The sequence below is a fragment of the Cupriavidus sp. UME77 genome, assembly GCF_014170355.1.
GTDB classification, from domain to species: domain Bacteria; phylum Pseudomonadota; class Gammaproteobacteria; order Burkholderiales; family Burkholderiaceae; genus Cupriavidus; species Cupriavidus basilensis.
In genome coordinates, this window is record NZ_LZZU01000069.1 from 1 (window position 1) to 56749 (window position 56749).

53 protein-coding genes (1 of these 53 cut by a window edge) are annotated in these 56749 nt (G+C 66.3%); 16 read left to right on the forward strand and 37 right to left on the reverse strand.

All coding sequences use genetic code 11. From position 1 onward, the window contains the following. The coding region (locus tag A9975_RS27675) for a hypothetical protein (protein ID WP_183035560.1) at positions 1-358 on the forward strand (358 nt) is incomplete at its 5' end. A 30-nt stretch (positions 359-388) separates the two neighbouring features. Here A9975_RS27675 and A9975_RS27680 read toward each other — a convergent pair. The 4 genes from A9975_RS27680 to A9975_RS27695 all read right to left on the reverse strand — a co-directional run bounded on the left by A9975_RS27680 (position 389) and on the right by A9975_RS27695 (position 5380). Next, positions 389-1603 carry a cation:proton antiporter gene (locus tag A9975_RS27680; protein WP_183035561.1) on the reverse strand — a complete coding sequence of 405 codons (1215 nt, stop codon included), beginning with the start codon at positions 1601-1603 and terminating at the stop codon, positions 389-391. Between the two features lie 76 nt (positions 1604-1679). Then, the gene (locus tag A9975_RS27685) at positions 1680-2267 is read right to left on the reverse strand and encodes a peroxidase-related enzyme (RefSeq protein WP_183035562.1); all 588 of its coding nucleotides are present in this window, start codon (positions 2265-2267) and stop codon (positions 1680-1682) included. Positions 2268-2363: 96 nt separating this feature from the next. Further along, positions 2364-4133: a lipid A export permease/ATP-binding protein MsbA gene (msbA, locus tag A9975_RS27690; RefSeq protein WP_183035563.1), complete on the reverse strand. Its 1770-nt coding sequence runs from the start codon at positions 4131-4133 to the stop codon at positions 2364-2366. Further along, the gene (locus A9975_RS27695) at positions 4130-5380 is read right to left on the reverse strand and encodes an O-antigen ligase (RefSeq protein ID WP_183035564.1); all 1251 of its coding nucleotides are present in this window, start codon (positions 5378-5380) and stop codon (positions 4130-4132) included. The genes msbA and A9975_RS27695 overlap by 4 nt, the downstream gene beginning before the upstream one ends. Before the next feature lie 11 nt (positions 5381-5391). On the opposite strand from A9975_RS27695, the gene A9975_RS27700 reads away from it, so the two are divergent. Further along, positions 5392-6159 (forward strand): glycosyltransferase family 2 protein, encoded by a 768-nt coding sequence (locus A9975_RS27700; RefSeq protein ID WP_183035565.1) that lies wholly within the window; start codon positions 5392-5394, stop codon positions 6157-6159. Here A9975_RS27700 and A9975_RS27705 read toward each other — a convergent pair. Then, positions 6107-7363, reverse strand: coding sequence for a glycosyltransferase (locus tag A9975_RS27705; protein WP_183035566.1), 1257 nt, complete (start codon positions 7361-7363; stop codon positions 6107-6109). The genes A9975_RS27700 and A9975_RS27705 overlap by 53 nt on opposite strands. A 94-nt stretch (positions 7364-7457) precedes the next feature. Further along, entirely contained in the window at positions 7458-10970 is a 3513-nt protein-coding gene (gene dnaE / locus A9975_RS27710) for a DNA polymerase III subunit alpha (protein WP_183035567.1), read from the reverse strand. 182 nt (positions 10971-11152) lie between these two features. Between dnaE and A9975_RS27715 the strand changes: the two genes are divergently transcribed. Next, positions 11153-12010: a sulfurtransferase gene (locus A9975_RS27715; RefSeq protein ID WP_183035568.1), complete on the forward strand. Its 858-nt coding sequence runs from the start codon at positions 11153-11155 to the stop codon at positions 12008-12010. A 21-nt stretch (positions 12011-12031) separates the two neighbouring features. Here the strand turns inward: A9975_RS27715 and A9975_RS27720 are convergent, their stop codons facing one another. The 5 genes from A9975_RS27720 to rpsP form a co-directional block, all read right to left on the reverse strand. Continuing rightward, positions 12032-12712, reverse strand: a complete 681-nt coding sequence (locus A9975_RS27720; RefSeq protein WP_183035569.1) for a CoA pyrophosphatase — start codon at positions 12710-12712, stop codon at positions 12032-12034. A 143-nt stretch (positions 12713-12855) separates the two neighbouring features. Next, on the reverse strand, positions 12856-13263 hold the full coding sequence (rplS, locus tag A9975_RS27725) for a 50S ribosomal protein L19 (RefSeq protein ID WP_150986317.1): 408 nt from the start codon (positions 13261-13263) through the stop codon (positions 12856-12858). A 75-nt stretch (positions 13264-13338) separates the two neighbouring features. Further along, complete coding sequence (gene trmD, locus A9975_RS27730; protein ID WP_043344527.1) at positions 13339-14145, reverse strand: tRNA (guanosine(37)-N1)-methyltransferase TrmD; 807 nt, start codon at positions 14143-14145, stop codon at positions 13339-13341. An 81-nt stretch (positions 14146-14226) separates the two neighbouring features. Then, positions 14227-14814, reverse strand: a complete 588-nt coding sequence (rimM, locus tag A9975_RS27735) for a ribosome maturation factor RimM (RefSeq protein WP_241754494.1) — start codon at positions 14812-14814, stop codon at positions 14227-14229. Positions 14815-14974: 160 nt separating this feature from the next. Continuing rightward, positions 14975-15229 carry a 30S ribosomal protein S16 gene (rpsP, locus tag A9975_RS27740; protein WP_150986320.1) on the reverse strand — a complete coding sequence of 85 codons (255 nt, stop codon included), beginning with the start codon at positions 15227-15229 and terminating at the stop codon, positions 14975-14977. A gap of 145 nt (positions 15230-15374) precedes the next feature. On the opposite strand from rpsP, the gene A9975_RS27745 reads away from it, so the two are divergent. The 4 genes from A9975_RS27745 (at position 15375) to A9975_RS27760 (ending at position 18782) form a co-directional block, all read left to right on the forward strand. Continuing rightward, positions 15375-16508 (forward strand): sorbosone dehydrogenase family protein, encoded by a 1134-nt coding sequence (locus A9975_RS27745; protein WP_183035570.1) that lies wholly within the window; start codon positions 15375-15377, stop codon positions 16506-16508. 159 nt (positions 16509-16667) lie between these two features. Then, entirely contained in the window at positions 16668-17075 is a 408-nt protein-coding gene (locus tag A9975_RS27750; RefSeq protein WP_183035571.1) for a hypothetical protein, read from the forward strand. Positions 17076-17347: 272 nt separating this feature from the next. Then, entirely contained in the window at positions 17348-17833 is a 486-nt protein-coding gene (locus A9975_RS27755) for a TM2 domain-containing protein (RefSeq protein ID WP_150986323.1), read from the forward strand. A 25-nt stretch (positions 17834-17858) separates the two neighbouring features. Continuing rightward, positions 17859-18782: a LysR family transcriptional regulator gene (locus A9975_RS27760; protein ID WP_183035572.1), complete on the forward strand. Its 924-nt coding sequence runs from the start codon at positions 17859-17861 to the stop codon at positions 18780-18782. A 98-nt stretch (positions 18783-18880) separates the two neighbouring features. On the opposite strand, the gene ltrA is transcribed toward A9975_RS27760, so the two are convergent. Then, a complete protein-coding gene (gene ltrA / locus A9975_RS27765) occupies positions 18881-20371 on the reverse strand; it encodes a group II intron reverse transcriptase/maturase (RefSeq protein ID WP_370564241.1) in 1491 nt (496 codons plus the stop codon). 508 nt (positions 20372-20879) lie between these two features. On the opposite strand from ltrA, the gene A9975_RS27770 reads away from it, so the two are divergent. After that, positions 20880-22130, forward strand: a complete 1251-nt coding sequence (locus tag A9975_RS27770) for a serine hydrolase (protein ID WP_255503454.1) — start codon at positions 20880-20882, stop codon at positions 22128-22130. Between the two features lie 200 nt (positions 22131-22330). On the opposite strand, the gene A9975_RS27775 is transcribed toward A9975_RS27770, so the two are convergent. Continuing rightward, complete coding sequence (locus A9975_RS27775) at positions 22331-23218, reverse strand: oxaloacetate decarboxylase (protein WP_183035278.1); 888 nt, start codon at positions 23216-23218, stop codon at positions 22331-22333. Between the two features lie 42 nt (positions 23219-23260). Then, a complete protein-coding gene (locus A9975_RS27780; protein ID WP_183035279.1) occupies positions 23261-24259 on the reverse strand; it encodes a tripartite tricarboxylate transporter substrate binding protein in 999 nt (332 codons plus the stop codon). 155 nt (positions 24260-24414) lie between these two features. Here A9975_RS27780 and A9975_RS27785 point away from each other — a divergent pair, with 155 nt between their 5' ends. Then, entirely contained in the window at positions 24415-25362 is a 948-nt protein-coding gene (locus A9975_RS27785; protein WP_183035280.1) for a LysR family transcriptional regulator, read from the forward strand. Positions 25363-25420: 58 nt separating this feature from the next. Here A9975_RS27785 and A9975_RS27790 read toward each other — a convergent pair whose 3' ends face one another. Together A9975_RS27790 and A9975_RS27795 are read right to left on the reverse strand one after the other, a co-directional pair. Continuing rightward, positions 25421-26983, reverse strand: a complete 1563-nt coding sequence (locus tag A9975_RS27790; protein WP_183035281.1) for a class I adenylate-forming enzyme family protein — start codon at positions 26981-26983, stop codon at positions 25421-25423. 253 nt (positions 26984-27236) lie between these two features. Beyond that, positions 27237-27680, reverse strand: a complete 444-nt coding sequence (locus A9975_RS27795; protein ID WP_183035282.1) for a PRC-barrel domain-containing protein — start codon at positions 27678-27680, stop codon at positions 27237-27239. 237 nt (positions 27681-27917) lie between these two features. On the opposite strand from A9975_RS27795, the gene A9975_RS27800 reads away from it, so the two are divergent. Both A9975_RS27800 and A9975_RS27805 read left to right on the forward strand, forming a co-directional pair. Continuing rightward, a complete protein-coding gene (locus A9975_RS27800) occupies positions 27918-28343 on the forward strand; it encodes a YqjD family protein (RefSeq protein WP_183035283.1) in 426 nt (141 codons plus the stop codon). Positions 28344-28611: 268 nt separating this feature from the next. Beyond that, entirely contained in the window at positions 28612-28836 is a 225-nt protein-coding gene (locus A9975_RS27805) for a hypothetical protein (RefSeq protein ID WP_183035284.1), read from the forward strand. Between the two features lie 57 nt (positions 28837-28893). Here A9975_RS27805 and A9975_RS27810 read toward each other — a convergent pair whose 3' ends face one another. The 8 genes from A9975_RS27810 to A9975_RS27845 all read right to left on the reverse strand — a co-directional run bounded on the left by A9975_RS27810 (position 28894) and on the right by A9975_RS27845 (position 36823). Beyond that, positions 28894-29205, reverse strand: coding sequence for a Dabb family protein (locus A9975_RS27810; RefSeq protein ID WP_370565527.1), 312 nt, complete (start codon positions 29203-29205; stop codon positions 28894-28896). Between the two features lie 89 nt (positions 29206-29294). Beyond that, a complete protein-coding gene (locus tag A9975_RS27815; RefSeq protein WP_150989025.1) occupies positions 29295-29597 on the reverse strand; it encodes a YciI family protein in 303 nt (100 codons plus the stop codon). Positions 29598-29602: 5 nt separating this feature from the next. Beyond that, positions 29603-30490 carry an intradiol ring-cleavage dioxygenase gene (locus A9975_RS27820; protein ID WP_183035285.1) on the reverse strand — a complete coding sequence of 296 codons (888 nt, stop codon included), beginning with the start codon at positions 30488-30490 and terminating at the stop codon, positions 29603-29605. A gap of 88 nt (positions 30491-30578) precedes the next feature. Further along, the gene (locus A9975_RS27825) at positions 30579-31544 is read right to left on the reverse strand and encodes a sugar ABC transporter substrate-binding protein (RefSeq protein WP_183035286.1); all 966 of its coding nucleotides are present in this window, start codon (positions 31542-31544) and stop codon (positions 30579-30581) included. A gap of 54 nt (positions 31545-31598) precedes the next feature. Further along, positions 31599-32567, reverse strand: a complete 969-nt coding sequence (locus A9975_RS27830) for an ABC transporter permease (protein ID WP_183035287.1) — start codon at positions 32565-32567, stop codon at positions 31599-31601. Further along, positions 32564-33520: an ABC transporter permease gene (locus tag A9975_RS27835; protein ID WP_183035288.1), complete on the reverse strand. Its 957-nt coding sequence runs from the start codon at positions 33518-33520 to the stop codon at positions 32564-32566. The genes A9975_RS27830 and A9975_RS27835 overlap by 4 nt, the downstream gene beginning before the upstream one ends. Continuing rightward, on the reverse strand, positions 33513-35021 hold the full coding sequence (locus A9975_RS27840) for a sugar ABC transporter ATP-binding protein (protein WP_183035289.1): 1509 nt from the start codon (positions 35019-35021) through the stop codon (positions 33513-33515). Before A9975_RS27840 ends, A9975_RS27835 begins: the two co-directional genes overlap by 8 nt. Positions 35022-35497: 476 nt before the next feature. After that, complete coding sequence (locus A9975_RS27845; RefSeq protein WP_183035290.1) at positions 35498-36823, reverse strand: amidohydrolase family protein; 1326 nt, start codon at positions 36821-36823, stop codon at positions 35498-35500. Between the two features lie 211 nt (positions 36824-37034). Here A9975_RS27845 and A9975_RS27850 point away from each other — a divergent pair, with 211 nt between their 5' ends. Further along, positions 37035-37949 carry a LysR family transcriptional regulator gene (locus A9975_RS27850; RefSeq protein ID WP_183035291.1) on the forward strand — a complete coding sequence of 305 codons (915 nt, stop codon included), beginning with the start codon at positions 37035-37037 and terminating at the stop codon, positions 37947-37949. Positions 37950-37970: 21 nt separating this feature from the next. Here A9975_RS27850 and A9975_RS27855 read toward each other — a convergent pair whose 3' ends face one another. Both A9975_RS27855 and A9975_RS27860 read right to left on the reverse strand, forming a co-directional pair. Next, positions 37971-38849, reverse strand: a complete 879-nt coding sequence (locus A9975_RS27855; RefSeq protein ID WP_183035292.1) for an NAD(P)-dependent oxidoreductase — start codon at positions 38847-38849, stop codon at positions 37971-37973. 65 nt (positions 38850-38914) lie between these two features. Beyond that, complete coding sequence (locus A9975_RS27860) at positions 38915-39982, reverse strand: maleylacetate reductase (RefSeq protein ID WP_183035293.1); 1068 nt, start codon at positions 39980-39982, stop codon at positions 38915-38917. A 314-nt stretch (positions 39983-40296) separates the two neighbouring features. Between A9975_RS27860 and A9975_RS27865 the strand changes: the two genes are divergently transcribed. Further along, positions 40297-41289: an alpha/beta hydrolase gene (locus tag A9975_RS27865; protein ID WP_183035294.1), complete on the forward strand. Its 993-nt coding sequence runs from the start codon at positions 40297-40299 to the stop codon at positions 41287-41289. Positions 41290-41358: 69 nt separating this feature from the next. Here A9975_RS27865 and A9975_RS27870 read toward each other — a convergent pair whose 3' ends face one another. Together A9975_RS27870 and A9975_RS27875 are read right to left on the reverse strand one after the other, a co-directional pair. After that, complete coding sequence (locus A9975_RS27870; protein WP_183035295.1) at positions 41359-41727, reverse strand: type II toxin-antitoxin system VapC family toxin; 369 nt, start codon at positions 41725-41727, stop codon at positions 41359-41361. Continuing rightward, positions 41721-41939 (reverse strand): ribbon-helix-helix protein, CopG family, encoded by a 219-nt coding sequence (locus A9975_RS27875; RefSeq protein ID WP_183035296.1) that lies wholly within the window; start codon positions 41937-41939, stop codon positions 41721-41723. Before A9975_RS27875 ends, A9975_RS27870 begins: the two co-directional genes overlap by 7 nt. A 276-nt stretch (positions 41940-42215) precedes the next feature. Here A9975_RS27875 and A9975_RS27880 point away from each other — a divergent pair, with 276 nt between their 5' ends. Continuing rightward, positions 42216-43955: a nitrite/sulfite reductase gene (locus tag A9975_RS27880; protein ID WP_183035297.1), complete on the forward strand. Its 1740-nt coding sequence runs from the start codon at positions 42216-42218 to the stop codon at positions 43953-43955. A gap of 10 nt (positions 43956-43965) precedes the next feature. After that, a complete protein-coding gene (locus A9975_RS27885; RefSeq protein ID WP_183035298.1) occupies positions 43966-44538 on the forward strand; it encodes a DUF934 domain-containing protein in 573 nt (190 codons plus the stop codon). Here A9975_RS27885 and A9975_RS27890 read toward each other — a convergent pair. The 6 genes from A9975_RS27890 to mdlC all read right to left on the reverse strand — a co-directional run bounded on the left by A9975_RS27890 (position 44504) and on the right by mdlC (position 51277). After that, positions 44504-45292, reverse strand: a complete 789-nt coding sequence (locus A9975_RS27890) for an alpha/beta fold hydrolase (protein WP_255503465.1) — start codon at positions 45290-45292, stop codon at positions 44504-44506. The genes A9975_RS27885 and A9975_RS27890 overlap by 35 nt on opposite strands. Positions 45293-45486: 194 nt before the next feature. Continuing rightward, entirely contained in the window at positions 45487-46869 is a 1383-nt protein-coding gene (locus A9975_RS27895; protein WP_183035299.1) for an MFS transporter, read from the reverse strand. Next, a complete protein-coding gene (locus A9975_RS38285; protein ID WP_255503466.1) occupies positions 46866-46997 on the reverse strand; it encodes a hypothetical protein in 132 nt (43 codons plus the stop codon). The genes A9975_RS27895 and A9975_RS38285 overlap by 4 nt, the downstream gene beginning before the upstream one ends. Before the next feature lie 128 nt (positions 46998-47125). Next, the gene (locus A9975_RS27900) at positions 47126-48079 is read right to left on the reverse strand and encodes a ketopantoate reductase family protein (protein WP_183035300.1); all 954 of its coding nucleotides are present in this window, start codon (positions 48077-48079) and stop codon (positions 47126-47128) included. 71 nt (positions 48080-48150) lie between these two features. Beyond that, positions 48151-49602 carry an aldehyde dehydrogenase gene (locus A9975_RS27905; RefSeq protein WP_183035301.1) on the reverse strand — a complete coding sequence of 484 codons (1452 nt, stop codon included), beginning with the start codon at positions 49600-49602 and terminating at the stop codon, positions 48151-48153. 61 nt (positions 49603-49663) lie between these two features. Further along, a complete protein-coding gene (gene mdlC / locus A9975_RS27910; protein WP_183035302.1) occupies positions 49664-51277 on the reverse strand; it encodes a benzoylformate decarboxylase in 1614 nt (537 codons plus the stop codon). A gap of 131 nt (positions 51278-51408) precedes the next feature. On the opposite strand from mdlC, the gene A9975_RS27915 reads away from it, so the two are divergent. Further along, a complete protein-coding gene (locus A9975_RS27915; RefSeq protein ID WP_183035303.1) occupies positions 51409-52311 on the forward strand; it encodes a LysR family transcriptional regulator in 903 nt (300 codons plus the stop codon). A 79-nt stretch (positions 52312-52390) separates the two neighbouring features. Here A9975_RS27915 and mdeB read toward each other — a convergent pair whose 3' ends face one another. The 3 genes from mdeB to A9975_RS27930 form a co-directional block, all read right to left on the reverse strand. Next, a complete protein-coding gene (gene mdeB, locus A9975_RS27920) occupies positions 52391-55093 on the reverse strand; it encodes an alpha-ketoglutarate dehydrogenase (RefSeq protein WP_183035304.1) in 2703 nt (900 codons plus the stop codon). A gap of 31 nt (positions 55094-55124) precedes the next feature. Beyond that, positions 55125-56087 (reverse strand): tripartite tricarboxylate transporter substrate binding protein, encoded by a 963-nt coding sequence (locus tag A9975_RS27925; protein ID WP_183035445.1) that lies wholly within the window; start codon positions 56085-56087, stop codon positions 55125-55127. A gap of 168 nt (positions 56088-56255) precedes the next feature. Then, positions 56256-56749, reverse strand: partial view of a 1-aminocyclopropane-1-carboxylate deaminase gene (locus A9975_RS27930; RefSeq protein ID WP_183035305.1) — the 3' portion only. Its footprint extends 523 nt past the window's final position; only the last 494 of its 1017 coding nucleotides appear in the window; its start codon lies beyond the right edge, outside the window; its stop codon occupies positions 56256-56258.

Here is a 56749-nt window from a genome sequence, read left to right on the forward strand (position 1 = left end):
CCCCCACGACATCGATATCGCTGCCGATTGCCAGCGCACGGAAGAGGACGGCTTTCGCGAGGATGCCCATATGCGGGTGGCCAGCAACGATGTGCGCAGCCTGAGCTGGAAGCTGTGGGTGGGCCGGCATGGCTCCTGCCACTTCGATCTCACCGAGTTCCGCCAGGTGCGCAGGACCCCGCATATCGAACTGCAGGCGATCGATGGCAGCGGCTGCACGCTGATGGTCTGGCAGGATCCGCGGCGCGTCACGCTAGCGCATGCGCATTGCGAGCAGCATTGCACCCCGGGTATCTACGAGCAGGCGTGGCCGGTGCTCTTCGATCCGCGCAGCGGCACATGCGCGCAGATCCGCTAGCGCTGCCGGGCTGTTGACGGCAAGCGCGGCTCAGCGCTCGCGCAGGCGCGCCGCCGCGCGCGTCAGCGGCTTGGCCAGCACGGTGGTGGCCAGCGCCATCAGCAGCAGGCCGGAGAAGGCCGTCATGCCGATCAGCCCGGCTTCGAACAAGATTCCCAGCACGACCACCTCCATCAGCCCCTTGGTCTGGACCAGCGCACCCAGCATCCAGGCCTCGCGCCGCGGCAGGCCGGCCAAGCGCGCCGGCAATGCGGTTCCGACCACCTTGCCGGCCACCGCGACCATGGTGCTCAGGCCGAACACCAAGAGCGTCGCCTGACCGCCGATGGCGATGTCGGTACGCAGCCCGGTCATCAGGAAAAAGAACGGCATCAGGACCACCACGGTGGCGGGCTCGAGCTGGCGCCGGAGTTCGCCGGCCGCATCGCGAGGCAGCACGACGCCCGCGAGGAAGCCGCCGAGGATATAGTGCAGGCCGATCGACTCGGAAATCAGCGCCGAGCCGAAGATCAGCACCGCGACCAGCGCCAGGCGCGCGTCGTTGGCGGCCATCCGCGGCAGCATGCGCGCCAGCAGCGGGCGTACCAGCCACAACATCGCACCGACGTAGGCAAGGCCCAGGCAAGCCAGCCGCAGGAAGTCATAGCTTGAGGAACGGCCCGCGCTGGCGAGGATGGCCGACAGCACCAGCCAGATGGCCGCATCGCTGAAGGCGGCGCAGCCGACCGCCAGCTGGCCAGGCACGGAGTCGGACAGCTTCATTTCCCGCAGGATGGCCCCCAGCACCGGCAGCGCCGTCACCGCCATGGAAACCCCCACGGCGAAAGCGAATTGCCAGGCGGATGCCGCATGCCCTACGGCACCCGGCGTGGCATAGGCCAGCCAGGCACCGGCTGCCGTGCCAAGCGCGAACGGCACCAGCACGCTGCCCAGCGCGGCCGCCATCGCAATGCGCCGTATCCCTGGCTGCTGCACGCCGCCGATGTGCAAGCCGGAGAGGAAGGCAAACAGCACCACCGCCAGCCATTGCAGCCCAGAGAGCGCGGATAGCTGCGCCGGCCCGAACAGGGCCTGCCAGCCTTGCGGCCACAGCGCGCCAAGCAGGGACGGACCAAGCAGAATGCCGCCCACGATCTGCATGGCCACCAGCGGCACGATGCTGCCGATGCGCAGCCCGCGCCACAGGATGAACGGTGTACCGACCACCAGGCAGGCCTGGGCAAAAAAAAGCGAGACGGGATTCAAGGCAACGGGCGGATCGAGAGAAGTGGAACAAGGAGGTGGGCGCGCCAGGCGCCCACCGGGCGAGCGTCCAGAGGCGCTACTTAGCCTTCGGCACGCGCCCCATCAGGTAGAACTCCTCGTTCGGCCGCATGCTGATGGTATTCGCCATGCGGTTGGACAGGCCGAAGAAGGCGGTGATGGCCGCGATATCCCAGGCGTCCTCGTGGCTGAACCCATGCTTGGCCAACGCCGCGAAATCGGCATCGCCAACCTCGGCCGAGGCCTCGCAGACCTTGAGGGCGAAGTCGAGCATGGCGCGCTGGCGCGGCGTGATGTCGGCCTTACGGTAGTTGACGGCCACCTGGTCGGCCAGCGTCGGCTTCTTCTCGTAGATGCGCAGGATGGCGCCGTGCGCCACCACGCAATACAGGCACTGGTTGGCGCCCGAAGTGGCCACCACGATCATCTCGCGCTCGCCCTTGGAGAGGCCGCCCTCCTTGAGCACCAGCGCATCGTGGTAGGCAAAGAAGGCGCGGAACTCATCCGGCCGGTGGGCCAGCGTCAGGAACACGTTCGGCACGAAGCCGGCCTTGTCCTGGACTTCCAGGATGCGAGCCCGGATGTCCTCGGGCAGCTCAGCGATGGCGGGAACCGGGTAACGGCTCAGTGGCGGCGATGCGGTCATGGTGGTCTCCTTCGGGGGTGCACCCCTCTTTGCACTGCGCATGAACCGCCCGCGCTAGCTGCCGCGGGCAGCGGGAATCTGGCCGGTCGTACCGGCTTACTGGGTGGCGAACTGGATCTTGTGCAGCCCGGCGTAAAGTCCCTCGGCCGAGAGCAGTTCGTCGTGGGTGCCATGCTCCGCCACCCGCCCGTGGTCGAGCACCACGATGCGATCGGCGTTCTCGATGGTGGACAGGCGGTGCGCGATGACCAGCGTGGTTCGGCCAACCATCAGGGCTTCCAGCGCGGCCTGCACCTGGCGCTCCGATTCGGAGTCGAGCGCCGAGGTGGCCTCGTCGAGAATCAGGATCGGCGCGTCCTTGTACAGCGCGCGCGCGATCGCCATGCGCTGGCGCTGGCCGCCGGACAGCTTCATGCCGTTGTCGCCGATATTGGTCTCGAGCCCTTGCGGCAGGCCCTTGATCACATCGGTCAGGTAAGCGGCTGCCAGCGCGCGCTCGACGCGCGCCATGTCGATTTCGGCCGCCGGATGCACGCCATAGGCCACGTTGGCGGCAACCGTGTCGTTGAACAGCACCACGTCCTGGCTGACAAAGGCGATCTGGCGGCGCAGGTCATGCAGCGAGAACGCGTCGATGGTCTTTCCGTCCAGCAGGATGCGGCCCTCGGTCGGGTCGAAGAAGCGCGGCACCAGATTGACCAGCGTGGTCTTGCCGCTGCCCGACGGCCCCACCAGCGCCACGACTTCACCGGCGCTGACGTTGAAGTTGATGTTGTCCAATGCCGGGCGGGCGCCCTCGCCGTAGCGAAAGCCCACCTTCTCGAACACCAGTTCGCCACGCGCGCGCTCGAGCGGCAGGCCGCCGTCCTGCGGCTCGATCGGCTCGTCGATCAGGCCGAAGATCATCTCGGCCGCGGTCAGGCCGCGCTGCAGCGGCTGGTTCAGGTCGGTCAGGTGCTTGAGCGGCGAGACCAGCAGCAGCATCGCCATCACAAAGCCGGTGAAGCTGCCCACCGTGGTGTGGTTGGTCTGCGACTGGATCATCGCTATGGTCAGGATGACAGACAGCGCCAGCGCCGCCAGGAATGCCGTGACGGGCTGGTTCAGCCCGCCTGCCACTGCCATGCGCATGGAATAGCCACGCAGGCGCTCGGCCATGGCCGCGAATCGCGACGTCTCGTAAGCCTCGCCGCCATGCAGCTTGACCACCTTATAGCCACCCGCCGCCTCCTCGACCACGTAGGCCGCGGTGTTGGTCAGCGCCTGGTGATCGCGATTAAGGCGCCGCAGGCGGCGATTGACCTTGGCCATGACGAAACCGATCACCGGCAGGATCACCGCCACCACCAGCGTCAGGCTCCAGTTGGTATAGAACAGGTAGACCAGCAGCGCCAACACGGTGAGCGAATCGCGCACCAGGGTGATCAGCACGCCGGTCAGGATCTGCATGACCTGGTTGACCTCGAAGATCACCGCATTGATCAGTGAGGCCGCGGTATTGCGGTGGTAGAACAGCGCGGGCGCATGCAGCATGCGCTCGAACATCTGCATGCGCATTTTCAGCAGCACCCGGTTGGAGATCAGGGCGAGCAGGTAGCCGGAAGCGAACTGCGCCACCCCGCGTATCAGTGCCACGCCAATCAGCAGGGCCGGCACGTGCCAGAGCTTGCCGGCATATGCGCCGCCGAAACCGTTGTCGAGCAGGTCATTGACGACCTTGGGCATGATCCCTTCGGCGCCAGCCACAGCCGCCATCGCGATAATGGCAACGATGAAGACGCGCATTTCCGGACGCAGGTAGGACCAGACTCGCTTCAGGGTGTCGGCTTCCTGTGCCGGGGGCGCATTTTGTTCTTGGACTTTCACGTTTTCTCCACCCCGTCGGCGCGGGGATACTTTGCTTGTACCGCGGCCAGCCCGAGCAACAGCCCGATGATGCCGGCATAAAAAACAATATTTGCCTGGTGCGCCATCGTCACCTGGGTCAGGCCGCTGATCAGGCTGGCCATGACGACGGCCAGGCCGGAAGCCGCAAGGCATTCGCCCCGCTCATTGCACTGGCGGCGGCTATGGCGCAAGAGTCCGAAGAACAGCCAGGCCGGCACCAGGAAGATGGACATGACTGCCAGCAGGCCAGGTAAGCCCATGGTGGAAAGCGCCTCCATCACATCGTTGTGGGCATGCTCCAGGCAATACTGGTGGCTGCGGCTGATCTGGCAGGCCGGCAAGGCCTGCGTCATCTCGCCAAACTGGCTCAGGCCGATCCCGGTCCACGGGTGGGCTTCGAAGGCCTTTGCAGCCAGTTGCCAGATCAGCAAGCGCGCGCCGGTAGAAGAGTCGGCATTGCCGGCTTCGAACTGCGCCACCTCCTGGCCGACGAGGTCCACCCGCTTGGCGACCGGGCTGCCTGGCACTGCGTAGAGGGCACCCGCCAGCGCCACCAGCAAGGCCACCATGCCGATAAACGCCGGCAACCGGATGCGGCGATAGCGCACCGCCAGCAGTGGCACCGTGGTCAGGGCCAGCGCCAGCCAGGCACCGCGCGATCCGTTAAGGATAAGCACCGCGCCCGCCACCAGCAGCCCGCCCCAGGCCAGCGCGTGGTCCCGCCGGAAATGTCCCGGCCTGGCGAAGCCGATCAGGCCGAAGGCCGCCACCATATTGGCGAAGGCGATAGGCTGGGTCCAGGCTGCCGGGCGGTCATCGTGCAGCACCAGCAACTGATACACCACGATCAGCAGGCAGGACACCAATGCCACCGGGATGCCGTACCAGAGCATGCGGCTGTCCGGGCGAAATCGCAGCACCGCCAGGCAGGTCAGGAAGGCAAGCAGCACGCGCGTCGGGTTATCGACCGCGCTCCAGCGCAAGCCGAAGATCACCTTGGACGCCAGGCACACCACGAGTACCGCTAGAATGGCTAGCCCAAGGGGAACCAGCAGGCTGCGATAGCGCGCCATGGCTTGGCCCATGCCACGCCAGCCCAGCAGTACGGCCAGCACCACTGCGGCAATGAAAACGCCCGCCCCGCGCGGCACGCTCAGCAGCAGTATGGGGAAAGCAAAGACCAGCCCGTTGGCCAGCCATGCCTGTTTGGTCGCACGGAACATCATAAACAAGCTCTATGAAAATCTCAGTCGTACTGATTACAAAAAACGAGGCACACAACATCCGGGAGTGCCTGGAAAGCGTGTCCTGGTGCGACCGCGCGATTATAGTGGATTCAGGTAGCCGGGACGGCACGGTCGAGCTGGCCCGGAGCCTGGGCGCGGAGGTCTTCGAAACCGAGCACTGGCCTGGCTTCGGCGCCCAGAAAAACCTGGCGGTATCCAAGGCCGACGGCGACTGGATCTTCTCCATCGACGCGGACGAACGGGTCACCCCCGAGCTGCGCGACGAGATTCTCGCCGCAGTGGCGTCTGGCCAGTCCGATGCGTACGAGGTACCTAGGCTGTCGCGCTTTTGCGGCCGCTTCATCCGTCACGGCGGCTGGTACCCCGACTACGTCACACGGCTGTTCCGCCGTGGCCACGCCCGCTTCACCGACGATCTCGTCCATGAGCGCGTGATAGCAGATGCACCAGTCGGCAGGCTCGATTCGCCATTGCTGCATTACACCTACGACGATTTCTCGCAGGTGCTGCAAAAGATCGACAAATACTCCAGCCTCGGCGCCCAGCAGGGCTTCGCGCGCGGCAAGACGGCGTCGCCCGTCAGCGCCGTGCTGCATGGCGCCTGGGCGTTCCTGCGCACCTACCTGCTGCGCCGCGGTTTCCTGGATGGCGCGCAGGGCCTCGGTGTGGCGCTGATGAATGGCCACGCTAGCTACTACAAGTACATCAAGCTATGGTACCTGCAGCAGAAGAGCGAGCAGCAGGCGCCCCCACGGTAGGGGCTGCCGCCCCTGTTTGAGGCACGCCCAGCAAGTCCTCGACGCAAGCACTGAAGGCCGCCGAGGTGGGGCCAAAGCCCATCTGCTCGATGTGGACCGCCGCATAGGCCAGCAGCCGGGCGCGCAGCGGCGCGTCCTCGAGCCCGCGGCGGATCGCCTCTGCCAGCGCGGGCACATCGCCAACCGGCGTCAGCAGGCCGGCCTTGCCTTCGGCCAGGATCTCGCGCGGGCCAACCGGGCAATCGGTGCTCACCACCAACTGGCCCAGCGCCATGCCTTCAAGAAGCACATTGGGCAGCCCTTCCATCTTGGAGCTGAACGCCATCAGCCGCGCATGATGGATCCATGCATAGGGATTGGCCTGGAAACCGGCAAAGCTGACACGCTCGCTGATGCCGAGCTCGCGCGCGAGCGCTTCGAGCCGGCCGCGCGAAGCGCCATCGCCCACCAGCACAAGCCGCTCGCACAAGCCCGTGCCCCTGACCAGCGCCGCGTAGGCCCGCAGCAGCGTGGTGAAATCCTTCTGGCTTTCTTCCAGCCGCCCCACCGAAACAATGTAGGGATGCGCCGGCGGCGTGAAAGGCGCCTTGCCGAGCGCGCGGATGCGATCGAGGTCGGTGGCGTTGTACAGGCGGATGAATTTGTCGGCGGCCTCGGGAATCAGCGCCCGCGCGTCGGCCAGCATGCTGTCGTTGAGCACCACGATGCGGTCATAGTGCTCGCGGCACTGGCGTCGCAGCTTGCGCAGCTTGCGGCGGTTCTCGCGCTCCAGGTGTGCCACGCTGAAATGCTGGTAGCCGATCATCGGCACCGGCAGGCGACCGGTCAGCCGCGACAGCGACATGTCGTAGTCGATCACCAGGTCATAGTCCCGCGCGATGCCGCGAAAGCGCCGGTTGACCAGCGGCTTGCGCAGCGGCGGCAACAGCACTTCTTCATAGATCTTGCCCAACGGGCCCAGCTTGCCGGCTTTTTTCAGTTGCCGGCAACGCGAGAGCCAGGCCTCCGGCGCGAGGATATGGATCTTGACGTCCGGCGGCAGCATGGCGCGGAAATGCGTCTCCAGCGCTTCGGTCGGATAAGTCAGCGTCAGGCCGATCTCGAAGCGCTCTCGATCCAGCGAGGCCAGCAGCGACACCAGCGAGGTCTCGATGCCGCCACGCAGGAAGTGGGTGAGGTGGAAGAGGATGCGTTGCTTGGCCATGCGGGGCTTGTGTAATCCATGAAAAGGCGGGATGGACGGCAGCAATGCCGGTCGGGGCGGCGCCATGCCGGGCCGACCCACCGGCAAGCCCAGGTCAGCCGTAGAGCATGCGGACATTCTCGCCGGACAGGGCCGCGCGGAAGCTCGCCAGGGCATCGTCGGATGGCGTGACCAGCCACTGCCGGCCCAGCTCCGCCTCGCAGCGCGCGCCGGTGGTGGCGTAGCTCACACGCACCGGCACGCCTGGCGCATTGGCCACACTCGCCAGGTAGGGCGTGAGCAACTCGCGCAGCAGTTCCGTGGAGGCGTTACCGTTGAACGCCAGACCGACCGCCTCGGCGTACTTGGCGCGCGCCGCCACCAGGTCCATCACCGATTCAGCGGTGAAGCGCACGCCACCGGTAAAGGTGTCGTGGCGGGCGTTGCCTTGCACGATCACCATCTCGTCCTCGCGGAACATATGGCGGTTGGCATCGAACAATTCGTTGAACACCGTCATTTCGACCTGCCCGGTGCCATCATCAAGCAAGACGATCAGCATCTTGCCGCGCTGCGTCATCTGGGTGCGCATGCCGGTGATGACACCGGCGATGACCTTGCCACGCACGTCGCGGCCGTAGCCGCCGCCATTGCCTTGCACTTCCTTTTCCAGGCCGGCCAGCGTGCCCTTGAGGAAGCGGCCGACTTCGTCCCGATAGGCGTCGAACAGGTGGCCGGAGAAGTAATAACCCAGCGCCTGCTTTTCTTCCTGCAGCATGCGCTTGGGCGCCCAGGCCGGCTCGTCGACCAGCGCGGGACGGTGCGATTCGCCGGCATCGGCCATCAGGTCGAACAGCGACACCTGGTTGGCCGACTCGGCCTTCTGCTCTGCGGCTTCCATGGCGCGCGACACCGAGGCCAGCAGCTGGCCGCGATTGGCATTGAGGCTATCGAAGGCGCCGGCGCGAATCAGCGCCTCGATGGTGCGGCGGTTGACCTGGCGGCGGTCGACGCGCTCGCAGAAATCGAACAGGTCGGCGAAGGGCTTTTCCTCGCGGGCGCGCAGGATGTCCTCGATGGCGCCCTGCCCCGAGCCCTTGATGCCGCCAAGGCCATAGCGGATGGTCTTGGCATCGGTCGGCGCGAAGCGGTATTCGCTGGCGTTGACGTCAGGCGGCAGCACCTGGAGCTTGTTGAGCTTGCAATCGTCAAAGAGGATCTTGACCTTGTCGGTGTCGTCCATGGCGAGCGACATATTCGCTGCCATGAACGCGGCTGGATGGTGCGCCTTGAGCCAGGCCGTGTAGTAGGCCAGCAATGCGTAGGCGGCCGCGTGCGACTTGTTGAAGCCGTAGCCCGCGAACTTTTCCATCAGGTCGAAGGTGTCGTCCGCCTTCTCGGCGCTCAGGCCGTTCTTGGCCGCACCCTCGCGGAACAGCTCGCGGTGCTGGGCCATTTCCTCGGCCTTCTTCTTGCCCATGGCGCGGCGCAGCAAGTCGGCGCCGCCCAGCGAGTAGCCGCCGATGATCTGCGCCATCTGCATCACCTGCTCCTGGTAGACCATGATGCCGTAGGTCTCCTTGAGCACCGGCTCGACGCGCGGGTCCGGGTACTCCACCTTCTCACGGCCGTGCTTACGGGCGCAGAAGCTGGGGATCAGGTCCATCGGGCCCGGGCGGTAGAGTGCCACCAGCGCGATGATGTCCTCAAAGCGGTCAGGCTTGGCGTCCTTCAGCATGCCCTGCATGCCGCGGCTTTCCAGCTGGAACACGGCGACCGTGTTGGCCGTCTTGAGGATGTCGAATGCCTTGCTGTCGTCGAGCGGGATATGGCTGCAGTTCCAGTCCGCCATGGACGGGTCAAGCCTGCGGATATAGCGCTCGGCCCAGTCCAGGATGGTCAGCGTGGTCAGGCCCAAGAAGTCGAACTTGACCAGGCCGGCGGCTTCCACGTCGTCCTTGTCGTACTGGCTGACCACACCGCTCATGCCGTCGTTCTGCGCGCCCTGGGTGTAGAGCGGGCAGAAATCCGTCAGCTTGCCCGGGGCGATCAGCACGCCGCCGGCGTGCATGCCGACGTTACGTGTCATGCCTTCCACGCGCTGGGCCAGCTCCAGCAGCTGGCGCACTTCTTCTTCGTTCTTCTCGCGCTCGGTCAGGAGCGGCTCTTCCTTCTTGGCTTCCTCGATGGTGACGAGCTTGCCCGGCTTGAACGGAATCAGCTTGGCGATGCCGTCGACAAAGCCATAGCCCAGGTCGAGCACGCGGCCCACATCGCGCACCGCGGCCTTGGCGGCCATGGTGCCGAAGGTGGCGATCTGCGATACCGCGGCGTGGCCGTACTTCTCCTTCACGTACGTGATAACGCGATCGCGTCCCTGCTGGCAGAAGTCGATGTCGAAGTCGGGCATCGAAACCCGTTCCGGGTTCAGGAAGCGCTCGAACAGCAGCGCGTACTTGAGCGGGTCCAGATCGGTAATGCCGAGCGCATAGGCCACCAGCGAACCGGCGCCGGAGCCCCGTCCCGGCCCGACCGGCACGCCGTTGTTCTTAGCCCAGTTGATAAAGTCCGCCACGATCAGGAAGTAGCCCGGGAAGCCCATCTTGATGATGGTGCCGGTCTCGAACTCCAGCCTCGCGTAGTACTCGGGGCGCTTGGCCTCGCGCACGGCTTCGTCGGGGAACAGCACCACCATGCGCTTTTCCAGGCCTTCCTTGGCCAGGTGCACGAGGTAGTCGTCGAGCGACATGCCGTCGGGCGTCGGAAACAGCGGCAGGCGCGGCTTGCCCAGTTCCAGCGTGAGGTTGCAGCGGCGCGCGATCTGCACCGCGTTTTCCAGCGCCGACGGGATGTCGGCGAACAGCGCGCACATCTCGTCCTGGGTCTTGAAATACTGGTCAGTGGTGAAGCGCCGCACGCGGCGGGGGTTGGCCAGCAACTCCCCTTCGGCGATGCAGGTGCGAGCCTCGTGCGCGGTGAAATCGTCGGGCGTCATGAACTGCACCGGGTGCGTCGCCACCACCGGCAGGCCCATCCTGGCCGCCAGTTGCACCGCCTGCTGCACATAGGCATCGGTGCCGGGCAGGCCTGCGCGCTGCAGCTCGATGTAGAAGCGCTGCGGGAACACCTTTGCCCAATGCGCGGCGGCCTGCGCCGCGGCCGCATCGTTGCCATTGGCCAGCGCCATGCCGATGTCGCCGCCCATCGCGCCAGACAGCGCAATCAGGCCGGTGGCCAGCGGCTGGCCCTCTTCGCCGGCTTCGTCGAACCAGGCAGGGTCGATCTCGGCGCGGCCGCGGTACTGGTTGGAAAGCCACGCGCGCGACAGCAGCACGCAGAGATTGAGGTAACCAATCCGGTCCCGGACCAGCAGCAGCAAGCGCGTCGGCTTGTCGCGATCGTCGGCGTTGGTCAGCCAGACGTCGGCGCCGACCACGGGCTTGACGCCGCCGCCGCGCGCTTCCTTGTAGAAGCGGATCAGGCCGAAGGCATTGGCCAGGTCGGTCAGGGCGAGCGCGCCCATGCCATCGGCGGCCGCGGCCTTGACGGCATCGTCCAGGCGCACGATGCCGTCGACGACGGAGTATTCGGAATGAAGACGGAGATGAACGAAGCGAGGTGCAGACATGGCCGTAATTGTACCGGCTCGGCATATCCGCGCCTGCCTTCTTTGCGCTACGTGCCCGATGGCAAGACTGAGCCAGGCGCTCGGAAAAGCCCGGCAGGAAGCCTGCGAGGCGCTATAATTTCGCCTTTCCAATCAGGCAGTTACCGCGTGCTCGCAAGGCGCGGTCCCGTCGCGCGCCACCTATGCAGATCGTAAACATCTCCGCTTACAAGTTCGTCTCACTGGACGACATCCCGGTCTTGCGCCCGGAAATGCGCGCGCGCTGCGAAGCACACGGGCTCAAGGGCACGATCCTGCTCGCGCCGGAAGGCATCAACCTGTTCCTCGCCGGCGTGCGCGAGGCCATCGACGGCTTCCTTGGCTGGCTGCATGCCGACCTGCGCTTTGCCGATATCGAACCCAAGGAGAGCCTGTCGGAAAGCCAGCCCTTCAAGCGCATGCTGGTGCGTGAGAAGAAGGAAATCATCACCATGAAGATGCCGCTGATCCGCCCCGAAGCCGGTCGGGCGCCAGCGGTGGCGCCAGTCGAGCTCAAGCGCTGGCTGGATCAGGGCCACGACGACGCCGGCCGCCCTGTGGTGATGCTGGATACACGCAATGCCTTTGAGGTCGCCGTCGGCACGTTCGAGCAGGCGGTCGACTACGACATCGCCAAGTTCAGCGATTTCCCGCCGGCCATTGCCGCGCACAAGGCGGAATTCGAGGGCAAGACCATCGTGTCGTTCTGCACCGGCGGCATTCGGTGCGAGAAGGCCGCCATCCACATGCAGGAAGCCGGCATCGAGCACGTCTACCAGCTTGAGGGGGGCATCCTGAAGTATTTCGAGGAAGTGGGTGGCAGCCACTACCAGGGCGACTGCTTCGTCTTCGACTACCGCACCGCGCTGAACCCCAACCTGGAGCCGGCTGGCCCCAAGCAGTGTTTTGCCTGCCGCGCCGTGGTCACCGCCGAAGAGCAGCAAAGCCCGCACTACGTGGTGGGCCAGAGCTGCCCGCACTGCATCGGGGACGGCGCCGGGACGGCGGCGGCTGCCGCCTGAGAGCGCTGGCGGCCCTCAGGCTCAGGCTGCCAGCAAGTGGTAGAGGTTGCGCAGCATGCCGGCGGTGGCGCCCCAGATAAACCGGTGGCCGCCATCCTCGCGAGGGAACGGCATGGCGTAGAACAGCCGCTCGCCGTCCACCCAGCGGAACAGGCGCTGCTCGTGATGCGACGGGTCCATCAGGAAACCTAGCGGCACTTCAAACACATCGGCAACCTCGCGCGCATCGGGCCGCAGCGTGAATCCGTCGCGGACCAGGCCCACTACCGGGCTCACATGGAAGCCGGTGCCGGTGATGTAGTCGGGCAAGCTACCCAGCACTTCCACATAATCGCGCGCCAGCCCCACCTCTTCCTCGGTTTCACGCAGTGCCGTCGCCGTCCGGTCGATATCGAACGCCTCGTGACGGCCGCCGGGGAAACTGATCTGGCCGGCGTGCGCACTCAGGTTGGCGTTGCGCTCAGTCAGCAGCACGGTCAGCCCATCCTCACGCTCCACCAACGGTACCAGCACGGCTGCATCGCGCAGCTTCAGGCTCCGGTCATAGACGCGTGACTCATCAGTCAGCTCGGGGTCCCAGGCAGGCGGCGACTGGAGCCGATGGCGGATGAAGTCCGGGCGCAGGCGCACGTCGGCCAGCCGCGGGTGCCGGGTATCGGTGGCGACGATGGGGAGGGATTCGGGATCAAAGGCAGGACGCATAATCGTTGCGAGTATGACAGAAGCCGGCCAAACCGTTTGTGCTGCGACGCGGCAAAGCTGGCGCGCGCAGATGCAAAAAGGACACCCGAAGGTGCCCTTTTTGCGCAGCCCCGACCGGCAAGCCGGTCGAGGCGACTGGCGGCTTACTGAGCAGCAGCAGCCTTGGCAGCAGCCTTGGCCGGTGCCGACTTGTATGCCAGCTTTTCCTTGATCCGCGCGGACTTGCCCGAACGCTGACGCAGGTAGTACAGCTTGGCGCGGCGGACGTCACCACGGCGCTTCACTTCGATCGCGGCGATCAGCGGCGAGTACAGCTGGAACGTACGTTCCACGCCTTCACCCGACGAAATCTTGCGCACGATGAAGGACGAATTCAGGCCACGATTGCGCTTGGCAATCACGACGCCTTCATAAGCCTGGACGCGCTTGCGGTTACCTTCCACCACGTTCACGCTGACGATCACGGTGTCGCCGGGTGCGAATGCGGGGATGGTCTTGTTCGCGGTCAGACGCGCGATTTCGTCTTTCTCGATCAGCTCGATGATGTTCATCGTTTCTTCTCCTTGTCCATCATGCCGACGTTGTATGCCCCAGGCATGGCCTGGGCCCCGGCAGAGGATGGGGTTTCACTTGGCGGGAGCGAGCTCCCGCCCTTCTTTCGCCAACCATGTCGACAGGAACTTCTCGTCGACCCGGCTCAGCAACCCTTGACTGCGCGCCGCCTCGATCAGATCGGGGCGCTTCTTCGCAGTATTTGCCAGCGCCTGCTGGCGCCGCCACTTCTCGATCTCGGCATGATGGCCCCCGAGCAAGATATCGGGCACCCGCACACCTTCGTATTCTTCCGGCCGCGTGTAGTGCGGACAATCCAGCAGCCCGTTGACAAAGCTGTCCTGAACTGCCGACTGGGCGTCGCCCAACACACCCGGCAAATGCCTGACCACCGCGTCGATCACGGCCATGGCAGGCAACTCGCCACCGGACAGCACGAAATCGCCAAGGCTGATTTCCTCATCGACCCGCCGCTCGATCAACCGCTGGTCAATCGCTTCGTAACGCCCACACAGCATCACCAGGCCAGGGCGCTGCGCCAGTGACATCACTTTTTGGTGCGTCAGCGGCGCGCCTTGCGGCGACATCAGCACCACGTGCGGCCGCACCGGCGCCTCCTGGCCCTCCGGCTTGGCCTGCGCCGCCTGCTGGGCGGAACACGCCGCGTCGATGGCATCTTCCAGCGGCTTTGCCAGCATCACCATGCCAGGGCCGCCGCCGTAGGGGCGGTCGTCGATGGTACGGTAGTTGTCGCTGGTGAAGTCGCGTGGATTCCAGGTGCGCAGCGTGTAGCGCTGCTGCTTTGCCGCCCGGCTGGTAATGCCCCAGTCGGTCAGCGCGCGAAACATCTCGGGAAACAGCGTGATCACGTCGAACTGCATCCGCCTCTCCCTTTACTTGCCCACCTCTAGCCCTCCGGCTATCGCCGGCCAAGCGCCATTGCCTTGAGCAGCTCGGGCCGCTCAGTAATCCAGGCCCCAGTCCACCACCACGCGCCGGGCCGAGATATCGACCGAGCGCAGGAATGCGTCGACAAAAGGAATCAGGCGCTCACCCGCCTTGCCATCGGGCAAGGCATGCGCCACCTGCAGGATCTGGTGCGCACCGTTGTCGATCAGCCCGGACACTTCGCCCAGCGACTCGCCCTGCTCATTGAACACGGCGCAGCCAATCAGATCGACCCAGTAGAATTCGTTCTCATCCGGCGCGGGGAAATCCTCGCGACGAATCCAGACACGGCGCCCCTTGAGCGCCTCCGAGTGGTTGCGCTCGGACACGCCGCTCGCCTGGGCCACTACGGTACCGCTGTGCTCGCGGGACTGCACGATCTTCACGCACAAGGCCTCGGAGGCCACGGCATCTGCCGCGCCAACCAGGCCGGTTGGCGGCGGTTTCAGCAGCCACCAGCGGCGCGCGTGCAACAGTGCGCTTGCATCGTCGGCATGCGGCTGGACCTTGATCCAGCCCCGTATCCCATAAGCCGCACCGATATAACCGACCTCGATCAGGTCGTCCGGCAGCTTATCGGTATACGCCAGCGCAGCCGGCAACCCGGTTGCACCGCGCTTGAGACTGGGCTTTTCCTGCTCACCGGCCTCGCGCCGGGCCGAGGGCTCGAGCGGCACATTGAGTGGCCGCCGCGCCGGGGCGCCTTGCTTGCGTTCTGTCACGTGTCGTTTGCCACGCGTCGCGAAACGCGCGTCACAACAATCAGACTGCAGCCTTGGCGGCGTTCTGCTTGACCAGACGGGCAACCGTCGGCGACAGCTGGGCGCCAACGCCGGTCCAGTACGTCAGGCGGTCTTGCACCAGACGCAGGCCTTCTTCGCTTGCCGAAGCCAGGGGGTTGTAGAAACCAATACGCTCGATGAAACGGCCATCGCGACGATTACGCGAGTCAGCAGCGACGATATTGAAGAAGGGGCGCTTCTTGCTGCCACCGCGAGCCAGACGGATTACGACCATGGGTTTGATTCCTCAGAAAACTTGATGTTCGAACACGAAACGCAAGAGTATAGACCAAATTCCGAGGCCAAACAAACACTTAGAGCGATTGACTCGACACCCGGCCACAGGCATCGTGGTGAAAACCCCGACAGGAGAGCTCGCCATGCGGTTTCACCTTCACATTCGCAGCTTCCGGACCCTGCTCGCGAGCACTTTCTCGGCGTTCGCGGCCGCGGTCTGGTTCAGCCCCAATGCCAACGCCGCCCTCCCGCTGGATCAGATCCAGTTGCCACCAGGCTTTCGCATCGAATTGCTGAGCGCGGAGGTACCGGAAGCGCGTGGCATGACCCTGTCGCCGGAAGGCACGCTCTTCATCGGCACCCGCGGCGAAGGCAAGGTGTATGCGATCCGCAACCCGCTGGCGCCCGCCCCGAAGGTCAGGGTCGTCGCCACCGGACTGACCATGCCGGTGGGCGTGGCCTTCCGCGACGGCGCACTGTACGCCTCCTCGACCTCGCAGATCGTCCGGCTGGATGATATCGATGCCCACCTGGACAACCCGCCCAAACCCGTCGTGGTAAGTGATCGCTTTCCCTCCGAAACGCATCACGGTTGGAAGTTCATCGCCTTTGGCCCGGATGGCTATCTGTATGTGCCAGTCGGCGCGCCCTGCAATATCTGCGCGCCCGATGAAAACCGTTACGCCAACATCATGAAGATGAAGCCGGACGGCACCGACTTGCAGGTCGTGGCCAAGGGGGTGCGCAATTCGGTGGGCTTTGACTGGCACCCGGCCACCCGCCAGCTTTGGTTCACCGACAACGGGCGCGACATGTTGGGCGACGATGTGCCCGACGACGAGCTCAACCGCCTGACCCGGGCGGGCCAGCATTTCGGCTACCCGTACTGCCACGCCGGCAGCGTCGCCGACCCCGAGTTTGGCAAGCAGCGCGCCTGCTCCGAGTTCGAGCCACCGGCGGCAAAGCTGGGCGCGCATGTCGCCGCGCTCGGCATGCGCTTTTATACCGGCACGCAATTTCCCGCCGAATACCGCAACAGCATTTTCATTGCCGAGCACGGCAGCTGGAACCGAACCAAGCCAGTCGGCTACCGCGTCGTCCGGGTGGTGCTGAACGAGCGCGGCCAGGCGGTGCGCCAGGAGGTGTTCGCGCAAGGCTGGCTGCAGGGCGACAAACCCTGGGGCCGGCCCGCCGATGTCCAGGTTGCCCCGGACGGTTCGCTGCTGGTCAGCGACGACATGGCGGGCGCGGTCTATCGCATCCGCTACGCCCCCTGATCCCTTGCCGCACGCCGGATGCAGTCCGGCTCCCGGGACCGTGGAGAAACAATCCGTTACACCGGTAACGGCTTTAGCATAGGCGCGCCGAAGACGCGTGCGTACCATGAACCCATATCTCGAACAACCTCACCACGCGACAGGATACTGGGATTCCGCATGCTCCCCCGCACCCTCCTGCGCGACTCGGTGGCTGGCATCCTGTTGGCCGTTTCCCTGCTCGGCCTCAATGCTGTCAGCCATGCTCAGGTCGCGTTTTGGCAACATAGCCGGCCCGAAGGCCGGATTGTGAGCAATGCACATGGCCAGCCCGGCCAGGGCGCATGGGAAATGGCGAGTGTACGCGCGGAACGGCAAGACCATGTGCGCGCCCAGATCGAACGAATGGAAGCCCGCGCGCGCGCCGATGACCGCCTGAATGGCCGCCCCCTGCCGCCTCAGGAACGCGACGATGAACGCAACCGGCAGTCGGATCGCAATATGCAAGGCGACAACGGGCGCGGCGAGCAGCGCAGCTCCGGCGTGGGCCCGGGCTGGCAAGCGCGCGGACGAGACGGCGGCCGCTAGCCTCCCCCACCTCCTCACTGTCTTCCCAAGCTGATTGCCGTGCCCGCGGCAGTCACGCTCAATTTTCTACTTGCCCCCTCCTCGACGATGTGCCGCGAAAGGAACTCTCGCGGGCATCCTCGCCAGACCCGCGGAGCTTCCTGCCCTGCTCCGGCGGTGTCCGCCCGCGGTTGATGCCAGCGTACAATGAGCGCCGGCGCCAGCTTGGCTGGCACTCACCTGATTTGCGCCTGCCGGCCGCCCCTGCCGGCCATTAACCTAGCTGTCGCCCCATGCCCGCCGCTACCCAAGTTTCAGCCACCGCTGCCCCCAAAGCGCTTCAGGGCAAATCCAAACTGATCACGGTCGCACTGGCCTTCCTGTTCGGCACGGTGGGTCTGCATCGCTTCTACCTGGGTGGCTTGCGCGATAAATTTGCCTGGGCGCACCTGCTGGCGGCACTCGCCGGGGTTATCGGCGTCATGTCGATGCAGACGGGCGCCGGCTCGCCGGCCCTGAACTGGACATTTGCCATTGCCGGCGGCACATCGGTGACCAGCGCCTTCCTGGCGGCCATCGTGTATGGCCTGCGCCCCGACGACAAATGGGATGCCCGCTTCAACCCGCATGGCACGCCTACCCGTTCGGGCTGGCCCGTCGTGATACTGGTCATCCTGTCCCTGCTGATCGGCACCGGCCTGTTGATGGCTGGCCTGGCCATCAGCTTCCAGACATTCTTCGAATCCCAGGTCGAAGCCGCGCGCGCCTTGTCGCAGTAAGCCCCAGGTCCCAGGCCCAGCGCCGATGCACTTCGACCTGCTGGACATCGCCGTGTTCGTGCGCGCAGCGTCGCTGGGCAACCTTTCTGCCGCGGCGCGCGATCTCGGGTTATCCACCTCCACGGCCAGCAGCCGCCTGGCGCAGCTCGAGCAGCAGCTCGGCACGCGGCTGCTGCACCGGACCACGCGCCGCATCTCCCTGACCGGCGAAGGCGAGCGTTTCCTCGAACATGCCGCGCAATTGCTCGACACGGCCGGCCAGGCCGCGCAATCGGTGGGGCGCGGCGCGCAGGCGCCCCAGGGGCAGCTGCGGGTTACGGTGCCCGCCTCTTTTGGCCGCCAGCACGTCTCGCCGGCCATCCCCGCCTTTCTCGCCGCCTACCCGGGCCTGACGCTGGACCTGCGCCTGACCGACCAGGTGATCGGCCTGGTCGAGGCCGGCGTCGATGTCGCATTACGCATGGGGGCGTTGCCGGACTCATCCCTGGTGGCACGCCCCCTGTCCCCGAGCCATCGCGCCGTCTGCGCTTCGCCGGGCTATCTTGCCGCGCACGGCACGCCCCGGCATCCGGAAGAGTTGCGCAACCACAATTGCATCGTGCTGGGAGACCAGTCATCCTGGCAGTTCGACACCGCGCTGGGCAAGACAGCGGTAGCGGTCACCGGCAACCTGCGCACAGACAACGGCGAAGTCATCCGGGATGCGATCCTGGCTGGCATGGGGCTGGCGCTCAAGTCGACCTGGGACGTTGGCCCTTACCTGCGCAGCGGCGCGCTGGTCCGCGTGCTCCCCGATTACCCGGTGCTGCCGGCCGTGTCGATCTGGGCGGTCTATCCCAGCCGCCGCCAGGTGCCCGCGAAGACACACGCGTTTATCGATTTCTTTGCTGCGCGCTTCGGCTCCCCGCCCTACTGGGATAGCCCCGATGCCGCGCCTCCCGCCCAATAAAGACACCGCTATAAACATCGATTGGCCGCCTACTCGAAGTGTCGCGGTAGGAATGCCTATTACTAGGCACCCCCCGCACAGATCCCGGCGTGCGCAATTTACGCACCGGGCTCCTGCCTCAGGTGTTTGGCGGTAAACCGTATGACAGGCCAAGGATGAAGGACCCGAGGTGGGGGCAACCAATCGCGAACCAACCGCGCCATCCGACTCCATGTGGTGCTGTCCTTCTGGCTGCGGCGCCGCAGCGCGCGCCACCAGAGCTTTGCAATTAGGAATCGGAATGCACGTATGGCGTGCGTGTTGGTCGGCACAGCATGGTAGTTGAGGAAGCCTTGCACCACCCGCCTTAGCCATTTCCCCTGCTCCGAGATCGACTGGTGCCATCTGCGTCTCAACTCCTCCCTGATTTCCCGTAGCTTGGCCTGCATCCGGTCGCGCCGGGTGTGCCGCCTAAGCATGAACTTGCCATCTTTGGCTCGTCCACTGATGTGGGTGAATCCGAGGAAGTTGAAGGTCTCGGGCTTGCCCAGTCCCCGCTTGGCTCGATTTGCGGCTGCGAAGCGGCCGAACTCGATCAAACGGGTTTTCTCCGGGTGAAGCCTGAGCGCAAATTGCTCCAGCCGTTGCTGCATGGCACGCCTGAAGCGTTTGGCATCATCGGCCTTGTCGAAGCCGACGACGATGTCGTCGGCATATCGAACGATCACGACGTTCCCCTGCGCATGGCGCTTGCGCCATTGGTTCGCCCAGAGGTCGAAGACGTAGTGCAGGTAGATATTGGCCAGCAAGGGCGAGATGACTGCACCCTGCGGCGTACCTTCCTCGGTGGCCGTAACCACCCCATCTTCCATCGCGCCAGCTTTCAGCCATTTGCCGATCAGGCGTAACACGCGCCGGTCGCCGATGCGATGCTCCAGAAACCGCAGTAGCCAGTCATGGCTGACGGTATCGAAGAATCGACTGATGTCGGCGTCCAGTATCCAGTTCACATAAGTTCGCGCTATCCCGGTGGCCAGTGCATCCAGCGCATCGTGTTGACTGCGCCGTGGCCTGAAGCCATACGAGAACCCAAGGAAGTCCGTCTCATAGACCGCGTTGAGCACTTCCACCACTGCACGCTGGACAATCTTGTCTTCCAGCGCTGCAATGCCCAGAGGGCGCAGCTTTCCATCCGCCTTGGGTATGTACTGCCGGCGGCTGGGCTGTGCCCGATAGGCTTGGCGGTGCAAGCGCCCGTGCAGGTCGCTCAGGTTTTCCTCTAGATCCTGCTCGTAGTCGCTCCATGTCACCCCATCGACCCCGGCCGCCGCCTTCCGTTTAAGCCAGAAGAACGACGTCTGTAGCAACTCAAGATCAATCAGGTGGAACAGTGCTGTGAACCGTTCCTTCTTCCTTTGCCTTGCGGCTTCCCGCACACGGACTAATCTCTGGGACACGCTGATCCGGCTCAGCGTCCGGGACGTGTGTAACCAATCCGTGTTCCCCTTGGCCTTCCCCCTTGGCTCCACCGACTCCGCCTCCGGTTGCCCGGACTTGTTCGCCAGCTTCGTCGCTACTATGGGGAAGTCCGACTTCTCTCGTCCGTACATCATCGGCTTCGGCTCCTCGCCTTCCCGATGCGGACCAGGCGGCAACGCTGCCACTGCTGGGCAGACGAGAGATCTCCCGGTTCCCGCACAAGGAGCGTACGTACATGCCAGGGTCTCAGACCGCGCCGAGTCGTCCGGGCGCTCGCGCAAGCGCGCCCGTCCGTGTTGCCTTCCGCAAACAGTAGTGCGTCGGCACCCGGGACTGGATAAATTTTTCGCGGCTCAATGGCTGGCCTATACGCACCCCTGTCAACGCTTCGCTGCGCGCCTCGCGGCGCACAACGCATGACTCGGGGACAGCGTGATTCGCTAAATCTTCTGCTGTCAGGGACTTTCACCCTTTACTCCTTGCCGGTTAGCCGGCGCACACTGTATGTTTATACAGTACCACGGATGCGCGCAAGGGTGAAGCGGTGGGGACGTCGAGCGATGGAAATTGATAATAGTCAGCGGCGCCGTGCTGCATCGGTGGCATGAGAATATGCTGCCATCGCAATGACCTCCCGCCATGATGACGATCGCTCGCCTGCTCTGCTTCCCGCTGATTGCCTTGCTCGCCGTCAATGCAAGCGCCGCCGCTCCCGACGAAGCATCCCTGGGCAGGGCCGAGGGCTATCCACCGGCTCGCAGCCTGAAGCAAGCCTACACGGAGCCCTATCTCGTCGGTTCGTTCAGCGCGATGGACAGCTTCAATCCATCCTGTGCGCTCGCTCCGGCAGACGATCCGCTTGCGCTGAAGAAGGCCGCCACCGAGACGCCGTTCAGTTACCGCTTTCGTGGCAGCAAGCTGACACTGGACGACTACATGCAGCGACAGCGCGCCACCGGGCTTCTGGTCGTGAAGGACGGCGAGATTGTCGCGGAGCGCTACAACTACATGCGCGGCGCCGACATGCGGATGCTCTCCAACTCGATGGCCAAGACGATTACCGCGCTGGCCATCGTCAAGGCGCAGGAAGAGGGCTTCATCCGCTCGCTTGATGACCCTGCCGAGACCTACGCGCCCCAACTCAAGGACACGCTGTACGGACAGACCCGAATCGTGAATCTGATGCGCATGTCCTCGGGCGCCCGGTTTATCGAGGACTACTCGGAGCACGACGACCGGGTCCGGTTCAACGATGCCGTGCGCCGGGTTGGCGTTGCTCAGGCCGCCCGGCTGATCACGGCGCGCAGCGATCCCGAAGGGCAGCGCTTCAACTATGCCGGGGCTCAGACTCAAATCCTGGGGCTGGTGTTGCGCGGCGCCACGCGCCGCACGCTCTGTGATTACGTCGATGAGAAGCTATGGAAGCCGATCGGCGCCCAAGCGCAGGCGACCTGGCTGGTGAATCCGGCCGACCAGGACGTGTTCGCGCAAGGCGCCTTCAATGCCACGCTGCACGACTACGCCCGCCTGGGCCTGATGATGGCAGCCGACGGACTGGTGAGAGGCACCGCCGTGGTATCACGTGACCACCTGCTCGCGATGACGGACGCAACACGGCAACCCGAAGCATTTCGGCCGGGGCAAATGCAGTACCACGGCAGCACCTACTACGGTTATGGCCTGCAGACCTGGATCCTGCCCAGCAGTCACCGCCGCTTTGCCCTTCTGGGTGTCTACGGGCAGGCCATCTTCGTCGATCCCGCATTGAACCTGGTGGTGGTGCATACCGCTGTCGGCAAGGATGCCGCGGGCGACGCGAGCGGCGCCCACCTTGGCGCGGAACGCGACGCGCTGCTGCGTGGCATCGTATCGGCCTATGGCGACTGGTAGAAACGTGGATTGCCCCGGGTGTGCGCCTTGGGTCGATCGTCGTCGCGGACCCGGTCAATTCGGCGGGCGCCCCGGATCGTTGGCGAGGCCGGCCTCAGGAGGCAGACGGCCTGGCGGGCATATCAACCCAATCAACCCAATCGACCCGCTATTGCCAGTTGCCAGTTGCCAGTTGCCAGTTGCCAGTCTCCAGTCTCCAGTCAATGCAGCAGGGCATCCTCAAAAGCCATCTGCTCTGCCGCATCAAACAGCGCCCCAAGGCTCGCCGCCCCCGCTGCCGCCATCCCGTCATCGCTGCCCGCGCGCCGCACGGCGTCCAGGCTGCGCCGCATCCCGGCTACCGCCGCGCCCGGCAGCAACGTGGTCAGGCTAACCCGGCGAACCCCCAGTTCGCGCAGCCGCTCCAGCGCAACATTCGCGGCCGACGGGCTTGGCGCCAGCCCGGTCCCGGCGCTCAGCGTCACCGGGATATCCAGCGCGCGCACCAGCCGGGCGATATCGTCCTCGGTGCGCGGTGCAATGGGCAGCAGCATATCGGCGCCCGCCGCCTGGTACGCCCTTGCCCGGAGGATGACCTGCTCGGTGGTTTCGCAGGCAAATGCGTCCGTGCGGGCAATGATCATGAAGTTGCTGTCGCGCCTGGCGCGCTGCGCGGCGTCGATCTTGGCGAGCATCTCGCCAAGCGGCACCACCTCCTTGGCCGCCGCCGAGCCCCAGCGCCTTGGCACCACCTGGTCCTCGATGTTCAGGCCGGCCGCGCCAGCTTCCTCGAACAGTTCCACGGCGTAATGGACACCGCGCGGGTTGCCATAGCCGGCGTCCGCATCTGCGGTGATGGGAATGGATGAGGCGCGGGTCAGCCGCCGGCAGTGCTCCACGCATTCCGTCAGCGTGAGCAGGCCGATGTCCGGCACGCCCAGCAGGCTGTACGACAGCATGGCGCCGCTGATGCAGGCGCTCTGGTAGCCCGCCTGCTCCACCAGCCGCAGGCTGAAGATATCGTGGACGGCAGGCGCCACGACGAACGATTCCCGTTGCAGCAGGGTGCGCAGGGATGCGGTCTTTTGAACCGGGGCAATGCGTGGCATGGACTTAGGATCGCGAGGATGGTTGGAACGTCATGGGGCTTGTCACTCCTTGGGCATGCCGTCGGCCAGCTTGCGCATCATGGGCTTGCGCGCGGCGATTTCCCGGGCCCACTCGTCTCCCGGCAGGTAGGCCAGCACCGGCGCATCGTTGCCGGCCTTCTTCAGGTACTCCGGATCCTTGAGGGTCGCCCGGATGGCCGCGCGCAGCTTCTCCACGATGGCTGGCGGCACGCCCGCGGGCACCGCGATCCCCCGCTCGGCCGGCATCACATCGTCAAAGCCTTGCTCCCGGGCCGTGGGCACATCGGGCAGCGAAGCGGCGCGCTTCTCCCCCATCTGCGCGATGATCTTCAGCGGCACGGCCTCCTTGCTCGCATCCTGCAGCTCGCCCGTGGTGACCGCCGCAAGATCGATATGCCCGCCAAACAAAGCCGTCTTGGATTGCGCCGTCCCGTTATAGGGGATGTCGGTGACCTTGACGCCCGCCACGTTCTGCAATTGCAGTAGCGCCAGGTGCCCGTTCGTCCCGACCCCGTTGTGACCGAAAGACAGCGACGCCGGCTTCTTCTTCAACGCCGCCACCACGTCCTTCAGGTTGTTGTACGGGCTATCCTTGCGCGTGACCAGGATGGTCGGGTCGCTCAGCACCCGGGCGACCAGCCGCAGCGCGGCCGGATCGAAGCTGGTCTTCCGGTACAGCGGCGAAAACGCCATGGCCGGCAGGTTGACCACGCCAACGGTGTAGCCGTCCGGCGCCGAGCGCATCAGGTTGAGGTTGGCGATCTCGCCAGCGGCGCCGGGCTTGTTCTGCACCACCAGGCTGGCGTTTGCGCCAAGGTAGCGCTGGATGAACGGCGCCATCGTGCGCGCCATGGTATCGGTGCCGCCACCGGCGGCAAACCCGACATAGACCTGGATGGGATGATCGCTGGGCCATTCCGCCCTGGCCGGCGTCGCCGCCACGCCCGTTGCGAACAGAAGCAACGCGCCCAGCGTGTGGATTGCGTGATGCGCCTTGCATGCCTTGAGCCCGTGCCGCATGATCTTTCCCTCTCCCAGCCGATATTGACAATGGCCAGACGATACGTACCTCCCGCGCGGGAAGAAAGCGACAAATCCTCACGTCCCCCGGTGAGATTCTGGAATGACCGCACGCGAGCCGGGCAGCGAACGCATCGCCGGGCCAAGGCATCGCCATGACACTCAAGCAGCTGGAAGCGTTCTACTGGGCCGCAAAACTCGGCAGTTTTTCCGTCGCCGCCGCGCGGCTGCATGTCACGCAGTCATCGCTGTCAAAGCGCATCGCCGAGCTGGAAGACGATCTGGGAAAGGCCTTGTTCGACCGTACCGGGCAACGCTCGGTGATCACCGACGCGGGCGAGCGCCTGCTTGAGCATGCCGCCCAGATCCTCGACATCGAAAGCCGCATCCGCTCGGACCTGGACATGGCAAGCGCGCTGCGCGGGAGCTGCCGCTTCGGCATCAGCGAGCTGGTGGCGTCCACCTGGTTTCCGAGCCTGGTCGCGCGGGTGCGCGAACTGCACCCGAACCTGGTGCTGGAGCCACAGGTGGACCTGACGCGCAACCTGGAACGCAAGCTGGAGCGCGGCGAGCTGGATTTCGCGATCATTCCCGGCCCCTGCGCTTCGCCCAACCTGTCGCAGGAGAAGGTCGGCGAGCTGGCGTACAAATGGATGGCGGCGCCGCAGCGGCTGGCTGGCGGCACGGTCCTCACGCCCCGGCACTTCACCGAGCATCCGGTGATCATGCTTAGCGCGGAAGCGGGCCTGACGCAGGCCTTCGAGAAATGGGCGGCGGCGCAGAAGCTGGAGATTCCCAGGGCGCTGGTTTGCAACAGCCTGTCGGCCCTGATTGCCATGGTGATGGCGGGCGTGGGGATCAGCCTGTTCCCGCAGTCCTACGTGGAGCCGTTTGTGCGTGCCGGCAAGCTGGCGGAGCTGACGAGCACGCCGGCGCCGCACAACCTGTCCTACTATTTCCAGTGGCGCACGGGGGACACGCGTGCCGTGGTCCGGTCGCTGAAGGCAATCACGATGGACGAGGCGGATTTCTCCGTGAGCTCGCCGTTGTGGCCGGAGGCTGGGAAGGCAAGAAGGCAAGGGCCGGGCGCACGGCAAAAATAACGCAATCGCTGGCGACAGAGGCGCGCCAGCCAGGCGCGTGCGCCCCGCCCTCCCCGCCTCAGTCCAGCGGCCGTCCGGGCCGGAACCCGTCCCGCAGTTCCCGCTTGAGCACCTTCCCGATCGCACTGCGCGGCAGCACATCCACCAGTTCCAGCACGGCAAGCCGCTGCGTCTTGCCAACCTGCTCGTTGGTCCAGGCCATCAAGGCATCACCAGACACCGTGGCACCATCGCGCCGAACCACAAAGGCCACCGGCGTTTCGCCCCAGCGCTGCGAGGGCACGCCAACCACCGCGCAATCCAGCACCTCCGGATGCTGCTGCAGGATCCCTTCGAGATCGCTGGGATAGATGTTGAATCCGCCGCTGATGATCATGTCCTTCTTGCGGTCCATCAGCGTGAGGAAGCCGTCTTCGTCGAAGCGGCCAACGTCCCCGGTGCGGATAAAGAGCTTGCCGGTGGCGTCGCGCCATTCGGCCGCGGTCGTCTTCTCCGGCTGCTTGTGGTAGCCGGCCATGATGGCGTTGGAATGGCCGACGACTTCGCCGATCTCGCCCACCGGCACTTCATTGCCGTCGTCGTCGATCAGGCGGATGTCATGGCCCTCCATGGGCTTGCCCACGGTGTGAAGCTTGTTGGGGAACTCGTGCGCGGCCAGCACGCAGCTGCCGCCGCCTTCGGTCATGCCGTAGTACTCCACCAGGCCGCCGGGCCAGCGCTTGAGGATATCGGCCTTGAGCGCGGCGGAAAGCGGCGCGCTGGTGGAGAACTTCATCCGGTACGACGACAGGTCGTAGTCACCGAAGTCCGCGCGCGCCATCAGGCGCTGGTATTGCACCGGCACCAGCATGCTGTGCGTGACGCGGTGCTGCGCGGCCAGTTGCAGATAGCGCTGCGCGTCGAACTTGGGCATCAGCACGGCGGTGCCGCCTAGCGCCAGGGTGGGGATGAAGCTCACCAGCGTGGTGTTGGAGTACAGCGGCGTGGAGATCAGCGTGACGGCGTCGGGGCCGTAGCCGCCGGATTCCTGGACACGGCGGATCTGGTTCCAGCGCAGGGCGTGGGCGTGCACGATGCCCTTGGGCGTGCCGGTCGTGCCCGAGGAGTAGATGATGTTGAACACCTGATGCGGCGCGATGGCATGCGCTTGCGGGCGGCTGCCGTGCGGGGCCAGCCAGGCTTCGAACGCGAGCCCGGCGGGGGCGTCGGCCAGCCCGATAAGGCGGGCCTGGATACGATCCTTCACCGGCTCGATCTCGCGCAGGACGTCCGCGTCGACAAAGAACACCCGGGCGTCGGAGTCTTCGACCATGCCGGCCAGGCTTGCCGGCGTGGAGGACGGGGCGAGCGGCACCAGGGCAACGCCGGCGCGCAGGCCGCCGATCAGGATGGCGGCGTATTCGATGGACGCTGCCGCGCAGATGGCAAGCGAGGCGCCGGGCTCCAGGCCGTCGCGTTGCAAAGCGGTGGCGACGCGGTCGGCCAGTGCGTCGAACTCGGCATAGGTAAGCGAGCCCCGGCTGTCGACGACCGCGACATGCCCGGGCCGCTCTGCGGCGTGCAGGCGGACGCAGTCCGCGAGGTTGCCGATCGGCTGCGTCAGAAATTCTGTGATGCCCATAGGAAGGTCCTGTCTCCATTTGGCGTCGCGATCAACAGGTCCGGGGGACCGCCTTCGCGCGCGAATTTATCGTCTTGAACGTCCAGGGCAGCGGCGTTCATCCCGTGGGCCTGCCGGTATTTCCGCAGGCCGGGGTAGATTTTCGCATGGACACGGCAAGGCTGCCCCACACCGGTGGGACAGCCCGCACTAACAGGTAACCACGAGGTAACTACGAGGTAACTACGCAGGTCATTTCAGCGCGCAACCTGGCTCAAAGCGGCCCGCCATCCCCGATCCAGTAGGGGTTGCGGCCATAGTACTCATGCAGCGTGGTGCCCCATTGAGGATCCGCCATGGCCGGCCAGCTGTCCTTGTCGAAACCCGGGGCATCCTTGATGCGTTGCGCGGTCACGCCGATGCGGAAGCACTTTTCGTCGGTGTCCAGGGTGAGCGCGCCCCAGGGAATGGCGTGCAGCGTGTCGCCCATGCCGAGGAAGCCCCCGCTGGTAAGCACCGCGTACGCAATGCGGCCACCGCGCACGTCGAGCATGATCTCAGAGATCTTGCCGACATGTTCGCCGTCCGAGGAATAGACCTTGTCGCCCTCGAGCGTCGATGCGCCCATGACATCGGGGCCCGGGCCATCGCCCACACCGCGGCCGACAATGGCCGCGCCCCTGCTGCCGGCAGGCATGCCGGGATTGAGTTGTCCCATGTTCGTCTCCTGAAAAAGGGTGGTGCCAGAGAGCGCGCAACGAACATGCCAGGCCGTTGGGGCAGGCGGCGCCGCGGCATGGGCTTCGGGATCACGGGAAGAATTACAAAAGCCGGTAACTTTCTTTCCTTTCCGACCCGTGCCGACCCGCCCTGTTGCCGCAACGAGCGTGCGTTGCCACATGGCACGAAAGCTGCGCCTGGACCCTGCCCCCAAACACTCTTCAGGAGAACCCACATGGAAACCGTTGGCAATGGACAATCGTCGGCGCAGGACGAGGCCTCGCGTATCGCCGGCAAGGTTGGCACGGCTACCTCGAACGTGCTGGATGCCACCAGATCCGCCGGCCGGCAGATCGGCGCTGTCGCGCGGGACGAAGCTTCCGGCCTCAAGCGCGAGCTGGACGACCTGATCGCCCGCCTGCCGTCCCTGTCGGCCACCGCGATGGAAGAGGCCAAACAGGACTTCCTGCACAAGATGGCCACGACCAAGGAGGCGGCCAAAGGCATCTCGGACAACGTGCGCCAGCAGATCACGCAGCGCGCGGAGGACACCGCGGCTTATGTCAAGGCGCAGCCGCTGCGGTCCATGGGCATGGCGGTTGGCGTTGGCATCATCCTGGGCCTGCTGATGTCACGCAGCGCTGGCCGAGATCGAGACTGAAGCGCACCAAGGGCGGACCAAGGCGCGCACCGGCTTCCTGGCGAGGCCGGGCAGCCCTGTGCCGCCGCAGCACCCCTGTTTGTGAGCCAATTTGTAAGCCACTTGCTGACGCCGGATTCCTCGTCCGCCGATGCGCATTTACCGTCTTTCCGACTTCGCCCCGGCCCGCTCCCTCCTAGCATGGAATCAAGGGCCCAGCCCCGAGCGCGGCTAACGGCCAGCGGCCAGCGGCTAACGGCTAACGGCTAACGGAACCGGGAGAACGGAAATGCGATCAGACACCACCAACCTGCATGCGATCGTGGCCAAATGGATTGGCCCTGCCGAAGGCCGGCCGGTGCGCGTTGCGCGCTTCGGCAGGATGTGTACCGGCCGGGTGCCTTATGTCGGCGTGGAACGCGAGGCCGACATGCTGTTTTTCTTCCGCCACGGCGACGGCTCGTGGTGCGTGTTTCCGCCGGCTAGCCAGGGGACGGCGGCGCGCAGCGCCTGACGCCTGACCGCCTCCAGTTACCTCCCTTATGTCATCCACGCGTCATCCACGCGTCATTCACGCAGACGGCTCATAGTCCACCTGGTGGCGTGCAATGCGCAAGTCACCCAGTTCCTCCTTCACCCGCAGGTGCTCCGGGTGGGTAGCGTACCCCTCCAGCGCCGATTGCGATTCGAACTCGGAGTACAGGACCACGTCGCAGGCGTAGTTGACCTTGCTAGAGTCCACGCCGACTTCCAGGTGGCGCATTCCGGGGATCCGGCCGCGAAGCCCTTCGAACGCAAGCTTGAGCCGCGCCACGGCGTCTTGCTTGTCGACTTCGGTTTCTCCGCGCAGGTTCCACATCACGATGTGTTTGACGATGGACACGATTTCTCCCTTTGCCGATCTTGGCGGATCTTGGCTGATTTTCCTGATGTTCCCGATGTTCTTCACGTCAAGCCAACGCGCGGCCAACGTCAGGCCGGCGGGAAACCGACCTTCTGCGGCCACAGGTTGCTAAAGCCATGCACGGTCGACTGCCCATAGACCCCAGCCTGCGTGAAGGGCTCCCCGGCCAGCCACGCCTTGGCCTCGGCAAGCGACGGAAAATCGATCACCAGCAGGCTGCCGGCCATGGTGGTGCCGTCCTCGGCCAGCAGCGGGCCCGCAAAGGCGATGCTGTCGGCCTTGGCGCCGAGATAGACCTTGTGCGCCGGGCGCACGCGGGCGCGCAGTTCGCCCGTGCCGGGCTTGTCGAGAAGATGGAATACGAACAGCATGAGGCCTACCTCCGGGACGGCGCCGGCGCTGCCGGTGCCGGGTTGAGAATGAAATCGAAATCCAGCGTGTAAAACGGCGTGGCCGATGGCGTGCCATCCGGGGCGGTGCCGGCCTCGTGCCGCACCCAGTCCCCGATGAGGGAGCTGCGCACGCCGAAGACCGCGTCGGAATCCAGGTACTCGCCGCCCTCCCGGAACACATGGGTGATGAGCGTCTCAAACCCCGGCGCCGAGATCATGAAGTGCAGGTGCGCCGGACGCCACGGATGGCGGCCCATGGCATCGAGCATGCGGCCCACCGGGCCATCATGCGGAATCGGGTAGCACTCGGCGACGATCGACTTGAAGTGAAAGCCGCCGCGCTCGTCGGCTGTCAGCGTGCCGCGGCCCTGGTGGCCATCGAGCCCCGCCTGCTGCACATCGTAGAAGCCTTCCGAATCCGCCTGCCAGACTTCCAGCCGCGCGTTCGGCACCACCTCGCCCGTCACGCTCTTGACCTTGCCACTGACGTAGCACGGCTCGCCGGTCATGCCGTTGGCTACGTCGGCGCCCAGTTCGTACTCTGGCGCGTCGTCCACGTAGAACGGCCCGAACACCGTGGCCTCGGTGCAGCCGCGCGGCTTCTTGTGGTTCTGCGCGGTGACCAGCGTGGACAGGCCAAGCGTGTCGGACAGCAGGATGAACTCCTGCCGGCTGCCGGTGCAAGTGTGGCCGACTTCGGTCAGGAACTTGATGCCTTCGGCCCATTCCGCCTCGGTGAGATGCACCTCGCGGGCAAAGGCGTGGAGATGCTGGACCAGGCTGGTCATGATCTCCTTCATCCGCCCGTTGGGCATGTCGGCATGCCGCGCCAGCACGGCCTGGGTGATGGTCTCTTCGTCTAGGTTGCGCATGATGCGTGTTCCCTTGTGGTCGTTCTTGCGGACGTTCTTGTGGACGTTCTTGTGGTCGTTATTGTGGTCGTTCTTGCGGACATCAGGATCAGGCCTTGGCGGCATCTTCCCAACGCGGGCAGGCACGCTTGCTCACCGGGATGTCGATCGACTGGTAGTTGGTCTTGTCCACCACCGTGGCCGGCAGCACGATGCTCTGCGTGACCGGCATGCCGCGCAGCTTGCGGATGGCGGCGGTCATGCCCAGGCAACCCTGGGCAAATCCATTGTAGTCACCCGTGGCAAGCATGGTGCCGGCCTTGATCGCGTCGATGGCCTCCTGCGTGCCGTTGATGCCGGACACCAGCGCCTTGCGGTTGGCGCCCTGCAGCGCCTCGATGGCGCCGATGGCCATGGCGTCGTTGGTGGCAAAGATGCCGTCGATCTGCGGGTACGACTGCATCAGGTTCTCCATCACCTGCAGGGCCTGCAGGCGCTGGTAGTTGGCCGGCTGCGAGGCCACCAGCTTGATGCCGGGGAAGGCCTTGAGCGCGTCGTGCATGCCTTTGACGCGGTCGATATTGGTCAGCGAGCCCTTGATGCCTTCCAGCAGCACCACATTGCCCTTGCCGCCCATGGCCTTGAACAGGTGCGTGGCGGTCTTCAGCCCCAGGTCGTAGTCGCTGGCGCCGATGAAGGAGACGAAATTGCCCACGTCGCTCTTGTCGGTCACGTTGACCACCGGGATGTTGGCCGCGTTGATCTTCTTCACGCCAGGGCCCATGGCCTTGTAGTCCACCGGGACGAAGACGATGGCGTCGGCCTTCTTGACGATCACGTCCTCGATCTGGCTCATCTGCTCCGGGATGCTGTCCGGCTTGGTGGGGATGTAGTGGGTGACGCGCGCGTTCATGCTCTTGGCCGCCGCATCCGCGCCCTGGCGCACGACCTGGAAGAATGGGTTGGTCTGGTTCTTGGTGAACACCGCGATGCGCTCGCCGTCCGCGTGGGCCGGCGCGGCCAGGATGCCGAGGGCCAGCAAGCCGGCCAGTTGCTTCAGGTTACGTACGTTCATGTTGTCTCCTTTGTCTTGAATGAAAAGCTTGCGAGCTTGTTTGACGACGTCGAGCTAAGACCTCACGCCCAGCCGCTTGCGCGACAGCGTATCCAGGAATACCGCCAGCACCACGATCACGCCCGTCACCAGCGGTTGCCAGTTGGCGCTGACGGTGAGCAGGTTCATGCCGTTGAGCACCAGCGTGAGGATGATGGCGCCGACCAGCGTGCCGGATACCCGGCCCACGCCGCCGAACAGCGAGGTGCCGCCGATCAGCACCGCGGCGATGGCGGGCAGCGTCAGCGCCTCGCCGATGTCGCCCTCGGCCGAGTTGAGCCGCGCCAGGAACACCAGGCTGGCGATGCCGGCCATGGCGCCGCTCACCAGGTACACCAGCACCAGCCGCCGCTTGACCGGCACGCCGGAGAGCCGGGCCGCGACGGGATTGGCGCCGAGGGCGTAGATCTCCTGGCCATAGGTGGTCTTCTGCGACATGGCGGTGCCCGCCACCAGGAACGCCAGCATCAGGTACACCGGAATGGGCACGCCCCACAGGTAGCCGCTGCCGATCGCCCGGAACGCCGGCGGGAAGCCGTGGATGGTCTCGCCCGCCATGAACCAGTAGGTGACGCCGTGCAGCACCCACAACATGCCGTAGGTGGCAATGAATGGCGGGATGCGCAGCATGGCCACCAGCAGGCCGTTGGCCAGCCCGATCAGCGCGCCGGTGCCCAGCCCTGCAACCACGCCGAGCAGGGTGGAGCCGGTGGCCTTCATCACGGTGGCCGCCACGCAGGCCGACATGGCCACGTTGGCGCCCACCGACAAGTCCAGCCCGCCGGTCAGGATCACCAGCGTCACGCCAGACGCCAGCAGGAACAGCAGGCTGGCCTGGCGCAGCACGTTAAGGATGTTGCCCAGCGTCAGGAACGCGTCGGACGCCACCGCCAGCAGCAGGCACAGCAGGCCCAGCGCAAACAGCCGGTAGGCAAACGAGCGGGCATCCGCCGAAAGTGGCGGGAACAGAGTCGCCGTGTTCATGCTTTCCCCTTGAACGATTCGATCAGCAGCACCACCAGCACCAGCAGCCCGATGGCCGCCACCTGCACCGACGACTGCACGCCCACCAGGTTGAGCCCGTTGCGCAGCACCCCCACCGCCAGCACCCCTAGCACAGTGCCGGGCAGCCAGCCGTTGCCGCGGTCGAAGGTGGTGCCGCCCACCGCCACCGCGGCGATGGCATCGAACTCCAGCCCGATGGCCGCCGTGGGGTGCCCGGCATTCATGCGCGCCGTGAGCAGCAGCGCGGCCACGCCGGCCATCAGCCCGCCCAGCGCATAAACAGCGATCAGATAGACATTGATGCGCACGCCGGAGAACTTGAGCGCCTCGCGGTTGCCGCCCAGCGCGAACACATAGGCGCCAAAGCGGGTGTGGTAGAGCAGCCAGTGGAACAGCCCGTAGAACCCCACCGCGATCCAGATCGGGAGCGGCACGCCCAGCAGTTGCCCGGCGTAGATCAGCGGAATCGTGTCGCCGATACCGGTCACGCTCTGGCCATCGGTGGCCACCAGCGCCAGCCCCTGCGCGACGCCCAGCGTGCCGAGCGTGGCCACGAACGGCGGGATCTCCAGCCACGACACCAGCGCACCATTGAGCAGGCCGAACGCCAGCCCGGTAAGCAGCGCCGCGCCCAAGGCCAGGGGCAGCGATTGCGTGGCCACCATCACCATCGCCAGCACCACGCCGCACAGCGTCAGCACGGCCCCCATGGACAGGTCAAGCCCTTCGGTCATGATGATCAGCGTCATCGGCAAGGCGATCAGCAGCAAGATCGTGGATTGCGCGCCGATGTTCAGCAGGTTCTCCACGCTCAGGAAGCCCGAGCCCGTCGCGCTGAAGCCCAGCGAAAGCAGCAGCAGCACCCAGACCGATCCGGGCACCTTGCCGGTGGACAGGCCGAGCGGCCGCGGTAGTGCGTTGGTATCAAGCATCGTTCATCCCCAGTTGCAGAATGCGTTCTTCGGTCATCTCGCCATGGGCGACTTCGCCGGCGATGCGCCCGCCGCGCATGACATAGGTGCGGTCGCAGACATTGATGATCTCCGGCAGTTCGGAGCTGATCAGCAGCACACCGGCGCCCTGCTTCACCAGGCTGTCGATCAGCGCAAAGATCTCGGCCTTGGCGCCGACGTCGATGCCGCGCGTGGGCTCGTCGAAGATAAACAGCTTCGCTTCGGCGACCAGCCATTTGCCGATCACGATCTTTTGCTGGTTGCCGCCGGAGAGGAACTGCGCCAGCTGGTTGCCGTCGGGCGTGGCTATGCGCAGCCGCGCGATCTCGCGCTCGGCCAGCGCCTCGGCCTTGTCTGCGCGATACCAGCGCGCGGGAAAGGCGCGCCGCAAGCCGGCCAGCAGCAGGTTGTCGCGCACCGTGCGGATCAGCGCCAGCCCCTCCGACTTACGGCTTTCCGGAATCAGCGCGGCACCCAGCTCACGGGCGCGGTCCGGGCCGCCGGCCAGACGCTTGCCAAAGATGTGGATTTCGCCCTGCTGGATCGGGTCCGCGCCAAACACGGCGCGCGCCACCTCGCTGCGGCCCGAGCCCACCAGCCCGGCCAGGCCCACGATCTCGCCGGCGCGCACCTGCAGGTTGATATCCGCGATGCCGGTGTCCGCGCTGACGTTGCGCACGTCCAGCGCCACTTCGCCCAGTTGCGCGCTGCGCTCGCGGCTGTAGCTCATGTCGACCTTGCGCCCGACCATGCGCGCCACCAGTTCGTCCGGGGTGGCGTCGCCGGGCAGGCAGGCGCCTACCTTGCGGCCGTCGCGCAAGATGGTGATGCGGTCGCCCAGCGCAAAGACCTCCGCCATGCGGTGCGAGATATAGATCATCGACACCCCATCGGCCTTGAGCCGCGCGATCACGGCGAACAGCTTCTCGGTCTCGCGCTCGGATAGCGCCGCGGTGGGCTCATCCAGCACCAGGATGCGCGCGTTCTGCGACAGCGCCTTGGCGATCTCCACCATCTGCTGCTGGGCCACGCCCAGCGCATGCACCGGCGTGCGCGTGCTCACCTCCATGCCCAGGATATCCAGGATGCGGCGCGCTTCGGCGTGCATCCTGGCGGCATCGACGGAGCCGGGAATGCGCCCGCGCGGCTCGCGGCCCAGGAAGATGTTCTGCGCGATGTCCAGGTAAGGCACCAGCGAGAACTCCTGGAAGATCACCGCGATACCAAGGCGCATCGTGTCGGCCGGGCTGGCGATCGCCACCGGGCTGCCGTCGTGATAGAACTCGCCGGCATCGGCCACGTAGACGCCGCACAGCACCTTCATCAGCGACGACTTGCCGGCGCCGTTCTCGCCCAGCAGCATATGCACCTCGCCGGGGTAGATGGCGAACGACACATCGTCCAGCGCCTTCACGCCGGGGAAGTGCTTGCAGATGCCGCGCATCTCGAACAGCGGCGTGATTTCGGTGATTGCGTTCATGATGCGAGCCTGAAGATCTTGCCGGCGCCGATGCCGATGCCGATGCCGTGCGGGGCGGGTTGTCGATGCATGTGGTCTCCTTCTTATCGTTGGTATCGTTGGTATCGTTGGTGGCTTCCTGGCGCTGGTGGCACGTTGATGACGGCAAAGGCAACTGCATTTTCACCGCCCCTGCGGGGCGGCGACCTACTTTCTTGTCTTGCCAAGAAAGTAGGCAAAGAAGGCGCGCCGGATGGGGCGACACCCCAGGGCGCCCCATACGGCCTGGGTGAACCTCCACGGCTCGCTTCGCATCGCCGTGGGTGTTTCCCGCCCCTTCGGGCGGGAAACACGGCTACCACAGTGGTTGATCTTGCCGCTGGTTGGCTCCCCTCTCCCACTTGTGGGCGCCGGGGGAGAGGGCGGGCGGTCACTCGAAGTGACCGTGTTTGCCGCTGCCACCGCCCTTCCTTTTGCCTGCGCGACATCGCTTGCGCTCACTGCCCCGCCGCCAGGCGTTCGCCCGACGCGCGCAGCGCTTCAAGCTTGCCCGGCAGCCCGTCCACCAGCAGCCGGCCGTGGCGCTTGCGCGCCTTGCCTGCCACGAACACGCTGTCGATATTGGCCAGGCTGGCCTGCATCACGATGGCGCTCACCGGGTCGTGCAGCGGCATCATGTTGAGCTTGCGGGCGTCGATCATCACCAGGTCGGCCTGCTTGCCCACGGCCAGCGAGCCGATGCGGTCTTGCATGCCGAGCATCCGCGCGCCGGCCAGCGTGATCCAGTCCAGCGCATCGCGGCAGCTCACCGCGTGCGCGGGAGCGATCTCGCCGTGCTGCTGGCGGTACCCGGCATGGTCCAGCGCGCGCTGGATGCCCAGCGCCATGCGCGCGGCGATGAACATCTCGCCGGACAAACCCGATTCCAGGTCCACGCCGAGCGACGGCGCGGCGCCCAGGCGCGTCAGCCGGCCCGTGATGGGGAAGCCATGGCCCTGCGTCAGTTCGTTCTCCGGCGTGACGGAGAAGCTCATGCCCAGCCCGACGAAGCGCGCCAGCTGCGCGTCGGTGAGGTTGTTGCCGTGCACGATGTTGATATGGGGGCCAAGCAGCCCGGCCTGCTCCAGCCGCTCCCACCCCTGCGGCGTGCGGGCGCTGCCGCCGCCCTGGTGCATGCTGGCCAGCAGGCCAAATTCCCGTGCCAGCGCAAAATCGTGCAGCGCCACTTCCAGCGTCGAGTAATGCGGGCCGAGGATGGCCAGGCCGAGGCTGAGCAGGGATGAGCCTTGCAGCCGCCTGGACAGGCGTTCCACCTCGCCGCGCGGGTGCGGCATTTCCCAGAACGGCAGCGCGCCGGGCTTGGGGTCTGGCTTGGGTGAGCCGTGCAGGAACGCGGCGCGGATGCCGGCATGCTCCAGCGCGTCCAGCGCGGCATCGCTGTGCGCCGGCGTGGGATTGTTGTGGCACCAGTCCACCAGCGTGGTGGTACCGCAATCGAGCTGGTTCCAGGCGCCGACGAGCGTGGCGATGCCGATGTCATCGGGCGTGAAGCGCGTGGCCAGCCCGGCATGCATCTGCCGGAAATACTCGGTCAGCGTCCAGCCCGAGGCAACGCCGCGCAGCGCGGTCTGCCAGGTGTGCATATGCGCGTTGACAAAGCCTGGGGCGACGATGAAGCCGCGCGCGTCGATCAGCTCGGCGCCGTGCGCTTCGAGATGCGGTGCGATGGCGGCGATGCGCTCGCCGTCGATCAGCAGATCGCCGGTGAACTCGCCGAGGGCGGGTTCCATGGTGACCAGAGTGGCCCCGCGTACCAGGATCATGGGTGTGTCTCCGTTGCCTGGCGGCGCTGCCTGTGGCCGGCGCGCCGCTCTGGGTTTTGCAGGCATCCTGTCCTGCCTGACAGGCGCTGGAACAAACTCTATACTGCCGGCAAATGGAAAAAAACGACGGATAAGGAAATCTTCTTTCCGCCAGGCGAGAGAATCAAAACGGCTCGCGCGGCGGACCAAGGGACACACGGGGAGACAAGGCATGGACCGTTGGACCGAATTCGAACTCTTCGTCCAGATCGCGGAGCTGGGCAGCATCAGCAAGGCCGCCGAGCGCCTGGACATTTCCAACGCGGCGGCAAGCCGCTACCTCACCTCGCTGGAGCAGCGGCTATCGGCGCGGCTGATCGAGCGCAACACGCGCCGTCTTTACCTGACCGATGTGGGGCACGAGTTTTTCCGGCGCTGCAAGGGCGTGCTGACGGAAATGAAGGAGGCGGAAGCCGCGGTCAACGCCAATGTGCTGGAGCCGGGCGGCACGCTGACGGTCACCGCATCGCTGTCGTTTTCCATGAAGCACCTCGCGCCGCTGCTGCCGGATTTCACCAGCCTCTATCCCAAGGTGGACGTGAACATCCTTGCGGCCAACCGCTACTACGACATCATGGACAGTGGCATCGACCTGGCCATCCGCACGCGGGAGTTCGAGCCGGACTCCGGCCTGACCGTGCGCCGGCTGGCCGAGACGCGCCGCATCCTGGCCGCCTCGCCACGCTACCTGGACCGCATGGGCACGCCGCGCAACGTCGACGACCTGCTGCGCCACCACATGCTGATCTACTCGTACGCCAACCGGCCGCACGAGCTGGCCTTTACCCGCAATGCAGAGGAGAAAACGATCACGGTGCGCAGCAAGCTGGAGTCCAACGACGGCCAGGTGATCCGCGCGGCCGCGCTGGAAGGCCTGGGCATCCTGGTGCAGCCCAAGTACATCGTCTACGACGATATCGTGGCGGGCCGGCTGATCCCGGTGCTGGACGACTGGGACCTGCCCCGGCTCACCATCAACATCGCCTTCCAGAGCCGGCGCTACCTGGCCGCCAAGGTGCGCCTGTTCATCGACTACCTGGTGGCGCACTTCGAGCGCATGGACTACGAGCGCAAGTGGACGTCGTGACGGTGCGCTTAAGCGCCCTGCCTAGCCATTGACGCTGGGCAGCCCGGCGGCGAGCCGCGTGGACTTGATCACCGCGGCGTAATCGTCGCCGGCCATGCCCTGCGCGGCGGCGCCCTGCAGCATCTGGCCCAGCAGCGCGGTGAGCGACAGCGGCACGCGCAGGTCGGCGCCCGCATCCAGGATCAGTCCCACGTCCTTGAGCATCTGGTCCACGGTGAAGGTGGGCGTGTAGTCGTTCTCGACCAGCTGCGCCGACTTGGCCTTGACGATGGGCGCGGCCACCGCGCTGGCGGTGATGACAGACCACATGTCCTGCCACTTGAGGCCACCCTTGGCGCCGAGTGCCAGCGCTTCGGCCAGCATGCCGGAGGTCAGGCCGATCATCAGGTTCACCACCAGCTTCATCAGGCGCGCTTGCTCGGCTTCGCCCAGGTAGAACTGGGCCGGCCCGAGCGCGGCCAGCAGCGGCTTTGCCGCCGCATAGGCGGCCGCCGGGCCGGATACCAGCGAGGTCAGCTGCGCCGCCTCGGCCATCTTGTTGTTGCCGGATACCGTCACGCGCAGGTACGGGATGTTGCGCTGCGCCAGCACGGCGGCCACGCGAGCGGACGCTTGCGGCGACACCGTGCTGGTATCGATATACAGCGTGCCCGGCGCGGCCAGCTCAGCCACTTGCGCGCCCACGGCCTCGAAGGCCGCATCGTGCGGCAGCGAGCTGAACACAACGTTCTTGCCGGCGGTTGCCTGCGCGAGCGAGCCGGCCGTCTTCAACCCGGCCTGGCGCGCGGCTTCCAGCACGGCGGGTGACAGGTCGAAGCCTTCGACCGCGTGCCCGGCCGCGGCCAGGTGACGCCCCATGGGCAAGCCCATCTTGCCAATTCCGATAAAGCCGATCTGCATTGTTTGTCTCCGGTGCGCTATGCGCTATGCGTTGTGCGTCGTGTGTGGTGTGTTTGCTGGCCCGCTCAGTCCGGGCGCACGCCTTCAAAGGCGGCCTGCAGCAATTCGCGAATCGGCGCGCGCTCGATCGGGCGCGGATTCCAGTACGGGTTGGCCAAGGCGATATCCGCGGCGCGGTCCAGGTCCTCGGCCTTCATGCCGATATCGCGCAGCGCCGTGGCCGCGCCATGGCGGGCGGCCAGGTCGTAAAGCGCGGCGGCGGCGGAGATGCCCTCCCCGCCCATGGCCCGGCGGATCCGCGCCATGGCATCGGGCGCGGCCAAGGCGTTATAGGCCATGGCGTGCGGCAGCACCGCCGTGTGCGTCTCGGCATGGGGCAGGTTGAAACTGCCGCCCAGCGTATGGCACAGCTTGTGGTGCAGCGCCATGCCGACGCTGCCCAGCACCGTGCCGCACAGCCATGCACCGTAGAGGCAATCGGCGCGGGCATCCAGGTCGGTGGGCGCAGCGAACACGCGGGGAATGCCGCGGGCCAGCGCCCGGATGCCCTCCTCGGCCATCAGCGACGTCACCGGGTTGGCATCCTCGGCGTACAGCCCCTCGGCGGCGTGGGCGATGGCGTTCAGGCCGCTGGTCACGCTCAAGGCCACCGGCAGGCCCACGGTCAGCACGGGATCGTAGATCACGGTGCGCGGCAGCACGCGCGGGTCGCGGCCGGTTTTCTTCAGGCCGGCGTCGGTGAGGCCATAGATCGGCGTCATCTCGGACCCGGCGTAGGTGGTGGGAATCGCCAGGATCGGCAGGCCGGAGGTCAGCGCGATGGCTTTGCCCAGCCCGGTGGTCGACCCGCCGCCAAGGGCGATCATGCAATCCGCGCCCACTTCCTGCGCGTGCGCAATCGCCGCGCGGGCGGATTCCACCGGCACGTGCATCACGGCGCCAGGATAGATGCCGGCGGACAACGGCCCGAGCGCGTCGGACAGCCGCGTTGCGTCTTCGGCCTGGTTGGGCGTGCACAGCACCAGCGCCCGCCTGGCGCCCAGCCGCTCCAGTTCCGGCCCCACCTGGCTCAGGGTGCCCGCGCCAAACAGCACGCGCGTGGGCTGGGCCACGTATAAAAATGACGTTGGCATGGCTTTGTCTTCCTCCGCAAGGATCAGGTTCTATGCCCGCTTGTCGTGTGTCTTGCCCGGCGCTTGTGGCCTTGCGCAGCCATGAACCACAGCCAGCGGACGCGCCAATGGACGTTAGCCTTCCGCCGGGCGGAAAGAAATGCCGGGATGGGAAAACACTCTTGACGCAGGCGGAAGAATTCACGCCTTTTACTAACGGATGTCGCGCGGCGCCGGATTCGGTGCTAGCTTCCGGGCTGGACTAGCGCACTTTTCGATTCTGTCCTGCCAGCGCGGTCCCTTCTGCCATTCCACCCTTGCGCAAAGCGAATACCGTGAAACTTCGAACCGCCACGCTCGCCGTCTCCGCCATACTCGCCGTGGTGCTCGTGGCCCTTGCCGCGGCGCTGGCCGCCGGCGGCCCGACCCGGCCAAAGCCGATGCTGAGCATCAGCGATCCGTTCAAGGACGTGGATTTCTCCGCGCTGCCGGCCCCCGCCCATTACGCGGCACGCGACGGCGCGCAACTCACCTACCGCCGCTATCCCCCCGCCAGCGGTCTGCCCAGCCGGGGCAGCGTGGTCTTGGTGCACGGCTCCTCGGCCAACAGCCAGAGCATGCATCCGCTTGCACAAAACTTCGCGCAGGCCGGCTTCACGGCCTATGCCCTGGATATGCGCGGCCACGGGGCCTCCGGCCCGCGTGGCGATATTGCCTACATCGGGCAGCTCGATGACGACCTGGAAGACTTTGTGAGCACCGTCCAGCCCGCCGGCCCGAAGACGCTGGTGGGATTTTCATCGGGCGGCGGCTTTGCGCTGCGCGTGGCCGGCGGCGCGCGCCAGGCCCTGTTTGACAACTACCTGTTCATGGCGCCCTATACGAACCGCCGCGCGCCCACGTTCCGCCCCGACGCCGGCGGCTGGGTCTCGGTCGGCGTGCCGCGCGTGATCGCGCTCACGCTGCTGAACCGGATCGGCATCACCGCCTTCAACCACTTGCCCGTACTGGCCTTTGCCATCAACGACGCACCGCGCGCCGAACTGACGCCGACCTATTCCTATGCGCTGGCGACGAATTTCCAGCCCGATGAGGACTACCAGCGCGATATTCGCGAGATCCACAAGCCGGCAGCGGTATTGGCCGGGCAGGACGATGAAGTGTTTGTCGCCGCCAGGTTTGCACAAGTGTTCGCCGACGCGGGCCGCCCGGATATTCCGGTAACGCTGGTGCCCGGCACCGGCCACATCATGCTCACGGTGTCACCGGCCGCCCGCGCGGCAGCGGTGCAGGCCGTGGAGCGGCTGGATGGCTTGGCCGGGAAATGACTGGCATGGCAGCGCCGGGCTGCGATGGATGCCATCGCTCGCGCTGCGCCGTGAGCGCACGGCTCTCGCTCACTTGAGTTGATAGGGAATCCGCACACCAGGCTCGCTGATCGAGAAGTCCTTGGTATTGCGTGTGACCAGCAGCATGGAATGCGCTTGCGCTGACGCCCAGATTATCGCGTCAGGCAGCTTGATGCGTGCGGTTTTCCGGATCTGGACTGCGCGGGAGGAAACCGCATCATCGACGGCAATCAGCCGGAACCCATTGAGCCAAGCGCGCAATGTCTGCTCTTCTTCAGCTGTTGCGCCGGCCATCACCGCCATCCAGGTGATGACACTGATCGCCCTTGACTCGTAGCGGCGCATCTCGATCATGGCCTCTTCGATTCCGTTCAAGTGGTCGATCAGGATGTTGGTGTCGAAGAGCGCGTTCACCACTCCTCCCGCAGCTTTTCCTGATACGCAAGGCCATCCACCTCGCGGTGCTTCCAAAGCCCGAAGGTGTCAGAGGCCAGGCCAGGCTTGCGCTGCGCTATGTACGCTTGAATTGCCTCGCGAATGACTACCGCCCGAGGGCGCTTTTCTGCCTCGACAATGGCTGCCAGCTCCTGGAGCTGGTCTTCCGCAAGGTCGACCAGGATGCGACTCATGATGAACCCACAAATGATATGTGATATACGCATCGTATATCATTCGATTTAAAACAACAAGGCACCAGCACGGCGGACCGGACCGGAACACGGTGGCGCTGGAAACCGGGCTGGCGCGCAGGGCTTTGCGACCGGCAACGCATCTGCTCCGGCCCGAACAGGCCCCGTCTGCTCCTGTTCGGCGCGCGCAAGGGGCGCTAGCCTCATGGCTACCCACAAGCCCCTCGCCGGCGGGGCGAACTCCCCCTCCCCGCACGGCACACCTGGAAGTGCTTCATGTATGTGTATGACACCGTCGACCAGCAACTGGTCGACCAGCGCGTTGCGCAGTTCAGCGGCCAGACCGAACGGTTTCTCAACGGCCAGCTCACCGAGGACGAGTTCCGCGTGCTGCGGCTGCAGAACGGCCTCTACATCCAGCGGCATGCGCCCATGCTGCGCGTGGCGATCCCCTACGGCATGCTGGTGTCGCGGCAACTGCGCAAGCTGGCCGAGATAGCGCGCCGCTTTGACCGCGGCTACGGGCACTTCAGCACGCGGCAGAACATGCAGTTCAACTGGCCACGCCTGGAGGACGCGCCCGCTATCCTGGCGGAGCTGGCGACCGTGCAGATGCATGCCATCCAGACCAGCGGCAATTGCATCCGCAACACCACCACCGACCACTTCGCCGGGCTGGCGCCGGATGAGATCGTGAACCCCCTGGTGTGGTGCGAGATCATCCGCCAGTGGTCGATGCTGCATCCCGAGTTTGCCTTCCTGCCGCGCAAGTTCAAGATCGCGGTGAGCGGCGCCACCACGGACCGCGCAGCGGTGGGCGTGCACGATATCGGCCTGCAGGCCGTGGAGCGCGATGGCGAGCTTGGCTTTCGCGTGTGGGTGGGCGGCGGCATGGGCCGCACGCCCATGGTCGGCAAGCTGATCAATGCCTTCGTGCACTGGTCCGATTTGCTCACCTACCTGCAGGCCACGCTGCGCGTCTACAACCTGCACGGCCGGCGCGACAACAAGTACAAGGCGCGCATCAAGATCCTGGTCAAGGACCTGACGCCGGGCGTGTTCGCGCAACAGGTGGACGAGCAATGGCAGCGGATCCGCGGCGGCCCGGACACGGTCAGCGCGGACTTCGTGGCCGGCGTGGCGGGCCGCTTCACCATGCCGGACCATGATCCCGCGGCGGCGCACGAGGCCGGCCCGGATCCCGAACTGGCGGCGGCGCATCCGCGCTTTGCCCGCTGGCTGCGCAGCAATGTGCATGCGCATCGCGTTCCCGGCTACGCCGCCGTGACCGTCTCGCTGAAGGCCACCGGCATGCCGCCCGGCGACATCACCGCCGACCAGATGGATGCGGTGGCGGACCTGGCGGAGCGCTTCGGCTTTGGCGAGCTGCGGGTCTCGCACGAGCAGAACCTGATCCTGGCCGACGTGCGCCGGAGCGCGCTGTTTGCGCTCTGGCAGGCGCTGGACGCGCTGAACCTGGCCACCGCCAATATCGGCCTGCTCACCAATATCATTGCCTGCCCCGGCGGGGATTTCTGCTCGCTGGCCAACGCGGTGTCGATTCCGCTGGCCGAGGCCATCCAGCGCCGCTTCGACGACCTGGACTACCTGTTCGAGATCGGCGAGCTGGACCTGAACATCTCCGGCTGCATCAACTCCTGCGGGCACCACCACGTGGGCCACATCGGCATCCTTGGCGTGGACAAGGCCGGCGAGGAGTGGTACCAGGTGACCATCGGCGGGCGCCAGAACGGCGCGGCCGGCCACTCGCTGCTGGATCAGCACAAGGGCGGCGGCGCGGCGATCGGCCGCATCATCGGCCCGTCGTTCGCGCGCGATGAAATCCCGGATGTGGTGGCGCTGCTGATCGATACCTACCTGTCCCAGCGCGACAGCGAGGCGGAGCGGTTTATCGACGTGGTGGAGCGGGTTGGCCCGGAACCCTTCAAGCAGGCGGTCTACCAGGACCCGAGGATCGTCGCGCGGCGGCAGCAGGCGGAGCAAGCCCGTGCCTGATCACCAATCAATGCCACCGCTGAACAATGTGATTCGCAACGGCCAGCTTGAAGCGGACATCTGGCGCGCCTTCGTGCCAGACCAGAACGCGCCGGTTCCTGCATCGGCATCGGCAGCACACGCACTGCCGCCGGACGAAAACGGCTGGCTGGTCACCCTTGCCACATGGCGGGCAGCACGCGATGCCCTGCGCCTGCGCCGCCACCCGGTGGCCGTGTACCTGGGCCCGGATGCGGACCCTGAAGACCTGCTCGAGGCGGGCGCCGCCACCATCGATGCCACCGGCATCGCGCACCTGGCGATCGACTTCCCGGTCTATACGGACGGGCGCGGCTATTCGCTGGCGCAGCTGCTGCGCACGCAATATGGCTGGGGCGGCGAGCTGCGCGCGGTGGGCGACGTGATGATCGATACCGTGCACTACATGGCGCGCTGCGGCTTCGATGCCTTCGCCGTCAAGCCGAGCCACGACCCGCAGGCCGCGCTGGCGGCGCTAGGGACGTTCACGGTGCACTACCAGAAAACGTACCCGGCGGCGGCGGCGCCGGCTATTTCGGCAACCAGCCGTCCAGCAGTGCGTTGACTGGCTCGTGGGCCTCGTACTGGACCCAGTGGCCCGCGCTGGCAATGACGCGGCCTTCGCGGCGCGGGTTGTCCTGGGTCATTGCCGCGATGGCCGGGACAGGATCCGCCGTGACGTCGTGCTCGCCCCAGGCCAGCAGCACCTCGCCGCCGAAGCGGTCCAGCGCGCCGCGCAGGTCGCCGGAGCGGGAGATGTTCTTGCTGCGAAAGCGCGTGAGGCGGCATGACTCGGTGTGCGCGTACATGGCCATGGCATCGATCTTGGCCGGGTCGGCCAGCATGAACGCCTCCAGGTTGTAGCGCATGGCCACCGCCAAGGCCTCGGCGTCCCCGGCCTTGCGCCAGTCCAGCAGCGCGCGCTGCTGGCGGCGGATGCCGCCATGGCCGCCTGAGCCCATCAGTGCCAGCCGGCGCACGGTGCCGAGCGATGCGGCCACATTGGCCGCCACCAGCCCGCCAAAGGAGAAGCCGGCCAGGCTGAGCGCCTTGCCGCAGCCAGGCAACTGCCTGATGCCCCTGACAAGCGTGCCGGTCATCACCGAGAGATCGCTGGCGATATCGTCCGACTCGCCAAACCCCGGCATGTCCGGCGCCCACACCGTGCGGTGCGCGGCCAGCGCCTCGATATTGCGCACCCAGTGCAGCCAGCTTCCATGCCCGCCGTGCAGCAGGACCACGGGTTGCCCCTCGCCAAAGCGGCGCCAGACGATGCGGCAGCCATCGGCATCGGTGACGATCCGTTCGGATTGTTGCAACAGGGCGGCCGCCTGCGCTTCGGGTTGGGCTGAAGCGACAGGCGTTTTGAGGTTGATCCGGGTCATTGGCATAGGTGCGCGCCGTCTGGCCGCCGGGCGCGGCTATCTGCCTCGGCGCACCTGGGGATGCCGGACGCGCGAAAGACGGTTCCGACCCAGGATCATAGCGAATTCCGGGGGGTCCGTCCCTGGCCTCAGCTGCGTGCAAGGACCGCGTCACCGCTGGCCGGCGCGCGCGCCAGCTTCGGGATATGCCCCTTGACCGCAAGCAGCGCCACCAGCACGGCGGCCATCGCCGCGCCGAGCATGCCGAGGTAGGACGACGCGCCGCCCGCGGTGATCACCGCCGCGCCCGCGAAAGCGCTGAGGATGGCCCCGAGGCGGCCAAAGGCCAGCGCCGATGCCGTGCCGGTGGCCCGCACTGCCGTGGGGTACACGAAGGCACACAGCGCGTACATGGTCGACTGCACCGCATTGACGAACATGCCGTGCACGCCCAGGCCAACGATCAGCAACCCCGTACTGTGGCGAACATCCACGCCTTGCAGCAACAGCGCGCTAGCCGCCCCGCCGGCGCAACAGATCGCCAGCGGCCAGCGCGAGCCGAAACGCGCGATGGCAACCGCGCAGCACAGCGCGCCGATGACACCGCCGAGGTTGTAGGCGGTCAGGCCGGAACCCGCGACCGCCACGTCCAGCCCCTCCGACGCCAGCATGGTCGGCAGCCAACTAAAGGCGCTGTAGACGGCCAGCAGGCACATGAAGAATGCGCACCAGATCGCCAGCGTGTCGCGCGCCTGCCCGGGCGCGAACAGCGCGCCGAAGCCCTTGCGGCTTTCCGCGCCGCGCTCGGCCAGGTCGGTGAAGACGGCGTCAGCCGGCAGCGGCCTGGACATGCGGCCGAGCAGCCGGCGCAGTTCGTCCCACCGGTGCGCTCGGCGCACCAGGAAGCGTGGCGACTCGGGCAGGACCAGCATCAGCAGCACGCCCAGTCCCAGCGGCAGGGCGCCGCCGATAAAGAACAAGCCGCGCCAGCCATAGGCCGGCAGGACCACGCTGGCAAACAGGCCGGCCAGCATGCCGCCCAGCGGCACGCAGACGATCGTGGCCGTCACCGCCAGCGTGCGGCTGCGTGCCGGGGTGAACTCGGCCGTCATGGTGGTGGAGCTTGGCAAAGCGCCGCCGATGCCAAGCCCGGCGATCAGGCGCAGCATGGCGATCGTCGTCGTGTCCGGGGCGAAGCCGATGGCGCAGGTGGCCGCGCCGAACAGGAAGACGCTGCCGATCACGGCCCACCGGCGCCCGAAGCGGTCCGCCAACAGGCCCGCGCACGCGCTGCCGATGCCCATGCCCACCAGCCCGGCCGCCACCGCGGGCGCGAAGGCGCTGCGGGTGATGCCCCACTCCTTGATCAGCACGGGGATCGCGAAGCCGATCAACTGGCCATCGAAGCCGTCCATCACGATGGACAGCGCCGCCAGCATCACGACGATCTTCTGCATGGTCGTGTAGGGGCCGTCATCGAGCACGCTGCCCACGTCGACGGGCGTGCCGGCTTGCCGCAGGTTCGCGCTCATGCTTGCGCTCCATGGCGATGCGCGCCGGGCGCTTGCACCGCGCCGGCCGGGATCATGGCCAGACGGCGCTTGCGCCGCGCGGTTGAAATGCGGCCCGCGGCAATGGCGCGGAACAGATACGTATTCATGCGTGTCTCCTGTCGATGGGCGCTTTGGCCGGGGCCAGCGCTTTTTTGTCTTGCGTCTTGCGTCTTGCGTCTTGCGTCTTGCGTCTTGCGTCTTGCGTCTTGGGGCCACGGCGTGCCGTGGCTCAGTGCTAGCGCAGCGGGCTGGCGCCCTGCCCGCCGTTTGCCGCCCGGGCTTCGATCAGCCGGACGAGTTGCAGCAGGCTCTCCGTGCACGGCACCGGCACCCCGTGGCGCCGCGCCGCGGCCACCACGGCGCCGTTGATCGCATCGATCTCGGTGCGCCGGGCGGCAACGATGTCCTGCAGCATGGAAGGCTTGTGGCCGATGTGATGGCCGATGGCGTGCAACACGTTGGCCCCGACCTTGTCCGCATCGACAGCCACGCCCTGACTCCTGGCCACGGCCAGCACCTCTGCCACCACGGACAAGGCGAGCGCCGTGCCATCCGGGATGTTGCCCAGCTGGTCCACGGTGCTGCCAGTGACCGCGCACAGGGGATTCAGCGCGGCGTTGAATGCCACCTTCTCCCAGATCGCGGCCCACACATCCGCATCGGCGCGGCAGTGCAGCCCGGCGCGCTCCAGCGCCGCTACCGTCTCTGCCACGGCGGGCCGGTCCATGCCATCGGCGCTCATCATCCGGATCCCGCCCTCGCCGTGCGAATGCACGTGCCCGGGGCCAGCCAGGTCGGCCGGCCAAGTGGTGACGCCAATCAGGAGCCGCTGCGCCGGCACGAATCCGGAAATCGCATCGACGCTGCCCAGGCCGTTCTGCAATGTCAGCACAACCGTGTCCGGCCCCAGCAGGTGGCGCACGCCCGTCATCGCGGCGCGCGTGTGCATGGATTTGGTGAAGACGATCAGCAGATCGGGGATGGCATCCGCCTGTTCCGGGCGCACCGCCCGCATGCCTTGGATCCGCCGGTCCGCCTCATCTGTCTGCAGGCGCAGGCCGAAGCGGCGGATCGCGTCGAGATGCGCGTCGTTGATATCGATCAGGGTGACGATATGGCCCGCTTGGGCAAGGCGTGCGCCAAACAGCGAGCCCATGGCCCCGGCCCCGAGAATTGCAATTCTGTTCATAGGCGTCGCCGCGATCCGGCGCTGGTTGAATGGTGTTGTCTGGGCGTGGCGGCAACCCGGCCGCCTGCGGCCTAGAACGGGTAGTGGCGCGGCGTCGTCTGCACGGTGACCCAGCGCAGGTCAGTGAACTCGGCAATGCCGGCCTGCCCGCCAAAGTGGCCAAAGCCGCTGCTCTTCACGCCGCCAAAGGGCATCTGCGCCTCGTCGTGCACCGTCGGGCCATTGATATGGCAGATGCCGGATTGAATGCGCCTGGCCACGTTCATGGCCCGCGCCACGTCGCGGCTGAATACGGCCGACGACAGCCCGTACTCGTTGTCGTTGGCGCAGGCGATGGCCTCGGCCTCGCCGCTGACGCGCACGATGGGCTTGACCGGACCGAACGACTCTTCCGCGTAGATCCGCATCCGCGGCGTGACGTGATCGAGCAGCGTGGCCGGCATCAGGGTGCTGTCCGCCTTGCCGCCGCACAACAGCGTCGCGCCCTTGGCCAAGGCATCGTCGATCAGCGAGTTGCAGCGCGCAACCGTGCTCATGTCGACCACGGAGCCCAGCACCACCGGCCCCTTGCGCGGATCGCCCAGCGGCAGCGCGCGGGCCTTGGCCGCCAATTGCGCGACAAAGGCATCGGCGATCTTGTTGTCGACGATGATGCGCTCGGTCGACATGCAGATCTGGCCGGAATTGGCAAACGCGCCAAAGGCGGCGCCGGCGACGGCGGCATCGATATCGGCATCGTCCAGCACCAGCAACGGCGCCTTGCCGCCGAGCTCGAGCACCACCGGCTTCAAATGCCTGGCACAGCTAGCGGCGATGACCTTGCCCACGCGCGTGGACCCGGTGAAGTTCACGCGCCGTATCGCCGGATGGGCGATCATGGCTTCCACCAGTTCGCCCGCATCGGCCGGCGCATTGGTGACGAAATTCACCACGCCCCTGGGCAGGCCGGCCTCCTGCATGGCTTCGATGATCAAGCCGTGCGTGGCCGGACAGATCTCCGAACCCTTCAGCACGACGGTATTGCCGCAGGCCAGCGGCAAGGCGATGGCGCGCACGGCCAGGATGACCGGGGCGTTCCAGGGCGCCATGCCGAGGACCACACCGGCCGGCTGGCGCACGCCCATGGCCAGGCTGCCCGGCACGTCCGACGGAATGACCTCGCCATGGATCTGCGTGGTCAGGCAGGCCGCTTCAAGCAGGCCGGCCGCGGCCAAGTGCACGTTGAAGCCGGCCCACATGGCGGAGGCGCCGGTCTCGGTGGCCATCGCGGCAGCAAAGGCTTCGCTGCGGGCTTCCAGCGCATGCGCGGCCTTGGTCAGCAACGCGCGGCGCTCGCTCGGGCCGATGGCGGCCCAGGCGTCGAAGGCCGCCGCGGCGGCGTCCACCGCAGACAGCGCATCGGCGACTGTCGCGGCCGGGGCAAGCGTGGCTACCTCGCCGTCCAGGGGATTGCGGCGCTCGAAGGTGGCGCCGTTGCCGGCCTGGCGTTGTTCGCCGTCGATCAGCATCGAAATCTTCTGCATTCTTGTCTCCTTTGTTTTGCTTGCCTGCGGTTTGCTTGCCTGCGGTTTGCTTGCCTGCGGCTCAGGCGACCTCGACTTCGACCAGCGTCGGTACCTGCGAGCGCAACCCATCGGCTAACGCATCGCGCAGCCTTGCAGCGTCCCGCACGCGCACGCCTTCACAGCCCATGCCTTGCGCCAGCGCCACGAAATCGATCCCTGGCAGGTCCGTGCCCTGCACCGGATCGGCCGGGGCAAAGCCAAACTCCGGCGCGAAGTCCTGCAGCGCGGCGTAGCGCGCGTTGTTGAGGATCACGAAGGTGATCGGCAGCTTGAGCTGGACCGCGCTCCAGATGGCCTGGACCGAGTACATGCTGGAGCCGTCGCCGATCAGCGCGATGACGCGTGCCCCCGGCCGCGCCAGCGCCACGCCAACGGCAGCGGGCATGCCGTAGCCCAGGCCGCCGCTATCCATGGTGTAGAAGGTGCCGCTTTGCGTGAACGGCAGGTAGCCCTGCATGACGGGACGCGCGCTGGGCGCTTCTTCCACCACGATGTCGGCGGCGTCGCGCACCTCGGCCAGGGTCTGGAGCACATAGGCGGTGGACATCAGCGGCGTCGGTTCGGCACGCGCACGCGGCTGGCGCGGAGCAGGCAGCGGGCGCGCCCTGGGCGCGGGCCGCGCCAGCAGGTCAAGCACGCCGAGCCGGATATTGCCCACCACCGATGCGCCCACCGGCGTCCAGGCGGCGATGGCGGGATCGTCGATCAGCTGATACAGCGTGGCACCCTGCGGCACGTGGGGGCCTGCGCCTTCCACATGATAGGTAAAGGCCGGCGCGCCCAGCACCAGGATCAGGTCGTGCCCGCCCAGCAGGCCGACGATCTTCTCGCGCATGGCGGGCAGAAAACCGGCGAACAGGCGATGGTCTTCCGGGAAGCCGCAGCGACCAGACATGGGCGCCACATAAACGCGCGCATTGTGCGTCTCGGCCAGGCGCACAACGTCGACCCACGCACCGGCGCGATCGACCGCGCCGCCGATGACAAAGGCAGGCCGCTCGCAGGCATCGAGCGCGGCGCCAACGCGCCCGATCGCCACCGGATCGGGCCGCACCTCGGTGCTGACGGTACGCGCGGCCACCCGTTCGGCCGGCTGGTCCCAGTCGTCCACCGGGATCGAGACCAGCACGGGGCCACGCGGCTCCTGCATCGCCACGTAATAGGCGCGTGCGATGGCCAGCGGCACATCCGCGGCGCGCGCCGGCTCGATGCTCCACTTGACGTAGGGCTTGGCCAGCTCGGTGGCCTGGGTAGACGACAGGAAGGGATCGAACGGCAGGATCGAGCGCGCCTGCTGGCCCGCCGTGACGATCATCGGCGTGCGGTTCTTGAATGCGGTGAAGATATTGCCCATGGCGTTGCCCACGCCAGCGGCCGAATGCAGGTTGACCAGCGATGCATTGCGGCTGGCCTGCGCAAAACCATCGGCCATGCCCACCACCACCGCCTCCTGCAGCCCGAGCACATAGCGGAAGTCAGCGGGGAAATCCCGGAACATCGGCAACTCGGTCGAGCCGGGATTGGCAAACACCGAAGTGATGCCAAGCTGGCGCAGCAGGTCGATCACGGCGTCGCGCACGGTGCTGGTTGCGTTGCGCGCGGCGCCCGCCACGGTTGTCGTGCTACCGGTCATGCAAATCTCTCCCGTCGATGTATTCGGTGGAACGCCTGGCCCAAGGCCAGCGCGTGCTTGGTGCGCAAAGTATGCGAGCCCACCCCTTAATTGAATATTGCCTTCTCGGGCAAAAGGCATTACTTTTGCGCATGACTTTTGATCTGCGCCAGCTCAAGGCCTTCACCACCATCGTCGCCAGCGGCAGCCTGGGCCGGGCCGCCGACGTGCTGCACGTGACCCAGCCCGCACTAAGCCGCACCATCAAGCGGCTGGAGGACGAGCTTGGCGCACCGCTGTTCGAGCGGCACACCAAGGGCATGCAGCTCACCGCGGTGGGCAGCGCCCTGCTCCCCCATGCCACGCTGCTGCAGCGCGAGGCCGAGCACGCGCGCGAAGAGATCGATGCCATGCGCGGCCTGGCCAAGGGCACCATCAAGGTGGGCGCGGTGGGCAGCATCGCCAGCTTGGTGCTGCCGCTGGCGGTTGGCCGGGTCACCAAGGCGTGGCCGAACCTGCGCGTGGAGATTACGGAGGGCGTGTGGGACCGGCTGGCGCAAAGCCTGATCCGGCATGAGATCGACCTGGCGCTCAGCATCTGCGCGCCGGACACCGACGAGATCGTGGCCATTGCCGACTGCCGGTGGGAGGACCGCAGCTACGTGGTGGCAGCGCCGGGCCACCCGCTGCGGCGCAAGCCGGCACTGACCCTGGCCGATACCCTTGAGCAGCAATGGGCCATCCCGCCCCGGGGCACCGGGCCGTTCGAGCACATGCGGCAGGTGTTTGCGGCGCAGGGGCTGGGCCTGCCGAACATCGTCGTGGAGACGCGTTCGGTGACCGCGCTGAAGAGCCTGGTCGCGCAATCCGGCTTTCTGAGCTGGATGGCCGAGCCGATGGTCGAGGCCGAGCGCAAGGCCGGCGTGATCGATATTCTGGACATTCCCGGCGGGGTCGGCACGCGTACGCTGACGGCCTTCCGGCGGCGCCAGGGCATCCTGCCCGGCCCCGCGGTCAAGCTGCTGGAAGCGCTGCGCCAGCTGACCGCGGCTTGATGGGGCCTGATGGGGCCTGATGGGGCTTGATGGGGTGTGATGAGGGTTGCCGGCATGCGTGCCGGCAACCGGCCGCCAGCTAGATCGACGCCAGGGAAATCACCTCGGCAAGGTGCCGTCTTTCGCAAGCCATCTCATCGGCCACGATCTCCGCCATCGCCGCCAGGCTGGCCTGGACGATGGCCGCGGCATCGACCTCGAAATAGCGCCGCAGCGCAGCCCGCGAATCGCTGCGCCCGAAGCCGTCGGTGCCCAGCGTCACATAGCGCCGCCCCGGCGGGACAAAGGCGCGCACCAACTCCGGCAGCGCGCGCACATAGTCGGTGGCCGCGACAATCGGGCCGCTGCCCGCCCCGAGCTGCCGCCCGAACCAGCTATCGATGGCCGGAACCTCGCCATGGCGCCACAGGCGTTCGCGCTCCACCCCTTCACGCGCCAGCTCGATGTAGCTGGTCACGCTCCAGACATCGGCGGCAATGCCATGCACCTGCTCGAGCTGGCGCGCTGCCTTCAGGACTTCGCCCATGATGGCGCCGCTGCCGAACAGCTGCACGCGGTGCTCGAACGCCGCGCCACGGCGCAGCAGGTACATGCCGCGCACCACGCCTTCGTGCGCTTCGGCCGGCAGGCTCGGATTCTCGACGCTTTCATTGGTGACGGTGACGTAGTAGAACTCGTCGGCCTGTTCGCTGACCATGCGCCGCATGCCGTGGTCGACGATGACTGCCAGCTCCCCCGCGAAGGCCGGATCGTAGGCGCGGCAGTTGGGAATGGTCGAAGCCGCCAGGTGGCTTGTGCCGTCCTGGTGCTGCAGCCCCTCGCCCCCGAGGGTGGTTCGCCCCGAAGTGGCGCCGATCAGGAACCCGCGTGCGCGCTGGTCGGCCGCGGCCCAGATCAAATCGCCCACGCGCTGGAAGCCGAACATGCTGTAGTAGATATAGAACGGCAGCATGGTGGTGCCGTGCGTGGCGTAACTGGTGGCCGCCGCGGTCCACGAGGACAGCGCGCCGGCTTCCGTGATGCCCTCCTCCAGGATCTGGCCATCCTTGACTTCCCGGTACGACAGCATTGAAGCCGAATCCTCCGGCTGGTAAAGCTGGCCGAACGGCGCGTAGATGCCGACCTGGCGGAACAGGTTCGCCATGCCGAACGTCCGCGCTTCGTCGGCGACGATCGGGACGATCCGCGGGCCCAGCACGGGATCCTTGAGCAAGGCGCCCAGGTACCGCACCAGGGCCATGGTGGAGCTCATGGCCTTGCCATCGGCATGCAGGGCGAACGCGGCGGTCTTGTCCAGCCCTGGCACGGGCAACGATTCGGCGCCGGGATGGCGCGCAGGCAGATAGCCGCCGAGGGCGGCGCGCCTGGCTTGCAGGTAGCGAATCTCGGGGCTGTCCTGCGCCGGGCGGTAGAACGCGGCCTGGGCCACCTGTTCATCGGTCAGCGGCAGCTGGAAGCGGTCCCTGAACGCGAGCAGATCAATCGGGCCGAGTTTCTTTTGCTGGTGCGTGGTCATCCGGCCTTGCGCGATGGCGCCCATGCCGTAGCCTTTCATGGTCTTGGCCAGCACCACGCAGGGGCGCCCATTGCCCCTGGCGGCTTCGGCAAATGCCGCGTAGATCTTCGCCGGATCGTGCCCGCCCCGGCGCAGGCGGTCGATCTCGTCGTTGGAGAGATGCGCCACCAGCGAGCGCAGCGCCGGCGTCTTGCTGAAGAAGTTCTCGCGGTTGAACGCGCCGTCATTGGCCGAGAGCGTCTGGAACTCGCCATCCACGGTCTGCGCGAACGCGCGGCTGATGGCGTGATCGTGGTCACGTGCCAGCAGCGCGTCCCACTCCGATCCCCACAAGCACTTGACGACATGCCATCCCGCCCCCGCGAACAAGGCCTCGAGCTCATCGACAATGCGCCCGTTGCCGCGCACCGGCCCGTCCAGGCGCTGGAGATTGCAGTTGATGACGAACGTGCAGTTATCCAGCTTTTCCCGGGCGGCCAGCGTGAGCGCGGCGATCGACTCCGGCTCGTCCATCTCGCCATCGCCGAAGAAGCCCCAGACCCTGCGCTCGCTGGTCGCTTTCAAGCCCCGGTTTTCCAGGTAGCGCATGAAACGCGCCTGGTAGATGGCGTTGAGCGGGCCGATGCCCATCGAGCCGGTGGGGAACTGCCAGAAATCCGGCATCAGGTAGGGATGCGGGTAAGAACTCAGGCCGCGAATCCCCTTGCCTTCGGCAACGATCTCTTGCCGGTAATGGCAAAGCGATGCTTCGTCCAGCCGGCCTTCCAGGAAGGCACGCGCATAGACGCCAGGCGCCGAATGGGGCTGGAAGAAAACGAGATCCCCGCCTTGCGCGGCACCGGGGCCGCGGAAGAAATGCTGGTAGCCGACCTCGAATAAATCCGCCGCCGAGGCATAGCTCGCGATGTGGCCGCCAAGCTCGCCATGCGCCTGGTTGGCGCGCACCACCATGGCGAGCGCATTCCAGCGCAGGATTGCCGACAGGCGCTGCTCCATCGCCAGGTCGCCCGGATAGGCCGGTTGCGCTTCGACCGGGATCGTGTTCAGGTACGGCGTTACCTGTGCCGGCCGCCACCGCAACCGATGCTTGCCAGCATGCGCCAGCAACGCATCCAGGATGGCGCAGGCGCGCTCCCTGCCCTGCTCCGGCCCCCAGGCCGACAACACGCCGTCGAGCGCGTCGCACCACTCCTGCAACTCCTGCGGATCCGCCTGCACAACCGGATCGCTCGCCAGGATGGAACCGAATCGGTCACGAGATGCCATCTTGATACGCTCCCGCCGGCAACCGCCCGGCTCAATTTGCCTGGATACCGGCCTTCTGGGCAATGGCCCGCATGCGCGGCAGGTCCTTGTCGATCATGGCGCTGACCTGTTCCGGCGTTGCATAGGAGGGCTCCAGGCCGTTGGCCACCAGTTTTTCCTGGATCTCGTGGTCCTTCATGGTCTGCGCCAGGGCCTTCTCCAGCCGTGACTTGACATCGGGCGGCAAGCCACGCGGGGCCGCGATCGCCACCCATGAATCCGCATCGAAGCCCGGGAAGCCGGATTCCGCGACGGTGGGCACCTCCGGCAGCAGCGTCGCGCGCCTGGCGCCCGCCACCGCGATCACCTTGATCTTGCCGCTCTTGATATGCGGCAGGGATGCCGCGATGGTGTCGACCGAGAACGGAATCTGCCCGCCGATCAGGTCGGCAATGGCCGGGGCGCTGCCCTTGTAGGGAATATGCTGGAGCTGCATGCCGGTAGCGCCCAGGATCATCTCGCCCGCGAAGTGGCCGGTGGTGCCATTGCCGAACGAGCCATAGGCGTATTTGCCCGGCGCGGCCTTCACCGCCGCCATCATCTGCTTGAGGTTGTCCACCGGGACATCGCGATTCGCCAGCAGGATCAGGGGCACGCGCGCGACCAGGCCGATGGGCTCGAAGCTCTTCACCGGATCGTAGGGCAGGCTGGCGTTGATGGCGGGGTTGACCGTGAAGGTCGAGCCGGAACTGATGAACAGCGTATAGCCGTCAGGCGCGGCCTTTGCCACGTAGCCGGCGCCAACGATGGTGCCGGCGCCCGCGCGGTTCTCGATGACCACGGGCTGGCCGAGACGCTCGCCCAGCTTCTTGCCAACCAATCGTCCCATGATGTCCACCGCCCCACCCGGCGGAAACGGCACGACCAGCACGACCGGCCTGGCGGGATATCCCTGGGGCTGCGCATGCGCGGCGCACATGGCGATGCCCAACAGCGACAGCGCCTTCACCGTCATCGAAACGCTTCGTGAAACGACGTTCATGCGCTACTCCTGTGATTGAGCGACGGGGGCAAGCGTGGAGCAAACAATGGGGGGCAAAACGAGACAGGGGCTTTGCCGAACAAGCGAGCCCTGATGCCGGCGTTGCGCCACCGGCATCAGGGGGCAACCAAGCGCGCGGGATCAGCCGTTCCGGAACAGGAAGCTATATGCGCTCAACGCCGGGGCGCCGCCCAGGTGGGCGTAGAGCACCTTGGAGCCTTCCGGAAATTCGCCGCGGCGGACCAGGTCGATCATGCCCTGCATCGATTTCCCTTCGTACACCGGGTCGGTCATCATGCCTTCGAGCTTGGCGCTCATCCGGATGGCTTCGAGCGTCTCATCGGATGGCAAGCCATACTCCGGCCCGCCGTAGCGCGTGTCGAGCACCACGTCTTCGTCGGTGATATCGCGGCCGAGGTCGACCAGATGCGCGGTATTGCGGGCAATGCGCAGGATCTGCGCCCGGGTCTGCGCCGGCTTGGCCGATGCGTCGATGCCGATCACACGGTTGGCCCGGCCATCGGCGGCGAAGCCGACCACCATGCCAGCCTGCGTGCTGCCGGTCACCGAGCAGACCACGACGTAGTCGAACTTGAAGCCTAGCTCGGCTTCCTGTGCGCGCACTTCTTCCGCAA

Excerpts from the sequence above, each read along its gene's own strand:
- mdeB (WP_183035304.1), bottom strand. The coding sequence starts at position 55,093 with ATGGCATCTCGTGACCGATTCGGTTCCATCCTGGCGAGCGATCCGGTT.
- A9975_RS27885 (WP_183035298.1), top strand. The coding sequence starts at position 43,966 with ATGCCACCGCTGAACAATGTGATTCGCAACGGCCAGCTTGAAGCGGAC.
- A9975_RS27785 (WP_183035280.1), top strand. The coding sequence starts at position 24,415 with ATGACACTCAAGCAGCTGGAAGCGTTCTACTGGGCCGCAAAACTCGGC.
- A9975_RS27755 (WP_150986323.1), top strand. The coding sequence starts at position 17,348 with ATGCCCGCCGCTACCCAAGTTTCAGCCACCGCTGCCCCCAAAGCGCTT.
- A9975_RS27795 (WP_183035282.1), bottom strand. The coding sequence starts at position 27,680 with ATGGGACAACTCAATCCCGGCATGCCTGCCGGCAGCAGGGGCGCGGCC.
- A9975_RS27770 (WP_255503454.1), top strand. The coding sequence starts at position 20,880 with ATGATGACGATCGCTCGCCTGCTCTGCTTCCCGCTGATTGCCTTGCTC.
- A9975_RS27780 (WP_183035279.1), bottom strand. The coding sequence starts at position 24,259 with ATGCGGCACGGGCTCAAGGCATGCAAGGCGCATCACGCAATCCACACG.
- A9975_RS27775 (WP_183035278.1), bottom strand. The coding sequence starts at position 23,218 with ATGCCACGCATTGCCCCGGTTCAAAAGACCGCATCCCTGCGCACCCTG.
- A9975_RS27790 (WP_183035281.1), bottom strand. The coding sequence starts at position 26,983 with ATGGGCATCACAGAATTTCTGACGCAGCCGATCGGCAACCTCGCGGAC.
- A9975_RS38285 (WP_255503466.1), bottom strand. The coding sequence starts at position 46,997 with ATGAATACGTATCTGTTCCGCGCCATTGCCGCGGGCCGCATTTCAACC.
- ltrA (WP_370564241.1), bottom strand. The coding sequence starts at position 20,371 with ATGTACGGACGAGAGAAGTCGGACTTCCCCATAGTAGCGACGAAGCTG.
- A9975_RS27840 (WP_183035289.1), bottom strand. The coding sequence starts at position 35,021 with ATGAACGCAATCACCGAAATCACGCCGCTGTTCGAGATGCGCGGCATC.
- A9975_RS27825 (WP_183035286.1), bottom strand. The coding sequence starts at position 31,544 with ATGAACGTACGTAACCTGAAGCAACTGGCCGGCTTGCTGGCCCTCGGC.
- A9975_RS27700 (WP_183035565.1), top strand. The coding sequence starts at position 5,392 with ATGAAAATCTCAGTCGTACTGATTACAAAAAACGAGGCACACAACATC.
- A9975_RS27880 (WP_183035297.1), top strand. The coding sequence starts at position 42,216 with ATGTATGTGTATGACACCGTCGACCAGCAACTGGTCGACCAGCGCGTT.
- A9975_RS27860 (WP_183035293.1), bottom strand. The coding sequence starts at position 39,982 with ATGCCAACGTCATTTTTATACGTGGCCCAGCCCACGCGCGTGCTGTTT.
- A9975_RS27715 (WP_183035568.1), top strand. The coding sequence starts at position 11,153 with ATGCAGATCGTAAACATCTCCGCTTACAAGTTCGTCTCACTGGACGAC.
- A9975_RS27915 (WP_183035303.1), top strand. The coding sequence starts at position 51,409 with ATGACTTTTGATCTGCGCCAGCTCAAGGCCTTCACCACCATCGTCGCC.
- mdlC (WP_183035302.1), bottom strand. The coding sequence starts at position 51,277 with ATGACCGGTAGCACGACAACCGTGGCGGGCGCCGCGCGCAACGCAACC.
- A9975_RS27850 (WP_183035291.1), top strand. The coding sequence starts at position 37,035 with ATGGACCGTTGGACCGAATTCGAACTCTTCGTCCAGATCGCGGAGCTG.
- A9975_RS27925 (WP_183035445.1), bottom strand. The coding sequence starts at position 56,087 with ATGACGGTGAAGGCGCTGTCGCTGTTGGGCATCGCCATGTGCGCCGCG.
- A9975_RS27905 (WP_183035301.1), bottom strand. The coding sequence starts at position 49,602 with ATGCAGAAGATTTCGATGCTGATCGACGGCGAACAACGCCAGGCCGGC.
- A9975_RS27875 (WP_183035296.1), bottom strand. The coding sequence starts at position 41,939 with ATGAGTCGCATCCTGGTCGACCTTGCGGAAGACCAGCTCCAGGAGCTG.
- A9975_RS27800 (WP_183035283.1), top strand. The coding sequence starts at position 27,918 with ATGGAAACCGTTGGCAATGGACAATCGTCGGCGCAGGACGAGGCCTCG.
- A9975_RS27835 (WP_183035288.1), bottom strand. The coding sequence starts at position 33,520 with ATGCTTGATACCAACGCACTACCGCGGCCGCTCGGCCTGTCCACCGGC.
- A9975_RS27750 (WP_183035571.1), top strand. The coding sequence starts at position 16,668 with ATGCTCCCCCGCACCCTCCTGCGCGACTCGGTGGCTGGCATCCTGTTG.
- dnaE (WP_183035567.1), bottom strand. The coding sequence starts at position 10,970 with ATGTCTGCACCTCGCTTCGTTCATCTCCGTCTTCATTCCGAATACTCC.
- A9975_RS27685 (WP_183035562.1), bottom strand. The coding sequence starts at position 2,267 with ATGACCGCATCGCCGCCACTGAGCCGTTACCCGGTTCCCGCCATCGCT.
- A9975_RS27760 (WP_183035572.1), top strand. The coding sequence starts at position 17,859 with ATGCACTTCGACCTGCTGGACATCGCCGTGTTCGTGCGCGCAGCGTCG.
- A9975_RS27720 (WP_183035569.1), bottom strand. The coding sequence starts at position 12,712 with ATGCGTCCTGCCTTTGATCCCGAATCCCTCCCCATCGTCGCCACCGAT.
- A9975_RS27820 (WP_183035285.1), bottom strand. The coding sequence starts at position 30,490 with ATGCGCAACCTAGACGAAGAGACCATCACCCAGGCCGTGCTGGCGCGG.
- A9975_RS27900 (WP_183035300.1), bottom strand. The coding sequence starts at position 48,079 with ATGAACAGAATTGCAATTCTCGGGGCCGGGGCCATGGGCTCGCTGTTT.
- A9975_RS27695 (WP_183035564.1), bottom strand. The coding sequence starts at position 5,380 with ATGATGTTCCGTGCGACCAAACAGGCATGGCTGGCCAACGGGCTGGTC.
- A9975_RS27805 (WP_183035284.1), top strand. The coding sequence starts at position 28,612 with ATGCGATCAGACACCACCAACCTGCATGCGATCGTGGCCAAATGGATT.
- A9975_RS27745 (WP_183035570.1), top strand. The coding sequence starts at position 15,375 with ATGCGGTTTCACCTTCACATTCGCAGCTTCCGGACCCTGCTCGCGAGC.
- A9975_RS27855 (WP_183035292.1), bottom strand. The coding sequence starts at position 38,849 with ATGCAGATCGGCTTTATCGGAATTGGCAAGATGGGCTTGCCCATGGGG.
- A9975_RS27830 (WP_183035287.1), bottom strand. The coding sequence starts at position 32,567 with ATGAACACGGCGACTCTGTTCCCGCCACTTTCGGCGGATGCCCGCTCG.
- rplS (WP_150986317.1), bottom strand. The coding sequence starts at position 13,263 with ATGAACATCATCGAGCTGATCGAGAAAGACGAAATCGCGCGTCTGACC.
- A9975_RS27845 (WP_183035290.1), bottom strand. The coding sequence starts at position 36,823 with ATGATCCTGGTACGCGGGGCCACTCTGGTCACCATGGAACCCGCCCTC.
- trmD (WP_043344527.1), bottom strand. The coding sequence starts at position 14,145 with ATGCAGTTCGACGTGATCACGCTGTTTCCCGAGATGTTTCGCGCGCTG.
- A9975_RS27705 (WP_183035566.1), bottom strand. The coding sequence starts at position 7,363 with ATGGCCAAGCAACGCATCCTCTTCCACCTCACCCACTTCCTGCGTGGC.
- A9975_RS27895 (WP_183035299.1), bottom strand. The coding sequence starts at position 46,869 with ATGAGCGCGAACCTGCGGCAAGCCGGCACGCCCGTCGACGTGGGCAGC.
- A9975_RS27815 (WP_150989025.1), bottom strand. The coding sequence starts at position 29,597 with ATGCTGTTCGTATTCCATCTTCTCGACAAGCCCGGCACGGGCGAACTG.
- rpsP (WP_150986320.1), bottom strand. The coding sequence starts at position 15,229 with ATGGTCGTAATCCGTCTGGCTCGCGGTGGCAGCAAGAAGCGCCCCTTC.